Genomic DNA, 57,671 nt, shown 5'->3' with positions numbered 1-57,671 from the left:
CAGTTCTATGGCGACGGCTGCAACAATGGGCGCCGTCGCCTACCCGGAAATGCGCCGCTACAACTACGCGGGCGGGCTTTCCACCGGGGTGATTGCCGCGGGCGGGACGCTCGGCATCCTCATCCCGCCATCGGTGCCGCTGGTCGTCTATGCGATCCTGACGGGGGAATCGATCGGAGCGCTGTTCGTCGCGGCGGTGATCCCCGCTATGATCGCGCTCTGCGGCTATCTGCTGGCGGTCTTTTATCACGTGATGCGCGATCCGAAGGCGGGACCGGCCGGGCCGCGCTCCAACTGGTCGGAAAGACTGCATGCAACGCTTGCCGTCCTTCCGGTGGCGGTGATCTTCCTTTTGGTGGTGGTGTCGATCTACGGCGGATGGTCCAGCCCGACTGAGGCTTCGGCCGTGGGCGCGGTGGCGACCTTCGTTCTTGCGGTCATGCATGGGATGGGGATGCGCGGAACCATTGCCAGCCTGTCGGGCACGGCAAATGCGACCGCGATGATCTTTCTGATCCTGATCGGCGCCGACATGCTGAACTCTGCCCTTGCCTTCACCAACATGACCAACGGCATCACGGAATGGATCCTCGCCTCGGGGATGCAGCCCCTGCTGGTCGTCGGGGTGATCCTGGTCATCTACATCGTGCTCGGATGCGTGATGGAATCGATGTCGATGATCATGCTGACCGTCCCGCTTTTCTATCCGATCATCATGAAGCTCGACCTGTGGGGCCTGTCCCAGCAGGACAAGTCCATCTGGTTCGGCATCCTCGCCCTGACTGTGGTGGAAATCGGGCTGATCACCCCGCCGGTCGGGCTGAACGTCTTTGTCGTGAACCGCACGGCGGGAGACGTGTCGCTCGCCACCACGTTCCGGGGTGTGATGCCGTTCCTGTGCAGCGACCTCGTGCGCGTGCTGATCATCCTTTTCGTCCCGGTTTCCGCGCTGTGGCTCGTCCACGCGCTGTGACCTTCGTCCACCCCCGTTCAAGGAAAGAAAATGATTACCGAAAAAGATTCCTCCTATCACCCGAGCAACCCGGCCGAATGGCGCTGGACCGAGACCACGCCGCTCATCTTCTCCGTTCCCGAGGCGGGAATCCTTGGCAACCTCTATGTCGCCTCGCGGCCCAATCTGGGGGTCGCGCTGTCGTCCATCGCCATCGGTCAGGGCATCTGCCGGCAGAGCTATGAGATCGACTTTTCGGATGCGCAGATGCACCTGCCCGCGCCGGACAACTTCACCAATTACACGCTGGAGAACGGGCTCAGCGTGCAGGTGACTGCTCCGCCGCGGGATTATCATTTCCGCTACGCATACAAGGGCGGGGATGAATGTTCGCTGGATCTGCGTTTCCGCGGGCTGCACCGTCCCTTCGACTGCGACGACCCGGAGGAGAACACGCTGCTGAAGGTACCGGGCGGGCAGGTCTACGACAGCCGTCTGGGTGATCAATGGGGCAACAAATCCACTGATGCGGAATTCCCCTCCGGTCACTTCAACACCATCGGCCATATCACGGGGGAGTTGGTTCTGCGCGGCAAACGCTACGACGTCGATTGCTACGATTGCATGGACCACAGCTGGAGCCGCCGCACCGAGGTGAGCCGTCGTGCCGTGGCCTTTATCAGCGCATGTTTTGACGACAGCTACGGTCTTCACATGGCCGTGCCGATCCAGTTGGTCGACGGGGAGACGGTCTATGACGGCCTGCGGTTCGGCTTTGTCGTCGAAGACGGGCAGACCTATGGGCTCGTCGACGCCCGCGTCGGGGGGGCGACGCAGGAGCTGCTGCCGATCAACTGCTGGATCGAGGCGACCGACGTGCGCGGCAAGGTTCATCGCATGACGGGATCGGCCATCGCCGGTCACCCCTACGACAACTTCAACCCCTCTCACATCGCTTACCAATGCCTGATGCGGTGGGAAACGTCTGACGGGCGTGTGGGGCACAGCGAACTCGCCAACATCTTCGGGCGGGAATACCTGGCCGCGCATCTTTCCCGACTGGGGCGACGCGCTGCCTGAGGCCGCCGAGTCGCGGAAAGCGTCCGCTCGCGCTGGTCCTGTTTGCGAGATATTGCATTGAGGCCGGCGCAGAGGACGCTCGGGTCTTCCGGTGCGAGGCTCTCGGGTCGGTGTTGAACCGGCTCCGGCTTGCCCGATGATGCAGGAACTGAGCGCGGGCGCAGACCGTTCAGCTCCACCCCTCAAATCGCGGTTGCCGAGCCGGGGGTGGCATGGGCTTCCGATCCGTCGGGCTGACAGGCCCTGGCCGGAAGCCCACGGCCGTTTCACGCGGCGCGGGTGCGCTGCACGTCGATGGTTTCCAGCATCGCCTCCAGGCGGCTTTGCAGGATCTCGTCCTTGTAGAAGCTTTCGTCCGCGACATCGCCTTCGAAGAACATGGTCTGGATCCCCTTCTCCTGCGCCATAGCATCGTCTGGCCGCAGGCGTAGATCTGCCTGCCGCCTGTTTAATGACGTTTTCCGCAGCTTTTCCGGCCGTCCTGAATTTCAACCTTTACTGCAAAGCGGCTGGCCAGACGCTGGGCCTTCTCGTCGATCAGCGGACCACCTCGCCTTGTGGCCTTTGCGCAATCCAGAACGCCAATTGCGCCAGGGCGCCGGCAGAAAGCAGCACGATGCCCGCCGACAGCGCCGGGTTGCTGCCGATGCCGCTAAGCGCGGCGCAGATCGCGCCGATGGCCATCTGTGCGAAGCCGTAAAGCCCCGAGGCCGAGCCGGCAGCGGCCGGATCGATGCTCAGGGCCTCGGACAGCGCCATGGGCGAGGCGATACCGGCACCGAAGCTCAAGAGCATCATCGGCAGGATGGCGCTGGCAACCGTCAGATGCCCGCCCAGCACCACGGCCAGGAAGATGGCAGCGCCCAGGCAGCTCAGCAGGTTGCCCTGCACCAGCAGCCGGCCCATGCGCACCCGGCCCGCCAGGCGGCTGGCCGTCAGGCTGCCCAGCCAGGTGCCGACGATGTTCAGCGCCAGATATAACCCGACCTCGCCGGCCGGCCGGTGCAACTGGTCGATGAAGATAAAGGGCGCCGCGGCAATGAAGGCGTAGACCGCGGTCGTCGCCAGCCCGCCACCGATGGCGTAGCCCAGGAACCCGCGTGATTTCAGCATCGCGCCATAGCTGCGCATCACCACGCCCATGTCGCGCCCCTCGCCGGCCGCGGTCTTGGGCAACCGGGTCCAGATCAGTGCCAGGTTCACCAGGCCAAGCAGGCACAGCACCGCGAAGATCGAACGCCAGCCGGTCACCGCCGCCAGCATGGCGCCGATCAGGGGCGACAGGCCCGGGCCGGCCATGACCATCAGGTTCATCAGCGACAGCTTGCGCGCCGCCTCCGCGCCGGAATTGCCGTCGCGCACCATGGCACGGCCCAGCACCAGCCCCGCGCCGCCGCCGAGCGCCTCGAAGAAGCGGGCGACGATCAGGCTGCCGATGGTCGAGGCGAAGAAGGCCGAGATGCCCGCCGCCGCATAGATCACCATGCCGGCCACCAGCACCGGCCTGCGGCCGAAGCGGTCGGCGATCGGGCCATAGGCGATCTGCGCCAGCGACAGCCCGACGATATAGGCGCTGAGGGTCAGCTGCGCCGCGCTGGTCGTGGTGCCGAAGCTTTCCACCACCAGCGGCAGGGCCGGGACGAAGATATGCATGGCCAGCGTACCGCTGAGCGTCAGCAGCGCCAGCATCCACAGCGGTGCCACCGGGTTTTGCGAGGATGTCGCGGTCGTCATTTCGTCGTGCCCTTGTCGGTCTCGGGGGCCAAGCGGTCCCATATCTGTTGCAGAACCGCCCGTGCGACCGCGATCTGGTCCGCGTCGATGCCGGCCAGGACCTCTTGTTCGAGCTCTTGCGAGACAGCGGCGATGCGCAGCGCCAGGTCCCGTCCGCGCGGCGTCAGGCTCAGCGCCTTGGCGCGGCCGTCCTGCGGGTCGGGGGCGCTGACGACCAGTCCGGAGGTTTCCAGATTGGCCAGCACACGCACCAGCGAGGACGCGTCCAGCGCCAGCGTGGCGGCCAGGTCCTTCTGCCGCATCGGCCGCTCGCTGCGGGCCAGTTGCACCAGCGGCGCAAGCCCGGCCGAGGACACTTCGAATCCCTCCAGCCGTTGATCGATGCGCAGCCGCCAGCGTCGGCCGGCCTGCACGATCAGCGTGCCGAGCCGCGTGGCAAGCGGGTTCTGTGGGATCGGACGGGTCGCGGGTTCTGCTGCCATGCAGAATTAGATGACATGGCAATTAACTTGCCACAACAGACGATGCTGCAAGGTCGCTATGCAGCCGACGCCGGGGCTTGCTGGTCTTGCCCACACCAATGAGGATCGAGGACGGCGGCGCGTCGGACGGCCTGGGCTTGTCGCGTCCCGGACCATCCGGTTCTTTACGCTCGTCCTCCAGGTTTGCGGGGTAGATTGCACGGCCTGGATCTTTTGGCATGGCTATCTCCCGGGCGGGCGACGGCTCTCCAGGATCGGTCTGCTGTGGGTTGCGCAGACGGAAGTGCTTGCTGTGTCCGCCCTGACAGATCGTGCGTGATACCGTCACCTCGATCCTTGAGACCGAGGTCGGTTCGATCATGGGCAGGCCCGGCCTGCAAGAAGGTGCGCGCCCCGGGGCGACGATCAATATGGCGCCCTATTAGATTCAGATGGGTCAGAAACGTATGGCCCGCCCCGCCTGCAAGTGGCAATTCTCCGATGACATGTCAATCTGCACAAACGTATCCGGCATGGTTCGCTCCTTGGCGGGCCACCCATAAGGGAGCGCGTGAACGGCTCGAACGCGCTGATGCGGCGGCAAGGGACGCGGCTGAGCGCCTGGCGGCCCTCGAGCGGACTTCGAGGATCTGGAAGGCGCTCGCGCCAACCCGGCTATCCCTCCGCTCGGGACATTTTCGGGATTTGAGCTTTTCGGCGATGGCCCTGGGGACGGCTCAGTTCCGGAAGTCGGTCACCACGAGCGTGCCCGTCACCGCCGAACGCGTCATCTGGTCGAACACGCCCGCGACCTCGGACAGGCGGATCTCGCCCGCCATCAGCTTGCCCGGCGCCAGCCGGCCACTCGCCACAAGCGGAACCATCGCATCGAACCGATGCGACGGCATGCCGACCGAGCCGATGATCTTCAGTTCACGAACGATCATCAGATCGATCGGCACGCTGACATGGCCCGCTTCCTTCTTCGTGGTCAGCCCGAGCTGAAGATGGCGTCCGCCCTTGCGGAGACTGCGGATGCCGTTCACACAGGTCTCGGCAATCCCGAGCGCGTCGACAGAGACATGGGCCCCGCCCTTCGTCAGCTCCAGGACCTCGCCGGCCGGGTCATGGCTGCTGCGGCCGTCGATCACGAATTCCGCGCCCATCGCCCGGGCCAGCTGGAGGTTGTCCGGATTGAGATCCACGCCGATGACGCGGGCGCCCAGGGTATGGGCGATGTTGATCGCCGACAGACCGACGCCGCCGCAGCCATAGACGACGACCCATTCCCCGGCTGCCACGGCGGCGCGATCGACGATGCCGTGGAAGGAGGTCATGAACCGGCAGCCAAGCGCGGAGCCCTCGATGAAGCTCACCTCGTCGGGAAGGTGCAGCATGTTGCGGTCGGCCAGCGGCACGTTCACATATTCACCGTAACCGCCATTGTAGTTGCGGCCCGGAACCTGCAGGTCGTCGCACAGATGCGAATGGCCGGTCTGGCAATGCGGGCAGGTCCCGTCGCTGCCGGTGAAGGGCACGATGACCCGATCCCCTTTCCTGAATTTCGTCACCCCTTCGGCAACCTCCTCGACCACGCCGGTCATCTCGTGCCCGAGAACGATCGGGTAGGTGCGCGGCATGTCACCCATCCACATATGCCAGTCGCTGCGGCAGACCCCGTTCGCGGCGACCCGGATCACCGCGCCGCCGGCCGAGAGTTCCGGCTCGGGCAAGTCCTGGATCGAGAGGGTCTGCACGCCTTCGAGCACAAGCGCTTTCATCATTTGCTCCAATGTAAAATGGTTCTGTCCAAGGACGGCATGGTTACGCGGTTCAGCCGAGATTCATCACCACGGCCTTGGTCTCCAGGAAGCTCTCGATATGTTTCCGGCCGGATTCCCGGCCATAGCCGCTGGTCTTGTAGCCGCCGAAGGGAACCGCAGGATCCAGCAACTGATAGCAGTTCACCCAGACGGTGCCCGCACGCAACCCGGCCGCGACGCGATGCGCGGTCGCAAGCGACTGCGTCCAGACCCCGCTTCCAAGGCCGAAGACGGTATCGTTTCCGCGCTGGATGACCTCGTCCAGGTCGTCGAACCTGATCGCCGAGATCACCGGGCCGAAGATTTCCTCCCGGGCAATGCGCATCGTATCCCTGACGCCGGTGAAGACGGTCGGCTCGACGAAGAACCCCTGCCCGAGGTCGCCATCGGAAATCCGCCGCCCGCCGGACAGGACGGAAGCCCCTTCCTCCCGGCCGGTGTCGAGATAACCACACACCCGATCCAGCTGGCGTTGCGAGACGAGCGGACTCAGTTCGGTTTCAGGGCGCATGGGATCGCCGATGCGCAGCGTCTTGCCGAAATCGGCAACGCGCTCGACAAATTCGTCATATATCCCTGCCCCGACAAAGAGCCGCGTCCCGGCAGAGCAGATCTGCCCGGAATTCGCAAAGACCGCCATGGCCGCGCCCGGCACCGCGGCGTCAAGATCGGCATCGGCAAACACGATGTCGGGGGATTTGCCGCACAGCTCCATCGTCAGGCGCTTCACGTTTCCGACCGAGGCCCGGATGATCGCCTGCCCCGTCGCGGTGGAGCCGGTGAAGCAGAGCTTGTCGATGCCGTCATGGGCCGCCATTGCCGCACCGGCATCGCCGAAACCCGGGACGACATTCAGGACGCCCTCCGGCAGCCCGGCTTCCATCATCAGCTTGCCCAGATACAGGGATGACAGGCATGCCTCCTCGGACGGCTTGAGGATCACCGTGCAACCCGCGGCAAGGGCCGGCACGATCTTCCATATGGCCGTGCCGACCGGCGCATTCCACGGCGTGATTCCCCCGACCACGCCTATCGGTTCGCGCAATGTGTAGGAAAAGATGTTGCCGGGAATCGAATTCGGGATGGTGTCGCCATGGATCGCCGTGACCATCCCGGCATAATACCGGATCAGGCTTACCCAACGGCGTTTGCTGGCGCGGGTGCGCGAGATCGGTGCGCCCATCTCCAGCGTGTCGAGGGTCGCGAGGTCATCCGCCTGCGCCTCGACAAGATCGGCGATGCGAAGAAGGATCTGCTGCCGGTCGAAAGGTTTGAGCTTCTTCCAATCGCCTTCAAAGGCCTTGCGGGCGGCCGTAACCGCGCGATTGATGTCCGCCCCTCCTTTCGCCAGCATGGCGAGTTTCCGGCCGTTGGATGGATGGATGCTGTGGAAGGTCGCACCCGATGCGAAAGCGACCCATTCGCCACCGATGAGCAGACGCCTGGGGGCCGACGACAGGAACGTGGGCCTGGGCTGTGCAGCATCCGGCCCGTCAAAACCGATGCCGATGACAAGGATTTACGGGCCTTTCGGTCTGAAAGGCCCGCTGATCCGATCAATTGGCAAGGGCGGCCTTGTAGGCTTCCAGTGTCTGCGTCCCCGGCCGGCCCTGCTTGTCGAGGCCGGCGGCCCAGTCCGCAGCGACCGACCCCAGTTTGGCATCCAGTTGCGCCCGCAATTCGTCGCCCACTTCGGTGATCTCGACGCCAGCCGCTTCGGCGAGTTTCCTGGACGCGGCCTCGTCGCTGTCCACGAATTCGCAGGCGCTTTTCTCGGCGGCCTTGCCGGCCTCGATCATCGCCTGCTGCACGTCCTCCGGCAGCGCCTGGAACTTCTTTTCCAAGATGCCGAGGAAGATCGCACTGAGCTACTCCCCATCTCTTGGACAGTTTCCGGGATGATTTAAGCTACTCTCTGCCCCTGCTGATCGGTTTCGATCTGGTTGAAGTAGACCACGGCGGGCGGCTGTCCGCCATGGGCGGCGTGGGGCCGCTGGTGGTTGTAGAAGGTGATCCATCGGCCAACGCCCGCCTTCGCCTGCGAGCCGGTCTCCCAGGCGTGCAGATAGACGCACTCATACTTCAGGGACCGCCAAAGGCGCTCGATGAAGATGTTGTCGAGACACCGGCCCTTGCCGTCCATCGAGATCCGGGTGCCGATCCGTTTCAGCCGGTCGGTCCAGGCGAAGGACGTGAACTGCGAGCCCTGATCGGTGTTCATGATCTCGGGCGGGCCGAAGCGGTGGACCGCCTCGTTCAGCGCCTCGACGCAGAAGTCGGCTTCGAGCGTGTTCGAGATGCGCCAGGCCAGCACCTTGCGGGTGAACCAGTCCATGATGGCGACCAGGTAGAGGAAGCCTCGTCGCATCGGCAGATAGGTGATGTCGGCACACCAGGCATGGTTGTGCCGATCGACCCGCAGGCCACCCAGCAGATAGGGGTAGGTCTTGTGCCCCTTCGCAGGCTTGCTGGTGTTGGGCTTCTGGTAGATCGGCATCAGACGCATGAGCCGCATCAGCCGCCGGATGCGCTTCATGTTCACTGGGTGCCCTTCGTTCTGCAGGTGCCAGGTCATCTGCTGGACGCCGTAGAAGGGGGTTTCCAGGAACTGACGGTCGATCAGCCGCATGAGCGCCAGGTTCATCTCGGTCTCGCCCTGCGGTGCGTAGTAGAACGACGACCGCGAGATCGACAGCAGACGGCATTGCGCCCCGACCGACAGCGTGGGGTGAGAGCGTTCGATCATCCCGCGCCTCACCTGCCGGTCCAGGGCTTGAGCTTTCGTGACAAAAAATCGTTGGCGACGGCCAGCTCTCCGATCTTGGCGTGCAGCGATCGCACCGTCTCCTCGTCGACCTCGGCCTTCTTCTTCCTGCCGCGTTCGAAGATGTCCGATGCCCCCTCGAGCAGCGCCTTCTTCCACTGGTGGATCATCGTCGGATGCACGCCGTATTCCGCGGCCAGCTCCGACACGGTGCGCTCGCCCTTCACGGCTTCCAGCGCCACGCGAGCCTTGAAGCCCGCGTCATGGTTCCTGCGTTTCGACATCGTCTGTTCTCCTCGTTCTTGGAGACCAGCAGACGGAAGATCAGAGCTTACGTCACTGTCCGATTTTCGGGGAGGTGCTCACACTTTGCCCGAACGGATAGCCGGTGAGCGAATGTTTCACCACCTCATGCAGCCCATAATGCAGCCCATAATGATGCACGATGGCCTGGTAGCCCTGCAGGGTCGCATCCACGGTGCCGCGCGCGACGGCATCATAGATCTCGGTCGAGGGCACCTTGACGCCGACCCCGCCCAGCTTGGCGACCGCAATCTCCATGCCGGGACCCGACACGCGGACCTTCACGCCCTTGAAATCATCGATAGAACGGATCGGGCGCATGCTGTGGAACGAATAAGAGGGGTACGCTATATAGGATAGGATACGCACCCCCGCCGGCTTGTATTCGCTGTCATAGAGCGGCGTGCCCGGCTCGGAAATGGCGCGGAAGGCCGCGCCGGCGGCGCAGGAGCTTTCGGCCAGGCCGGGCATTTCCAGGATCCCGCTCGCCGGCAGCTTATCGGCGAAATAGCTGGGAACGATCTCGCCGACATCGACGACGCCCAGCTGCGTGGCGCTGAGCAGTTCGGTGGACTTGGCCAATTGCTCGGATGAGAAATACTGGAACTGCACCTTGCCGCCGGTGCGCTCCGCCATCTCGTCCATGAACACCTTGGTTCCGTGGGCCTCGATCTAATGGCTGGGCGCCAGAAGGCTGCCGAGCCTGAGCGAGATCTGGTCCTGGGCTGCCGCGCTGCCCGCGGCACCGATCAGGCTGCACAGGCCCAGTGCGAAAGCCGCCAATCTGTTTTTCATTTTTTCCTCCCATCGAAAAGCAGCAGGCGATCCCATCTGGATCGCGACATTTCTCTCCTTCGCCTCGTGTTGCAAACAGAGTGCCAAAAAATGCCATGCTGCCGGGGTTCATCCTGCTGGCGACGGACCGCTCCGAGGCTGCCGCGGAGGGCGCACGACCGGAGACGCAGGATGACCATCGCGGTCTGCCGGCCCGAAACCCGGCCTGCCGGCCTTCGGTCGGAACGCGATATGGGATCGAACGCAAGGTCGGCGCCGAGCCTTCGCCTACCTCAAGGCGACGCTTGCCAGCACCAGCGGCCATCCGCAAAGCCACCTCGACGACCTGCTGCCCTGGAACTTCAAGCCGGCAACCGAAGCCGTCCGTGGTGGTGGTCTGCGAACGCTTGCGGCGATGTTGGCCATGATCATCCTGCTCGGCGTGTCACTTTCACCTTGCTCCCGTCACACATGAAGCGATCTCTGAAAGGCAGGCGCGGTGCAGCAGGACGAGCCGCGGGATCCAGGCTGGGGCGTCCTTCTCTGTCCGCGCTGCTGTCTCAGGGCGCGGTGTAGTAGCTGCCTTCGATAATGCCGGGGTCGAGCTGCGTGTCGCCGGAGAACAGGTTGGTGAACTCGATCACCTTCTCGACGTCGGCCCGTTCGATCTGCATCTGTTTCGGGGCATAGACACGGGCCTGTTCCCAGATATCGGCAAAGAGATCGGGCTCGATCGTGTCGAAATAGCGTTCGCGAACCTTGTCGCGGACCTGCGCCGAGGTCGCATCGTCATGCATGGCCGAGGTGGCCATTTCGATGGCCTTGACCACTTTCGCCGCCGCCTCGGGATTGCTGTCCACCCAGGCGCCGTTGGTCATGGCGACGGTATAGAGGAAACCGTCGAGCTCCTTCACTTCGCCCATCGGCAGGTTGAAAGCATAGACCGCGTTCAGGTTGCGGACCGCCAGGTCGGGGGAGGGCGCCGAAAGCGAGATCCCGTCGATCTGTCCTTGTTCGAGGGCCGTCTGATAGGTCCCGATGTCGCTGCCCATCGGCACGATCACCATCTCGCGATCCGCGTCGAGCCCCGCCTTGATCGCCAGGTAGCGCAGGATGTGCTCGCCGGCGCTGCCGCCCGGCGTGGCAAGGCGGGCGCCCTTCAACGCGGCCAGCTTGTTCTCGAGCGGGCTTTCGCGGGTGATGCCGTGGTCTGCCGCCCATTTCTCGGAAAAGACGATCCCGGTGGTGTATTGGGTGGCCAGCGGCGCAAGCAGCCGGATATCGACGCCCTCGTTGCGCAGGAACAGCGACGTGCTGGCCGCCGTCATGCCGACATCGGCTGAGCCCCCGGCCACGGCGGCGGCGACCTTGGAGCCGCTGGAGGTGGTGATCAGCTCGGGCTCGAGCCCGGCTTCCTCGAAATAGCCCATGGTCAGCGCGGTCAGATAGGGCATGAAAGCCGCGCTGCTGGTGGATTGGATGATGCGGATCGGCTCCAGCTCCTCGGCCGCCGCGGGCAGCGGGGCGCTGAACAGGGCTGCGGCCAGCGCGGCGGCAAGCGATGTATGCTTCATTCTGGTTTCTCCTCCTTGTCATGATCCCGGCGGCGCCTGAATCACAGGGACGAGGACCCGCAAGAACCGTGCCGCGGGCGATCCGCGGTCCCGTGCCGCCGGCCAATGGCGCCATCTGGCATGGGAGTTGCTGGCTGTTTCCCGCACGGGCAACCCGTGCATTGCCGGGCGGCACAGGCCCCGCAACGGTTCCGAGAGAGGCAGGCAAGGCGATGACCCGACAAGACATCATCCCGCATGCAGGGAAATTCTTCATCGGCGGAGAGTGGTCCGCGCCCTCCAGCGATGCGACGATCACAGTGCGGAACTCGGCCACCGAGGAGATCTTCGAGGTCGTGGCCGAGGCGCAGGAGGCGGATATCGACCGTGCCGTCGAAGCCGCGCGCCGCGCCTTCGACAGCGGACCCTGGCCGCGCATGTCGCATGAGGAGCGCGCGGCCCATATGCACCGGCTCGCCGACGAGCTGGACAGGCGGGCGGATCGGCAGGCGCGGATCTGGACCGCCGAATCCGGCGTGCTGCACGCCATCGCCACCATGCGGATGCCCGCGGTCAGCGCCAGCTATCGCTATTACGCCGGCCTGGCGGCGACCTATCCCTTCCAGGAACGGCATCCCTCGCAATCCGGCGGCGCGCTGGCCTTGCTGCTGCGCGAGCCGGTCGGCGTGGTCGGCGCCATCATCCCCTGGAACGGCACGCCGGGCATCATCGCCAACAAGGTGGCGCCGGCGCTGCTGGCGGGCTGCACCGTCATCGTCAAGTCCTCGCCCGAGGCGCCGGGTCCGGCCTATATCCTGGCCGAGGCCGCCGAGGCGGCCGGGCTGCCCGCAGGGGTGATCAACATCGTCACCGCCGACCGGGAGGCGTCCGAGAGGCTGGTCCGCCATCCCGGCGTGGACAAGATCACCTTCACCGGCTCGACGCTCGCCGGGCGGCGCATCGCCTCGGCTTGCGGCGAGCGCATCGCCCGGGTCACCCTGGAACTGGGCGGCAAGTCGCCCGCGCTGGTCCTCGACGATTACGACCTCGGGACGGCGGCGAAGGCCATCACATCGCGGGCGACCTTCCTGACCGGGCAGGTCTGCGCCTCGCTGACCCGGATCATCGTCTCGCGGCACCGCCACGACGCGCTGGTCGAGGCGCTGAGCGAGAATTTCAGGGCGGTGAAGGTCGGCGACCCCTTCGAGCCCTCGTGCGAGATGGGGCCGCTGGCCATGGAACGGCACCGCGAGCGGGTCGAGGGATATATCGCCAAGGGCAAGGCGGAAGGCGCGCGGCTGACCGCGGGCGGCGGGCGCCCGAAGGGCCTCGACCGGGGCTATTTCGTCGAGCCGACGGTGTTTGCCAATGTCGGCAACGACCTGACCATTGCCCGCGAGGAGATCTTCGGCCCCGTCCTGTCGGTCATCCCAGCCGAGAACGAGGCGCAAGCGGTCGAGATCGCGAACGACACCATCTACGGGCTGAATGCCTCGGTCTTCACCCAAGACGCGGATCGCGCCTATGCGGTGGCGCGCCAGATCCGCTCGGGCACGGTCGGCCAGAACGGCTACCGGCTTGAAATGGGCCTGGCCTTCGGCGGCTTCAAGCAATCCGGCCTGGGGCGCGAGGGCGGCACTGAAGGGCTGGCACCCTATCTCGAGACCAAGGTCGTGGTCGTGGACGGCACGCCCGGCAATGCGGGCCGGGTGGTCGGCTGATCCCTCGGCCCTGCATCGGCCGGCCATGCCCTTGCCCGGCCGATGCGGATGGTCAGAGCGCCGGCCGGCGCATGAACAGGGTGGTGAGAAAGCCGAAAGCCGCGACAAAGGCCGCGATCTGATACAGCGTCGCGAAGGAGGCGACCGATTGCGCGACCACCATCTGGCGCAGCTCGGCCGGCAGGGCGGCAAGGGCCGCGGGCGTCAGCGCCCCGTCGCCGCCCGGCAGGTGCAGCCCGGCCCGGCCCGCCGCAAGGATCGCGCCATAGACGGCGATGCCCAGGGCCGCGCCGACCATCCGCACCAGCGAGATCGCGCCGGTCGCCGCGCCCATGTCCCGGGGCAGGGCGGTCACCTGCGCGCCCAGCACCGGCGCGTTCATCGACAGCCCGGTGGCGATGCCCTGAACCACGAAGGCCGCCGCCAGCCCCGCCAGCGGCACATGCGCCGAAAGATGCGCGAATACGCTGAGCATCACGACGCTCAGCCCCAGCGAGCAGCGCAACAGGTGGGTGAAATGCCAGCCTGCGGACATCAGCCGCCCCGAGACCAGGGCGCCGCAGGTGACGCCCACCGTGATCGCGATGAAGAACAGCCCGGCCTGCGAGGGGGTCAGGCCGATGGCCATCTGCATGAAATAGGCGTGATAGTTGATCAGCCCGACCGAGATCGCCCCGCAGCACAGGGTGCAGACCACCAGAAGCGCGAAGTCGCGGCTTGCAAGCAGGGCCAGCGGCATGACCGGCTCTGGCGCGCGCCGCTCGATGCGCACCCAGGCAAATCCGCAAACGGCGATCCCGGCCGCCAGCGCCAGGCTGGCGGGTGCCGCGAAACTGTCGAAGATGCGGATGCTGTCCATCCAGATCACCAGAAGCGTGATGGTGAGGGCCAGCGCCGCGGCCCCGGCATAGTCGATCACCGGCCGGGGCCGCGCCCCACGCCGCGGCAGGAATATCAGAAAGCCCAGGATGCCCGCCAGGCTGAGCGGCGCGGTGATGAAGAAGACCGAGCGCCAGCCGAAGCTCTCGGTCAGCAGCCCGCCCAGCACCGGCCCCGAGAAGGAGCCGAAGACCAGCATCAGGCTGAGATAGCTCTGGAACCGCGCGCGCCGGGCCGGCTCGAACAGATCGGCATTGACGGCATAGACCGAGACCAGCAGGCCGCCGGTTCCGACCGCCTGGAACGACCGCGCCGCGATCAGGCTGACCGCCGACCAGCTTGCCGCGCAGGCCAGCGAGCCGATGGCGAAGATCGCCAGGGCGGCGACGCAGAGATATTTCCGGCCGAGCACGTCGCCCAGCTTGCCGTAAATCGGCATCACCGCGCATTGCACCAGGATATGGGCCGAGATCAGCCAGCTGAAATATTGCGGCTGTCCCAGCTCGCCGACGATGGTCGGCAGCGCGGTCGCGACGATCTGGTTGTCCAGCGTGGCGACAAGCTGGGCGAGCATCAGGAAGCCGAAGACGACGAGATGTCTCCTGCGCTCTTGCGGAGGGGCCGCGATCTCTTCCCCGGCGGTTTTCGTGTCTTTGGGCATTCGGGACGTCCATCTGGCCGGGCGCGGGGTTCCGTCATCGCTTGGCGGAGCAGCCGCTGGCTCTGATCCTGCGTGTCGGGCGGGTCCGGCGGGCGCACCACCACCTCGGGCCGGTGCGTCCGCGCGGGCTTTCACGATGCTTGCCCACGGGAAATGGCCCAAGGCCGGGGTCCGTGGAACCGCGGGACCCCGGCCGGCCGGCTCATTTGCCCAGGGCGGCCTTGTAGGCCTCCAGCGTCGGGGTGCCGGGGCGTCCGTGGGCGTCCAGATTGGCGGCCCAGTCCGCGGCGACCGGCGCCAGCAGCGCGTCCATCTCGGCCCGCATCTCGTCGCTGACCTGGGTGACCTCGACTCCGGCCTGGACGGCGCGCTCCATGGCGGCGGCCTCTTCCTTGTCCATGAATTCGCAGGCGCTCTGCTGGGCCTTCTTGCCGGCCTCGATCATCGCCTCCTGCACGTCCGGCGGCAGCGCCTGGAACTTTTTCTCGGAAATGCCCAGGAAGACCGCGCCTTGACCGAAATTGTAGCCGGTGAAGGAGTATTTCGCGACTTCGGGAAGCCCCATGTAGTCCACCGATGACATGAAGGCGAGCAAGGTGGTGTCCACCGTGCCGCGGGCGACGGCATCATAGATCTCGCCGTTCGGGACCTTGACGCCGGCCCCGCCCAGCTTGGCCACCGAAAGCTCCATGCCGGCCCCGGCCGCGCGGATCTTCATGCCCTTGAAATCCTCCATCTTGTGGATGGGCTTGCGGCCGTGAATCGAATAGGGCGGCATGACCATATAGGAAAGGATGCGCACGCCGGCCGGCTTGTATTCGCTGTCATAAAGCGGCGTGCCCGGCTCGGAGATGGTGCGGAAGGCCGCACTGGCGGCGCAGGAGCTTTCGGCCAGGCCGGGCATTTCCAGGATGCCGGCCAGCGGGATCTTGTCGGCGAAATAGCTGGGCGCGATCTCGCCGATATCGACGACGCCAAGCTGCGTGGCGCTGAGCAGCTCGGTCGACTTGGCCAGCTGTTCGGTGGGGAAATACTGGAACTGCACCTTGCCGCCGGTGCGCGCCGCCATCTCGTCCATGAACACCTTGGTGCCATGGACCTCGACCCAATGGGTCGGGGGCAGGAAGCCGCCCAGCCTGAGCGAGATCTGCTCCTGCGCGGCGGCCATGCCCGGCGCGCCGACCAGCCAGCACAATCCCAGTGCGAAAGCCGTCAATCTGTTTTTCATGTGTTTCCTCCCGTCGAGGCTCGAGGAGCGATCCCCCATGAATCGCGGGTGCGAGCCTCAACGGGCGAATGCAGCAAATCATATGCCAATCCCGCAGGCATCGGAGACGGGCCCCCTTGCGGCGCCGTTTCAGAATGGCGCCGATCCGTCCGGGCCGTCATCGCACGCCGGGGACAGCAAGGCCCGGTGATCGCCGCGCGGCGCTTTGTATCCTCGCGCTCTCGCGAAAAAATCCGTGTCAAAGCCGTGACGCGCGACCGCGCCATGCGGTTGGCATACGGTTTGCTGCATCGAGTGACCGAGAGAAGCATGGCGATCCACAGGGGATGGCCTTCGGGTCTTCGATGGGAGGAAAAAATGAAAAACAGATTGACGGCTTTTGCACTGGGATTGTGCTGGCTGGTCGGCGCGCCGGGCATGGCCGCGGCCCAGGACCAGATCTCGCTCAGGCTGGGCGGCATGGTGCCGCCGACCCATTTCGTCGGCGCCCACGGCACCAAGGTGTTCATGGACGAGATGGCGGCGCGCACCGGCGGCAAGGTGCAGTTCCAGTATTTCCCCTCGGAACAGCTGGCCAAGTCCACCGAGCTGATGAACTCGGTGCAGCTTGGCGTCGTCGATGTCGGCGAGATCGTGCCGGGCTATTTCGCCGATAAGCTGCCGCTGAGCGGGATCATCGAAATGCCCGGCCTGGCCGAAGGCTCATGCGCTGCCAGCGCGGCCTTCCGCACGATTTCCGAGCCGGGCACGCCGCTTTATGACAGCGAATACAAGACCGCGAACATTCGCGTACTGTCCTATATGGTGTTTCCGCCCTATTCGATCGACGGCACCCGCCCGCTCAAGTCGATGCAGGACTTCAAGGGCGCGAAGATCCGCGTGGCCGGCCCCGGCATGGAGCTTGCGGTGGCCAAGCTGGGCGCCGTCGGCATCAAGATCCCGGCGGGCGAGATCTATGATGCCGTTGCCCGCGGCACGGTGGATGCGGCGACGCTCGCCTTCATGGCCTTCGTCGATTACTACGGGCTGCACGAGGTGGCGAAATATTCGCTGACCGGCTACCCGCTCGGCAGCGCCTCGATGTTCCTGGCCATTTCCGAAAAGAAGTTCCAGTCGCTGCCCGCGGACGTGCAGCAGGCGATGATCGAGGCCGGCAAGGTGGCTGAGAAAAGCGCCTGCGAATTCATGGACAAGGAAGAAGCCGCCGCCATGGAGCGCGCCATCCAGGCCGGGGTCGAGGTCACCCAGGTCAGCGACGAGATGCGGGCCGAGATGGACGCGCTGCTGGCGCCGGTCGCCGCGGACTGGGCCGCCAACCTGGACAAGCAGGGCCGCCCCGGCACCGAGACGCTGAACGCCTACAGGGCCGCGCTTGGAAAATGATCGGATCAGCCGGGTCCTTCCAACCGAAGGGCCCCGAAATCTGGAGAGAGTGTCATGAACACCCGTTTTAACGTGCCGGGCAGGGACAGTGGCCTGAAAAAGGCGATCCGGAGCACGGACCGGATGCTGAACCTGATGGAAAAGCTGATGATGGGGCTCGCCTCGGCCGCAATCGTGGCGATGATGCTGCTGGTCAGCGCCGATGCCGGGCTCCGCTATGTCATGCACAGCCCGCTGGCCTTCGTGCAGGATGTCGTCGTGCTGTATCTGCTGCCGGCCTCGGCCTTCCTGGCCTTCTCGATCGCGCTGCGCGAAGGCGCGCATATCGCGGTGGATGCGGTGGCCAACACCCTGCCGCAGCGGCTGTTCAACGGCGTGCTGGCGCTTTCCCTGCTGCTCTCGCTGGTCTTTCTGGTGGCGATCGCCTGGGCCGGCGCCGGCGTGGCCCATGAAAGCTGGCACATGGCCGAGACCACCGGCGGCGTCTATCCGCTGCCGATCTGGCCCAGCAAGATCATCGTGCCCATCGGCATGGGGGTGCTGTCGCTGCGTGTCGTCCATGCGGTCGTGGCGAACCTTCATGCCTGCGTCACCGGCGACACGGAGGTCGCCTATCCCCAGCGTCACAACCCCTATAGCGACCCCGTCGCGCCCGGAGCGGAATAATGGCAACCACTGTCGCACTTGGACTGTTCGTCGTCCTGATGGCCGTCGGCCTGCCTGTCGCGCTGACCTTCCTGGTCGCGGGCGGCATCGGCATCTACATGATGCTGGGGCCGGACATGATCGCCGGCCTGCTGACCACCTCGCCACTGTCCTCGGTGCAGATCTATGCACTGATCGCCATCCCGATGTTCATCCTGATGGCGAACCTGATCACGGTCAGCGGCGTCACCGACGAGCTGTTCGACGTCACCCGGATCTGGGTCGGCCGCACGCCGGGCGGTCTTGCCCATGCCACGGCGATGACCGGGGCGATCTTCGGCGCGGTCTCGGGCTCAAGCACGGCTGCCGCCGCGACGCTGGCCTCGACCAGCATCCCCGGCATGCTGAAACAGGGCTACAACACGCGGCTGGCGACCGGGGTGGCGGCGATCTCGGGCACGCTGGCCATGCTGATCCCGCCCAGCGTGGCCATGGTGTTCTATGCGCTGATCGCCGACCTGCGCGTGTCGCAACTGCTGATCGCCGGGCTGGTGCCGGGCATCCTGGTCACGATCACGATCATCCTGACCGTCCTGCTCCTGGTCCGCATGGACCCGGATCACGCGCCGGCCGGTCAGCGCTATTCGCTGGGCGAGAAGATCCGGTCGCTGCGCAACACCTGGAGCTTCCTGCTGCTGTTCATCGTCGTGATCGGCGCGATCTATACCGGCATCGCCACCCCGACCGAGACTTCGGCCATCGGCGCGCTGGCCGCGCTGCTCCTGTGCCTGTGGCGGCGGGTGCCGGCCAGCAAGCTGGCCAAGGCGGTCCGGACCTCGGCCGAGACCAGCTGCATGATCGCGCTGATCATCATCGGCGCCTCGGTCTTCGGCTATTTCGTGACGCTGACGCAGATGACGCAGAGCCTGATCCAGTTCGTCGCCGAGATCGGCATGAGCCGCTGGGCGGTGCTGGCCTTCGCGATCCTGCTCTATGTCGTCCTGGGCTGCTTCATGGACATGATCACCATGCTGATCCTGACGGTTCCGATCATGGTGCCGCTGATGAACAGCCTGGGCTTCGATCCCTACTGGTTCGCGGTGATCGTGATCGTGACGGCCGAGCTGGGCATGGTGACGCCGCCTTTCGGGCTGAACGTCTTCGTGATCTCGAAATATACCGGCATCCCGGTCGGGCAGATCTTCCACGGCTCGATCCCGCATGTGGTCGCGCACCTGATCCTGATCTTCTTCCTGGTGCTGTTCCCGCAGCTCATCACCTGGCTGCCCTCGACCATGCAATAGGTCGCCTGCGGGTGCCGGAACTCACGAAAAAGAGCCCCCGGCCGCAAGACTCGGCCGGGGTTTTAAGAGCATGGTCTTGGCTGGGAGTGGAATGCATGCAGCTTGAATTCGCCGGAAAATCGGTGGTGGTCACGGGCGCGGCCCGCGGGATCGGCGCCGCGATCGCCGCAGCCTTCGCCCGGGCCGGTGCCCGGGTCTGGGCCTGCGATGTCATTGCCGAGGCGCTGGACGAGACCGTCGGCGCGATCAATGCCCAAGCCGGCGGCCGCGCCACGGGCTGGGTGCTGGACGTCAGCGACCGCGAGGCCTGCGCGGCCCTCGCGGCCGAGATCTCGGCGCAGGGCGCGATCTCGGCGCTGGTGAACAATGCCGGCATCATTCACCGGCTGCCGATCACCGATGCCGGTGCCGGCGCCGCCTGGGAACGGATGCTGGCCGTCAATGCGACGGGCACGCTCAACATGGTCGGGGCGTTTCTCGACCAGCTCGAGCAGACCAAGGGGGCCATCGTCAACCTGGCCTCGATCATGGCCTTCGTGTCCGGCCCGAACATGGTCGGTTATTCGGCCTCGAAAGGCGCGGTGGTGCAGATGACCAAGGGGCTGGCCTGCGAACTGGCGCCCAAGGGCATCCGGGTGAACGCGGTGGCGCCGGGCGTAATCGACACGGCGATGAGCCAGCCCACCAGCGCCAATCCCGAGGCCATGGCGCGGCTGATGGCGCATACGCCGCTGAAGCGGTCGGGCCGGCCCGAGGAGCTGGCCGCTCCGGTGCTGTTCCTGGCCTCGCCGGCGGCGTCCTATGTGACGGGCATCGTCATGCCCGTCGATGGCGGCTATCTGGCCGCCTGACCGCGGGCCCCGGAGCCGGTTTCGGCTCCGGCCCTTCCGATGCTCAGGCGGCGTAACCGCCGTCCACGGGCAGCGCGACGCCGTTCACGAAGGACGCATCGTCCGAAAGCAGCCACAGGGCGGCATGGGCGATTTCCTCGGGCCGGGCGACGCGGCCCATCGGCACGTTGGCGACCAGCCGCGCCTGGTTCGCCGCCCGGAGCTCGTCGTCATTGCCGTCGCGATCCAGGAAGGCCGGCAGCATCGGCGTGTCCACGGCGCCCGGGCAGACCACGTTGACGCGGATGCCGTCGCGCGCGTAACGCCTGGCCAGCGACTTGGTGAAGCCGACGACGCCGAATTTCAGCGCCGAATAGACCGGGCTGAGCGGCGAGCCGCGCAGGCCGGCGACCGAGGCGGTGAACAGGATCGCGCCGCCCCCGGCCCGGCGCATGTGGTCCGCGACCTCTCCGGCGCAGATCAGCGCCGAGGTCAGGTTCAGCGCCACCGCGAAGTCGAAGGCGGCAATGTCGACCCCCTCGACCGCCGAAGGCCCGGGCGAGCCGGCATGCGCCCAGAGCAGGTCGATGCCGCCCAGCCATTCGGCACATTCGGCGATCACGTGCTTGCAGGCCTCGGCCGAGGACAGGTCGGCGACGAAGCCCCTGGCCTTGCCGCCCTGGGCAATCACCTCGGCCACCACCTGCTCGGTGCGGGCGGGGTCGATGTCCACGACCGCGACGGTCGCGCCCTCTTGCGCGAAAAGCAGGCAGCCGGCGCGCCCCATGCCGGACGCCGCCGCCGTGACCACCACGCGCTTGTCTTGCAGTCTCATGTCTTTTTTCCTTTGCATCAGCGAGATGGGGGCGCCGGCCGCGCCCTCGCCCGGGCCTTTTTTGCCGGGCACAGGCGCGGCCGTCGCGCCTGCGATGGGGCAGGGGCTAGATGACGATGCCCACGGATTTCTCCTCGGTGAAGGAGGCCAGTTCCGACAGCCCGCGCTCGCGCCCGATGCCACTGTTCTTGAAGCCGCCGAAGGGCACCGCGCGCGGATGCGAGGCGACGTCGTTCACCCAGAGATAGCCCGATTTCAGCGCCTTCACCGTGCGCAGCGCGTTCGACAGATCGCCGGTCCAGACCGCGCCGGACAGCCCGTATTCGACCGAATTGGCCATCTCGATCACCTGGTCGAAATCCGACCAGCGCAGCACCGACAGCACCGGGCCGAAGATCTCCTCGCGGGCGATGCGCATGTCCTGCGTCACGTTGGCGAACACCGTCGGGCGCATCCAGTAGCCCTTGTCGAAGCCCGGACCCCGCGGGCGCTCGCCGCCGGCGACCAGCCTTGCGCCCTCGTCCTGGGCCGAGCGGATGAAGCCCTCGACGCGCTCCAGCTGCGCCTTCGAGACGATGGCGCCCATGCGCGTGTCCCAGTCGCAGGGATCGCCGACCTTGATCGCCTCGACGATCTCGACGATGCGGGCCAGCACCGCGTCATGGATGTCCTCGTGCAGGAACAGCCGGCTGGTCGAGCTGCAGGACTGGCCCTGCCAGCTGAAGTTCATGCCGGTGACGGCGGCGGCCGCGACCTTGTCGATGGGGGCGTCGGGGAAGACGATGAACGGGTTCTTGCCGCCCAGCTCCAGCGAGATGTGCTTGACCGCGCTTTCGGCGGCGGCGCGCTGGATGGCCAGCCCGGTGCCGACCGAGCCGACGAAGGACAGCCGCTTGACCCGGGGGTGGCGCACCAGCGCATCCCCGGCCGCGCGCCCGCCGCTGACGATGTTCAGCACGCCGGGCGGCAGGGCGTCGCGGGCGATCTCGCCCAGGATGGCCGAGGAGAGCGGGCATTGTTCCGAGGGTTTCAGCACCACCGTGTTGCCGGTGATCAGCGGCCCCGCCAGCCCGTGGACCGCCATCGCGATGGGATGGTTGAAGGCGGTGATGCGGCCGACCACGCCATAGGGTTCGCGCAGGGTCAGATGCAGCTTGCCCGGATCGACCGGGATGGTGGCGCCCTGAAGCTCGTTGCCCAGGCCCGCCAGGTAGCGCAGCCGCGCCACACTGGCGCGGATGTCGCCCAGCATGAAGGCGGCGGGATTGCCGCTGTCCGAGACCTCGGCCGCCAGCAATTCGTCGCTGCGCGCCAGGATCGCATCGCCGAAACCGTTCAGGCAGGCCGCCCGCTGTTCGACGGAGAGGGCGGCCCAGGCCAGCTGCGCCTTTTCGGCGGCGGCGACCGCCCGGTCGATATCGGCGGCATTGCCGTCGGGAACCCGGCCGATATAGCCCTCGGTGGCGGGATTGGACGATTCCAGCCAGCCGCCGCCGGCGCTTTCGACCAGCTCCCCATCGATCAGCATCCGCCCGTCGATCGGCTGTTCGAGGCGGATCGGCTCCTTGGGCGCTTCGGCGGGGCGTGGTTCATTCGGTCGCATGTGGTGTTCCTTGCAAGTGGCGCGGTCCCGTCGCCGGACGGACCCGCGGCGGGAAAGGGTTCAAGACGCGGGCTGCGGTTCGGCGGGATGCTTGGTCAGGTCCATGACAAGCCCTTCCAGCCCGGGCCGCGCCGGCGGATAAAGGCGGCTGACCAGCTTGTCATGGCCGGGGATCAGGAAGCGTTCCTCGCCCGCAAGCCTGCGGCAGGTGCGATAGCCGTCCAGCATCTCCTCCATGTTCTGGAACACGAAGAAGGGCCGCTCGCTCCGCGCCTCTTCGTAGAGATGCACCGCGTCCGAGGCCAGCAGCACCGGCCCGCGCCGGGTCGCGACGCGCAGCACCATCTGGCCGCGCGCATGCCCGCCGACCAGCGCATAGTCCACGCCCTCGGCGAAGGTTCCATCGCCGTCCAGGAACCGCAGCCGGTCGTCGTAGAGCAGGCCGACCAGGGCCAGGGCATCCTCGCGCGCATAGGCGTGGCGGAAGAAGCCATGGCTCATGTCGGCGCCGGTCAGCGATGCCATCTCGGCCTTCTGGATCCAGAAGGTGGCGTTCGGGAAGTCGTGCAGATTGCCGACATGGTCGGGATGGGCATGGGTCAGCAGCACCTGCCGGACCTGCCCCGCGTCGATGCCGATCCGGGCCAGCAGCTGGGCCGGGCTGCCGTTCCATTGCCGGCCGATCTTGCGGCAGACCGCCTCGGAAAAGCTGGTATCGACGACGATCACCTCGTCGCCCCGGACCAGCACCCAGAAGAAATAGTCAAGGCCGGGGCAGGTCTCGTCCGGGCGGCCGTCCAGATAGGTCAGGGCGGCGGGCCGGTCCTCGGGCTGGGTGACGGTGCAGATCGCATAGGCGTCCCAGGGGCGTTGCTGGTCCATGTCGCCCTCACGCCGCATCGGCCAGCACCATGTCGGCGCATTTCTCGCCGATCACCATGCAGGGGATGGAGGTATTGCCCGAGAACATGGTCGGCATGATCGAGGCATCGGCGACCCGCAGCCCGGCGATGCCGTGCACCCGCAGGCGTTCGTCCACCACGGCCATCGGATCGTTGCCCATCTTGCAGGTTCCCAGCATGTGATGCGCGATATTGCCCTGTTCGCGCAGATAGGTCAGGATTTCCTCGTCGGTCTGGTATTGCGGGCCGGGCACCAGCTCTTCCTCGACATACTGGCCCAGCGGCTGCGCCCGGACGATCTCGCGCGACTTGCGGACCGCGGCGATCGAGCCCTGCCGGTCGTTCTCGGTCTGCAGGAAGCGATAGTTGATGCTGGGCGGCGCGAAAGGATCGGCCGAGCGGATGTGGATGTTGCCGGTGCTCTCGGTGCGCTCGAAATGCGAATACATGAAGAAGCCCTCGATCGCCGACATGCGCCGCCCCTCGTTCTTGGTCAGTTCGATGATGAAGGGGGCGGCGGCGATCAGGATGTCCGCATCCTCGAGCTCCGGCCGCGACTTGATGAAGGCGCGCATCGTCCCCATCCCCTGCGAGATGAAGCCCTTGCGCAGCAGCGCATAGCGCAGCGCCTCGAGCCACAGCCGCCAGCCGCGACCCTTGCGGGCGATCGAGATCCCCGGCTTGTTGAAGCGCCATTTCATGATCGCGGCATAGTGGTCGCGCAGGTTCTCGCCCACGCCGGGCAGGTCGTGGATCGGCTGGATGCCGTGCTGGCGCAGGATCTCGGGATTGCCGATGCCGGACAGTTCCAGCAGCTTGGGGGAATTCGCCGCGCCGCAGGAGACGATCACCTCGCGACTGGCCCGCACGGTTTCCACCTTGCCGTTGCGGCGGTATTTGACGCCCACGCAGCGCTTGCCCTCCATCACCAGCGACATGGCCTCGGCGCCGGTCAGGATGGTCATGTTCGGCCGCTTCCGGGCCGGGACCAGGAATTGCGTCGCCGTGCTTTCGCGGCGGCCGGCATAGATGCAATGCTGCGCCATGGCGACGCCGAACTGCCTTTCGCCGCTATAGTCGGGGTTCGAGGGGATGCCGATGGCGTTGGCGGACTGGATGAACAGGTCGTAGAAGGACGACAGTTTAGAGGCCCGCCCGATCTTCATCGGACCCGAGCGGCCGTGATATTTGTCGTCGCCGAAGCTGGCGTTTTCCAGCTTCTTCATGAAGGGCAGCATGTCCTCATAGCCCCAGCCGTGGCAGCCCAGCTGCGCCCAGGTGTCGTAGTCGACGCGCTGGCCGCGGTTGTAGACCATGCCGTTGAGCGAGCTGGAGCCGCCCAGCATCTTACCGCGCGGCACATAGATCGGGCGGTTGCCGTGGCTTTCATGCGGTTCCGAGCGATAGCACCAGTTCACCGCCGGATTGGCGACCATGAAGACGTTGCCGGAGGGCGGGATCGACCAGATATAGTCGGGACCCTTGGTTCCGGCCTCGAGGCACAGGACCTTGTATTTCCCGCTCTCGGTCAGCCGTCCGGCGATCACGCCGCCGGCCGAGCCCGATCCGATGACGATATAGTCGTAAGTCGATGCGCTCACCTGCAATCCTCCCTTGTTGCCCCCTTGCCGTGGCTTGTCCCGCGTTGCCGAGGTCGATCGACCCCTCCCCCAAGGCAGGACATGCGCCGGCACGCCCCGACCCGAGCAAGTTTCATGCCAGCCTGCGGGCCGGCACGCCCGTGCGCCCTGGGGGCGAATGCCGCCGCCGCGCACATCGGCGACCGACCTCCGCGACAGGACTGTCCGCGGCAAGGACATCCGGCAGCCGGTGACGCTACAGCAGGAGAATTCTAACCGGTCGGTTGCTTGATTTTGGCACGGCTCCGGGAAAAGATAAGGGCAGGGAGAATCTCGTCATTTTCTAAAGGGCTGCGGGCCCAGCCAGGGATCGGATGCAATGCCGGTGCCCAGCCGTTTCATGCGCGCCGATGCGTGCCGTGCGGAACGGGATGGCAAACCGGGGGAGGGGACATGAAACTCGAACCGAATATCGGTGCGTATCAGAAACAGGCGATCGTCGTTTCGGCGCAGGCTCTCCAGTCGCTCAGCGTGCTGCAATTCAGCCAGGACGAGCTGCAGGACTATCTGCGCGAGCAGGCCGAGAGAAACCCGTTCATCGAACTGTCCGAGCCCGAGCGGCCCGCCGCGCCGCCGCAGGCGCAGCCCGGTGCTGGCGGCCTGTCGCCGCGGGACGGCGGCTTTGGCGGCGGTGCCTCGTCGCATGCCGGCACGGACATCGACAGCGTCGCCCTGCTGCGCGAGGCGCAGATCTCGCTGCGCGACCATTTGCGGGCGCAGGCCGGGATGACCTTCCGCGACCCGAGGGACATGGCCGTCGCCATCGAGATCGTGGAATCCCTGGATGCCGACGGCTATTTCCGCCGCGACCCGGACGAGATCGCCGAGATGCTGGGCGCCAGCCAGGCGCGGATCGAGGCGGTGCTGGGTGTCGTCCAGCGCTTCGACCCCGCCGGCATCGCCGCCCGCGATCTTGCCGAATGCCTGCGGCTGCAGCTTCAGGACAAGGGGCGGCTTGGCCCCGCGATGCGGCGGCTGCTCGACAACCTGCCGCTGCTGGCCGAGTTCGGCTATTCCCGGCTGGCCCGGCTTTGCGGCGTGAGCCTGGACGAGATCAGCGCCCTGGTCAGGGAGATCCGCGACCTCGATCCGCGCCCCGGCCGCCGGATGGATGCCGAGCCGACATTGCCGGCGCTGCCCGACATCGTGGTCAACCGGCAGGAGGACGGTTCCTTCGCCATCGAGCTCAGCAACCAGTTCCTGCCGCGGGTGCTGGTGAACCGCGAATATTACGCCGAGGTCAAGGCCAGGAGCCGGGACAAGGACGAAAAGCGGTTCGTCATGGATTGCATGCAGAATGCCGGCTGGCTGGTGAAGAACCTCGACCAGCGGGCGCAGACCATCCTGCGCGTCGCCGCCGAGATCGTGGCGCGGCAGGAGCAGTTCCTGCTGCATGGCGTGGAGCATCTGCGGCCGCTGAACCTTCGGGACGTGGCCGATGCGGTGGGGATCCATGAATCGACGGTCAGCCGCGCCATCGCCAACAAGTTCATGATGACCAACCGCGGCATGTTCGAGCTGAAGTATTTCTTCGCGAATTCCATCTCGGCCAGCGATGGCGGCGAGGATTTCTCGGCCGAAACCGTTCGCCACCGCATCCGGCAGATCGTCGATGCCGAGACCGCCGCCGACGTGCTGTCCGACGATGCCATCGTGGACGAACTGCGCGGCGCGGGCATCGACATCGCCCGGCGCACGGTGGCGAAATATCGCGAGATGATGCGCATCCCCTCGTCCTTGCAGCGCCGCAAGATGAAGCTGGCGGCCCAGCTCATCTGACGCCTTGGCACGCATCTTGCTTGGTCTGGACCAAGGAGGATGCAGGCAATGGACCATCGGCACCACGACAGGATCTGCAAGCGCGGCGGATGCGCGCATGCCGTCGGAAGCCGCCCCTGCGCCGCATCCTGGAACCGAACCGCAGCAAGGCCCGACAGCCTTTCTGGGAAAGCGCGATGCTTCGAGGAGATGACCGAATGACTGAAATGTCCCGCCACGCCAATGGCGATTCCAATTCCTATTGGGAAGGCGCCCGCCAGGGCCGCCTGCTGTTCCAGAAATGCAAGGGCTGCGGCTCGGTCCAGTTCCCGCCGCGCCATCACTGCGCCGCCTGCTGGGAGGCCGACCTGGACTGGAGCGAAAGCAGCGGCGCGGGCGTGGTCGAAAGCTTCACCATCGTCCACCGCGCGCCGCTGGCCGAGTTCCGCGACCGCGTGCCCTATGTCGTCGCCTCGGTGATCGTCGAGGAAGGGCCGCGCATGCTGACCAATATCGTCGGCGAGGGCGCGCTTGAGGTCCGGGTCGGCGCCAGGGTCAAGGCGAGTTTCGTCACCGGCGCCGATGGCGAGACCCTGCCGCAATTCGTGCTGGCCTGAGCCCGGCGCAGAAAGTTTCAAGACGTCAAGGAGAGTGACATGAACGCACAGGTGCGTGGCAAATACTGGGACGATTTCGAGGTTGGCGAGGTGATCGTGACGCCGAAGCGGACGGTGACCTCGACCGACATCGTGAACTTCGCCTGCCTGTCGGGCGATTTCAACGAGGTCCATACCAACTGGGAATATTGCAAGGAAACCCAGTTCGGCGAGCCGATCGCCCATGGCCCGCTGGTCTATTCCATCGTCGGCGGCCTGCAATACGCCGCGGGGATCAATGACGGCACGCTGATCGCGCTGTTGCAGATCGACGGCTGGCGGATGCTGAAGCCGGTGTTCCACGGCGACACCATCCATGCCGAGATGACGGTTCTGGACAAGACCGAGACCAGCAAGGGTGACAAGGGCGTCGTGCAGATGAAGCGCGAGTTCAAGAACCAGAAGGGCGAAACCGTGCAGGAGATGACGGTCAAGATGCTCTACAAGCGCCGTCCGGCCGCCTGATCAGCGGCCGTCAGACCGCATAGGCGCAGCCTTTGGCTGGATGTTCCGTGCTGGCGGCATCCGGTCTGGCTGGCTCGGGTGATCGCCTCGGGGTTTTCGCGCACATGGCGCCAGCGCCGAGCAAGATGTCACGTCACCCGGCCGGTTCGCTTGGTCGGCATCATTCCTATCGGCTCGTTGCGGCGGGGCCGGTCGGCTGGGTATCAGGGCCGCGCGCGCCCACCCACACGCCCGTCGCGATCAGCTGCCCGACCTCGGCGCGCAGCAGATCCTGCACGCATTGCGCCGCCTGGCCCAGCGGTCGGGCGGCATTCCAGGCCAGGTTCGCGCGCCGCCATAGCCGTGGTCGGGCAAAGCGGCGCACGGAAACCAGGCCTTTCGCGGCTTCTTCGGCGACCGCATGCCAGGGCAGGACCGAGCAGCCATAGCCATCCGCCACCAGCCGCTTGATGCAGGGATAGGAGTCGATCTCGATCGCCGGATCGACCTGCAGGTTCTCGGCGCGCAGGCTGTGTTCGATCATGCGGCGCAGGCCGTGCGCCTCGCTGGGCAGGATCAGCGGGTTATCCGCCAGGATCGCCAGGCCCGCCTCGTCGCTGGTCGTGCCCGGCGGGGCAAGCAGCACCAGTTCCTCCTCGAGCAGGGGCGACGAGCGCAGGCCGGGCTCGCCGATCTCGCCGTAAAGCACGCCCAGCTCGATCCGGCCCTCGCGCAACCAGTCGCGGACGAAACCGCTCATCGCTTCGGCGACGACGATCTTGATGCGCGGATATTGCGCGCGTGCCTTGGCGATCAGCGGCACCGACAGGATGACGCTGATCGTGCCCGGCAAGCCGATCCGCACCACGCCCGAGGGCTGATCGCCCAGTCCGCGCAACTCTTCCTCGAGGCTGTGCATCTCGGCCAGCAGCCCGCGGGCGCGCGCAGCAAGATGCAGCCCGGCTTCGGTCGGGGTGACGCCGCCTGCGCTGCGCAAGAGAAGCGTGGTGCCCAGTTCCTCCTCCATCTTGCGGACATGCAGCGACAGGGCAGGCTGGGCGACCCCGAGGCTGGCGGCGGCGCGCGAAAAGGCGCCCTCATCCACGATGGCAACGAAATAGCGCATGTGTCGCAGATCCACATCGGCCTCATCGGTTTCGGATGCCGGATATAGAACCATGCCTTGCCCTGGATGGCGAGACGGCGCGCCTACCGGCGTCATCGTCGTGGCCGCCTTGAAGTGGCGGTGAAGTTCGGAAGCCATGCTGTCCCGGGCTCGTCATGGCACTTCACCCGGACAATCAGAGGGTCTGAGAGCGGCAAGACGAATTCGCGGAAGACGAGGATGGAGGTTTTCCAGCCTGGGCAGAGGTTGCGTCCGGTCTGTGCCTTACGGCACGGCCCGTATCGGGAAAATTTTAACATGATGCCCTCTTCCCTTCCCGCGACAAGACGGCATCATGAGAGGGAAGAGCAGCCTTTTTTGGAACACGGGCCTTCATGGTTTCTCATCTGTTGCATTGGCCCGGGAAAAGCGGCCGGAATGGCGGCCCCGAACATCCTGCCATATATCACATGCTTGACGTGGCTGCGGTTGCCGAGCGGCTTTTGCGCGGCGATCCTCTTTCCGACAGATGGAAGGCCGCGTTCGCGCTGCTCATCGCTCTGCATGATCTGGGCAAGATCGGGGCGGGTTTCCGTGCCATGATCCGCGAGGGTACCCCGCAGACCGCACGCCACTGGGAGCTGACCGAGGCCTGGCTGCTGGACGACCAATGGTTGCAGGACCGCTTGCAGGCCGATCCCTGGGCGATGCGCGCCTTGATCTCGGCCGTTGCGGGTCACCACGGGCGACCTTCCAAACAGGATGAATGCTTCTTTTCCCGAATGCGCAGTAGCGCGGGTGCGGAAGCGGCGGCGGACATTCCCGCGACCATCGAAGCTTTGGCCGGCCTTTGGCCGGAGGCATCGCTGGCGGGGTTGGATGAAATCGAGGCGACGCGCCTGTCCTGGTGGCTGGCCGGACTGACCACGGCGGCGGACTGGATCGGCTCGAATGCCGACTGGTTCCCGGCCAGATCGCCTGACCTGTCCCTGGCTGAATATCTTGCACTGGCGCGGGACGCTGCCGCGTTCCATGTGCCCGGGGCAGGCGTTGCCCAAGCGGCCGCCAGAGCCGGGGACCTGTTCGACTTCACCCTGCGTCCCATGCAGCAGGCGGCGGTCTCCGCACTGTTGCCTGAGGGGCAGATGCTGGCCTTCATCGAAGATGAAACAGGTGCCGGCAAGACCGAGGCGGCGCTGATCCTTGCGCAGCGCATGCTGCTGGCCGGGAAGGGCAGGGGGCTGTTCTTCGCGCTTCCCACCATGGCGACGGCGGATGCGATGTTCATCCGTGCCTCCGAGGTGGTCGGTCGCATGCTGGACCGACCGACGCTGACCCTGGCGCATGGCCGCGCGGGACTTTCGGTGCCGTTTCGCGACCTGCAGCATGGGTGCAGCCGCAGCGATGACGTGACCTGCACCGAATGGCTGGCGGATGACCGGCGGCGGGCGCTCCTGGCCGATGTGGGGATCGGGACGGTCGACCAAGCACTGCTGGCGGTGATGCGGGCGCGGTTTTCCGCGCTGCGGCTGTGGGGGCTGTCCTCCAAGATCCTGATCGTGGACGAGGCGCATGAAGTTTCGGGCGATGGCTACATGGCGATCCTGCTGGAGCGGTTGTTGCAGGCCCATGCCGCGCAGGGAGGATCGGCGATTCTGCTGACGGCGACCTTGCCGCTGGACGCGCGGGCGCGGCTGATGTGCGCCTTTGCCGAAGGAGCGGGCAGGGATTGGGCCACGGATCGCGACCCGGCCTATCCCGCACTGACGATTCCGGGAACGGACAAGCCACAGCCCGTTGCCGCGACGCCCAGCCCGAAGGGAGCGGTGAAGGTCGAGAGGCTGCCCGATGCCGAGGCGGCCGCCGATCTGCTGGCGCGTTTGGCGCAGGCCGGCGCGGCCTGCGTCTGGGTGCGCAATGCCGTCGACGATGCGATCGCCGCCATAGGTCTGCTGCGGGCGCGCGGGGTCGAGGCCTCGCTGCTGCATGCCCGTTTTGCGCTCTGTGACCGCAAGCGGATCGAGGCGGCGGAACTGGCGCGCTTCGGACGCAAGGGCAAGGGGCGGGCGGGCAAGGTGCTTGTGGCCACGCAGGTGGTGGAATCCAGCTTGGATCTGGACTTCGATGTGATGGTGTCCGACCTTGCGCCGATGGCCGCGCTGATCCAGCGCGCCGGGCGCTTGTGGCGTCATATGGACGAACGTCCGCAGGACCGGCGGCCCGTTTCCCGGCCGGTGCTGCATGTCGTCTCGCCCGATCCGGCCGAGGTGTCTGATGCTCGCTGGTTGCATCAGGTGCTGGATGGCGGCGCCTGGGTCTATCCGCTGGCCGAGCAATGGCGCACGGCCGACTTGCTGTTCCGGCGAGGCGAGATCGATGCGCCTTGCGGACTGCGCGAGCTGATCGAGGCCGTGCATGGCGACGGCGCGGTTCCGGTGCCGCCGGTCCTGGATGCAGCCGAGCAGGAGCGCATCGGCGAGGGCTATGCCCGCCGCTCGCTGGGCGATCAGAATGTCGTGGATCTTGCTGCGGGCTATCGGCTGGGCGCGGCAGGCGCTGACGATACCCGCTACCCCACTCGTCTGGGGCGCGAGACCCGCACATTGGCGCTGGCGCGCCGGGTGGGTGGCGTGCTTCGGCCGTGGGCGCAGGAAAAAGGGACGCCTGCGGAACTCTGGCAGCTCTCGGAACTGTCGGCTGCCAAGGTGCGGCTGGACCGTCTGCCCTTGCCGGACCAGTCGGCATCCGAGATCGTGGCGGCCACGCGCGATTGGCCGGACTGGCGGCGTGCGGCGGTGACGGTTTGCCCGGTGGACGAGGGTGGGGTCATCTGCGAAGGGTTGAATTATTCGGGGAACTCGGGCTTGATCTGGGCATCCCCGCATGCGCGGGGATGGGCCGACAGCACCTGATGCGTTTGCTTGGGCTTCTACCGGTTCCCCGCATGCGCGGGGATAAGACAGCACCTTAGGCGTTAGCTTAACATGACGATTGACGAGAGGTCGGAGAGTATGACAGCATGAAAAAGCCCCGTCCGCGAACGAACGGGGCTTCATCTGCGAAGATTGCCGCGCACGCCAATGCGCGGCCCGGTGAAGAGGGGTTAGATTAATGCGGAAAACACCCTAACATCCCCTTCGTGGGCGTGAGCATGCTACGCTTGCGCCTGCGAAGGGGCAATATCTACTTTCTTTTGTCGCTTTTATTGTCGGAGCCGCTGTGCCCCTCAATCTCATCACCGATCCCTGGATCCCGGTTCGCCGCTCGGATGGCGGTCCCCGCATCATCCGCCCCGACCAGATCGCCGAACCGGGCGTCGTCTTTCCTGACTGGCCGCGCGCCGATCTGAACATCGCCTGCCTGGAACTGCTGATCGGCCTCGTCTTTCTCGCCGATCCGCCCGCCAATGCGCAGGACTGGCGGATCCGCAAACCCGACGCGCAGCGCCTGCGGGAACGGCTCGCCCCGCTTGCGCCGGCCTTCAACCTGATGGGTGACGGTCCACGCTTCCTTCAGGATTTCGATCCGCTGGAGGGCGATCCGAACCCGCCCGACATGCTGTTCATCGACTCGGCCGGCGGCAATACGGCGCGCAACAATGCCGACCTGATGGTGCGGCGGTACCGCTATCCCGTGCTGGACCCGGCCCTGGCGGCGATGGCGCTTTATACGCTTCAGGCCCATGCGCCTTCGGGTGGGGCAGGGAACCGGACTTCGATGCGCGGCGGCGGGCCGATGGTGACGCTGGTCGATCCGGGCAAGGGAAGCCTTTGGGATCTGGTCTGGGCCAACGTGCCGGACGGCCGGCCCGCGGGACCGGAGGTGCTGCCCTGGATGCGCCCGACCCGCACCTCCGAAGGTAAGGGGTCCGAGGTCTATCCCGACGCCGCCCACCCGGCCGAGGCGTTCTTCGGCATGCCGCGCCGCCTGCGGCTGGTCGGGGAGGAGGCGATCTGCGGTGTGATCCAGAAGCCCTATGGCGCCAATTATGCCGGGTGGCAGCATCCCTTGACCCCCTGTTACCGGCAGAAGGCCGGCGCCGAACTTCTGCCCCTGCACCCCCGCGCCGGCGCTTTCGGCTATCGCAACTGGCTGGGCGTGGTGATGGAGATGCCTGGCGATGAGGCGGACCTGCGCCGCCGCGCGCCATGCCTGGACAGCTATGAGCGGCGGGTGCTGCCAAGGGACAGGGCGGGAGCCAGCGTCATCGTGGCCGGTTGGGCGATGGACAATATGAAGCCCAGGGACTTCACCTGGTCGCGCCAGCCGCTTCTGCCCCTGGAACACCAGGCTGGTCTGACTCTGATTGCCATGATCCAGTCGGCGGAAACCTTCGGCCTTGCCCTGCGCGGCGCGCTGAAGTTTGTGGCGGGCGAAGGCAGCGCGCTGGAGGCATTGCGCGAGGAATTCTTTAACGCGACGCAGGCCGGTTTCGAGGCCGGACTCGGCGAATTGCTGGTTGGCGCCCCGCCTGCCGACACTGCCGCGCGCTGGCTGCGGGGGATGGAGCAGGCGGCGCTGACGATCTTCGACCGGCAGGCTTTGTCGGGGCTGGACCAGCAACGGCCCGAAGCGATGGAGGAGATCATCCGGTCGCGCGAGGGGCTGCGGGCCACCTTCGCCGGGTGGAACAAGCTGGGCAGGGATGCCTATCAGAAGCTGGGCCTCGAACCTCGACCCCGCAAGAAGGAGGCCGCATGAGCGATGCGACGAAAAACCCCGGCCAGATCGTCTTTGGCTGGTGGAAGCAGCACCTCCGCCCTGACGACGACACCGGCCCGGCGCGGGCCTTGCGGGCAAGGCTGCGGCGGGCGGATCATGTCACCGACATTCTGGCCGAGGGCCGGGTGATCGAGCTGCACGACCGCCTGGCCGAGACGCCTTCGTGGCGCGCCGATCCGCTGGCTTTGGCCGCGCTGGCCCAGGTGCTGGCCCGTGTCGAGCGGCACGAGGGGCGGCGCATCGCCCAGGCTTTTGGCGGGGGCGATCCCAAGGCGCTCTCGACCCTGCGCTTTCAGCGGTTGATCCGTTCCGACGACCGGCAGGCACTGGCCACGGGCCTGCGCCGCGCGCTGCCGCTGGTCGGCCGGGCCTGCAATGTCGCGGCGCTGGCCGAGGACATCCTGTTCTGGGGCGAAAAGCCCCGTATCCGTTGGTGTTTCGATTATTACGGCGCTGCGCCTCCGCGCGAAGCCGCCGCCGAGGAGGAGACCGAATGACCACCTTTCTGCAATTTCACCTGCTGACCGCCTATCCTCCGTCGAACCCGAACCGCGACGATCAGGGCCGCCCGAAAGAGGCGCATTATGGCGGTGCGCCCCGACTGCGGTTGTCCAGCCAGTCGATCAAGCGGGCGGTGCGCATGTCTGACACATTCCAGCAGGCGCTGGCCGGGTCTTTGGGCGAACGGACCAAGCGGCTGGGCGAGGTGATCCGCAAGGCGCTGGCCGAGGACGGCGTCGATGCCGCCAAGGCGCGCGAGATCGCCGAGGCCGTGGCCAAGGTCTTTGGCAAGATCGAGCCGGTGGACAAGAAGAACCCGGATCTGGTCCGGGGCACGACCCTGGCCTTCATCTCGCCCGAGGAACGGGCCCATGCGCTGGATCTCGCACGCCGCGCCGCTGCGGGAGAGGGGCTGCCCTCGGACAAGGATCTGGCGAAAACCGTGCTGCGCAGCGCCGGCGGCGCCGTGGACATCGCCATGTTCGGCCGCATGCTGGCCGACAACCCGGATTTCAACCGCGAGGCCGCCGTTCAGGTCGGCCATGCCATCACCACCCACCGCGCGCAATCCGAGGACGATTTCTTCACCGCCGTCGACGATCTCAAGACCCGCGACGAGGATGCGGGCGGGGCGCATCTGGGCGAACATGCCTTCGGCTCGGGCGTCTATTACCTCTATGCCTGCGTGAACACCGATCTTCTGGTCGAGAATCTGGGCGGCGACCGCGAATTGGCGGCAAGGGGACTGGAGGCGCTGGCCCGCGCGCTGGCAACCGCCACGCCCAAGGGCAAGCAGAACAGTCATGGACACCATCCTCGTGCGGCCTATCTGCGCGCAGAGATCGGTTCGCTGGCGCCGCGCGACCTGACCGGCGCGTTTTTCAAGGCGGTAAAGGATGAGGACTTGCTGGATGGGTCGATCCGGGCGCTGGTCGATATGAATGCGCGCCTGACGACGGCTTATGGCGAGCCTTGCGAGCGCAAGAAGGTTCTCAACATCACGGGTGTCGAGCCGGGCCTGACCGAGGGCGAGATCGCCAGGAATATCGATGAAATCGCCGTCTTCGCGGCTTCGACGGTGGCGGCGGATGGCTGAGCATCTGGTCTTCACCCTGTGCGCCGCCCTGGGTGCCATGGGGGAACTCGCCGGGCATGAACGGCGCGGCTCGCTGACCTGGCCCGGCCGTTCAGCCGTGATCGGCCTGGTCGCGGCGGCCATGGGCATCCGGCGCGGCGACGACGCGGGCTTTGCCCGGCTCGATGCGCTGCGCATGGCGGTGGGGGTGATCGACGACGGGGTGCCGCTGCGCGATTACCATACGGTCGAGACCATCCCGACCGCCGCGGCGCGCAACCCCGACAGCCGTCCCGCGGCGCTGGCGCGTGCCGGACGCAATAGGAACACGACCATCACGCTGCGCGATTACCGGGTCGGCGTCGCCTATGCGGTGGCATTGTGGCCCGGCCCGGACTGGACCGGCGCACTGCAGGATCTGGCCCAGGCCCTGCGCCAGCCGGTCTTCACGCTTTATCTGGGCCGCAAGTCCTGCCCGTTGGCTGCACCGCCCGCGCCGCGTATCGTCGAGGTGGAAGGCCCCTTGCAAGCACTGGCATTGGCCGCTCGTCCGCCCTTTGGTCATCGGGACCCGCTGCGGCTGGTCGCCTCGGATCAGCCCCTGAGCCCTGCAGACGTGCCGGACAGCCGCAACGATCTGGCGGTCGAGCGCGCAAAATGGCACTTTGCGCAACGTCCCGTGTTCCTTCATCGGCCGGCGGCCGAGGGGGCGGCATGAGCCTTTATCTTTCGCGCGTGACCTTGGCGCACAATCCGGCGACCACGGCACTGAAGGCGCTGATCGACCCGATCGAGGGTCCCGCCCGTGACAGGCTGCACGACCCGGAGCGCGGCCGGATCATGGATGCGCATCACCGGCTGATCTGGGCGCTGTTCGCCGACGATCCCGACCGGCGCCGCGATTTCCTGTGGCGGGCCGAGGGGAATGGGCGCTTCCTGATCCTCTCGCCGCGTCCACCGGCAATGGATGGCGCAGGGCTGTTCGCGCCGCCCGAGATCAAGCCTTTCGCGCCGGATCTGCGCGTGGGTGATCGGCTGGCTTTCGTGCTGCGCGCGAATGCCACGCGGACGCGCAAGGCCGAACCCGATGCCCGCGCGAAGCGGGTCGATGTGGTGATGGACGCCTTGCATACGCTCCCTTCGGGACGTGAAAGCGACGCCCGGCGCCAGGCACGTCTGGCGTCTGCCGAAACGACTGGCGCTGGCTGGCTGGCGCGACAAGGCGCGCGTGCGGGATTCCAGCTCGCGGATTTCGCGGTGGCCGACTATTCGGTGGTGCCGCTGCCGGCCCATGTCGGCGCCCGCAAGGGCCAGCCGCAATTCGGCGTCATCGAGATGACCGGGCGCCTGACCGTCACCGACCCCGACGCCTTTCTCGCTCAGCTTGCCCATGGCTTTGGTCGCGCCAAGGCCTTCGGCTGCGGGCTGATGCTGATCCGCCGGGCCTGAGATGGGGCGCTGAGATGGCGATCCCGGGCCTGCCGCCGCCAAGGCCGATCCCGCTCAAGGATCGCGCCTCGCTGGTTTTCGTCGAGCGGGCGCAGCTGGATGTCCAGGATGGCGCCTTCGTCGCGGTCAATGCCGATGGGACGCGCACGCATATCCCTGTGGGCGGCCTTGCCGGGATCATGCTGGAACCCGGCGCCCGCATCAGCCATGCCGCGGTGGCTCTTGCCGCCAGGGTGGGAACCCTGATCACCTGGGTGGGAGAGGCTGGGGTGCGGCTTTATTCCGCTGGCCAGCCCGGTGGCGCCCGGTCCGACCGGCTGCTCTGGCAGGCCTCCATTGCGCTTGATCCCGCGGCCAGGCTGCGCGTGGTGCGCAAGATGTATCAGATGCGCTTTCGCGAGCCCGCGCCTGAGCGCCGCTCGATCGACCAGCTTCGCGGCATCGAAGGGGTGCGGGTGCGCAAGGCCTATGAGCTTCTGGCCCAGTCCCACGGCGTCAACTGGAAGCGCCGGCGATACGATGTCGCGGATTGGGAGGCGGGCGACGTGCCGAACCGCTGTCTTTCCGCAGCGACCGCCTGTTTGCACGGCCTGACCGAGGCGGCGGTCTTGGCCGCGGGCTATGCCCCGGCCATCGGCTTCCTGCATACCGGCAAGCCGCTGTCCTTCGTCTATGACATTGCCGATCTCTGGAAGCTCGAGACTGTCGTCCCCGAGGCTTTCCGCATCGCCGGCCTGCATGCGCGCGGCAAGCTGGACATGCCGCCCGACCGGGCCGTGCGACTTGCCTGCCGCGATGCCTTTCGCCGCACCGGCCTTTTGGCGAAGATCATCCCCGGGATCGAGGAGGTGCTGGCGGCGGGCGAGCTGCCGCGGCCCGAGCCGCCGCCGGATGCGATCGGCCCGGCTTTTGATGACGGCGCCGGTTCGGGGGACGAAGGGCATCGCGGATGATGGTCGTCGTCCTGAACAATGCACCACCCCGCCTGCGCGGCCGCCTTGCCGCCTGGCTGCTGGAGGTGAGGGCGGGAGTGTATGTCGGCGACTATTCCGCCAAGACCCGGGCCCGGATCTGGGAGCAGGTCGAAGCCTATATCGAGGGCGGAGATGCGGTGATGATCTGGAAGGCGCCCACGGATCAGGGATTCGAGTTTCTGACCGTCGGCCGCAACCGCCGGATGCCGGTCGATTTCGACGGATTGAAGCTGGTTTCGTTCTATCCACGCGAATAGCCGGTTGCTGCGCCAGAGCGGGGCAACAATCGGTGCCCCGATTGACATCGTGAATATCATTGCGGCACAAAGACTTCCAGGAAGTCTGTTCCCCGCACGCGCGGGGATGAACCGCCGCTCTGCGCTGTGGTCTACGAGACCCGCGACTGTTCCCCGCACGCGCGGGGATGAACCGCCTGCCTGACCTTTCGTTCGGCCTTCTGCCGGCTGTTCCCCGCACGCGCGGGGATGAACCGCCCGCTGGGCTTCGCGGCGCTTTACCAGCAGACTGTTCCCCGCACGCGCGGGGATGAACCGCCGCGGCGCTGGCCGGTGTCCGGGCCTTCGGCCTGTTCCCCGCACGCGCGGGGATGAACCGCGGGCGCTTAGGGCGTTCATGGCCCGGCGGAGCTGTTCCCCGCACGCGCGGGGATGAACCGGGCGACGGGCTCTATCACGTCGCTTGCCCGCCCTGTTCCCCGCACGCGCGGGGATGAACCGAACACGACCGATGTGACCGTTCCCGACTGTGACTGTTCCCCGCACGCGCGGGGATGAACCGGCGCTGAGCGCGGCCAGCCTATCGGCTCGCCCCTGTTCCCCGCACGCGCGGGGATGAACCGACCCTTCGCAGCCCTGCCGACGAAGACGACGACTGTTCCCCGCACGCGCGGGGATGAACCGAACCCCCTCGGCGGCGTCATAGACCCCGCCAACTGTTCCCCGCACGCGCGGGGATGAACCGCCCAATGTCCCGAGCCAGCAGGTCCAGGCCACCTGTTCCCCGCACGCGCGGGGATGAACCGGTTTACGCGGTTGACAAAGCGGCGCTGCCGGTCTGTTCCCCGCACGCGCGGGGATGAACCGGGGCTGACAAAACTGCCTTTTAGCACGTTGTACTGTTCCCCGCACGCGCGGGGATGAACCGCGATCCGCGACGACACCGCGCAGGCCATTGACCTGTTCCCCGCACGCGCGGGGATGAACCGTAGTTGTATTTGTAGCGGTGCACACGCCCGTCCTGTTCCCCGCACGCGCGGGGATGAACCGCCGAAGGGGGCCGGGGAAACGTGGCTGCAAAACTGTTCCCCGCACGCGCGGGGATGAACCGCTGTCAGCCAATTTTGACGACCTGCAATCCTACTGTTCCCCGCACGCGCGGGGATGAACCGGTTGCGGCCGTAAACGCGGATGCGCGGGGCGTCTGTTCCCCGCACGCGCGGGGATGAACCGAATTTGGTCAGGATTGCTTGCGTCATGGTATCCTGTTCCCCGCACGCGCGGGGATGAACCGCCAATGGGTCCTGGGCGACTGCTGGGCTGGCACTGTTCCCCGCACGCGCGGGGATGAACCGACGAGATGGAGGTTACCAATAACGCGACGGCACTGTTCCCCGCACGCGCGGGGATGAACCGGCATCTTCCGGCCAGATCTCTACTTCCTTGGGCTGTTCCCCGCACGCGCGGGGATGAACCGTATTATATATTGTGCAGAATTGTGGGCGCATGCTGTTCCCCGCACGCGCGGGGATGAACCGTCCACAGCATCGACGCCGACCACGCCCGGCGCCTGTTCCCCGCACGCGCGGGGATGAACCGGTCGGGCGCACCGAAGGTGTTGGCACAAAGACCTGTTCCCCGCACGCGCGGGGATGAACCGGGACTGCCGCCTGTTCGCTTCAGCGCGACTGCCTGTTCCCCGCACGCGCGGGGATGAACCGCCATTCTCGCGGCTGGCGTCGAACCGATGAGCCTGTTCCCCGCACGCGCGGGGATGAACCGGATGGCATGTTGCCCATGGAGCATTTCGGGGTCTGTTCCCCGCACGCGCGGGGATGAACCGAACGACATGCAGGGCGTTGGCTCGGCTATCACCTGTTCCCCGCACGCGCGGGGATGAACCGGTGCCGCTGACCGAGAACCAGTTCGGAGCGTTCTGTTCCCCGCACGCGCGGGGATGAACCGATCGTTCTCGCGATGCTGGCGGCGATTGGCGTCTGTTCCCCGCACGCGCGGGGATGAACCGTGGTCAAAGGCGGGCTTGGGTATACCGCCAGCCTGTTCCCCGCACGCGCGGGGATGAACCGGGCGGCGCATCTACACCATGCGCGAGGTGGCCCTGTTCCCCGCACGCGCGGGGATGAACCGGCGCGCAGAGGGACGCTGACGCGGGTGGATTGCTGTTCCCCGCACGCGCGGGGATGAACCGGACTGGGCCCCAACCCGCGCCTATGAGGCGCTCTGTTCCCCGCACGCGCGGGGATGAACCGTTTTCCGGTTTTGTCATCGGCGCGGTATGCCTCTGTTCCCCGCACGCGCGGGGATGAACCGGTCGAGGCTTGCTCAGGCGGCTTCCATGCCTGCTGTTCCCCGCACGCGCGGGGATGAACCGGATACTGGCTACCCGCCGCATGGTTCGCCAAGCTGTTCCCCGCACGCGCGGGGATGAACCGCGGGCTGTGAAACTCGGGGAGGCGGCGATCAACTGTTCCCCGCACGCGCGGGGATGAACCGGATGGGCTGAATGCCATGTCTGAGGCTCAGGCCTGTTCCCCGCACGCGCGGGGATGAACCGATTTGACTGGCCTTTGATCGGGTCACTCATCGCTGTTCCCCGCACGCGCGGGGATGAACCGCGCCTCGCGCAGGTCGGCTTTCGTCGGGTTGTCTGTTCCCCGCACGCGCGGGGATGAACCGGGCGGCTTTGGCGTCGGCGGGGGTTAGAGCACCTGTTCCCCGCACGCGCGGGGATGAACCGGTCGGGCCGGCAATGGGCGCCAATGCGTTGGCCTGTTCCCCGCACGCGCGGGGATGAACCGGCCGCGAAGGTGGCGGCGGCGGCTAAAGCGCACTGTTCCCCGCACGCGCGGGGATGAACCGTCCAGGGCGACAGCATGATGCCGGCCTATCAGCTGTTCCCCGCACGCGCGGGGATGAACCGCGGTCGTTCTGTTCGTGGCTGCGCTTCGCCTCCTGTTCCCCGCACGCGCGGGGATGAACCGCGGGCCATGTCCTCGCCAGACGGGCACGTAGACTGTTCCCCGCACGCGCGGGGATGAACCGCGGCCGGCGATACCAGCGGTCCGTTCGTCATCCTGTTCCCCGCACGCGCGGGGATGAACCGGCACAGGGGAGGTAGGTATCGTTCACGATGTCCTGTTCCCCGCACGCGCGGGGATGAACCGTCATATGTTCCGATTTCATTTCTTCGAGAATGCTGTTCCCCGCACGCGCGGGGATGAACCTTCGGACGTGGTGCTGATGTGCCGCGCCAGCCGCTGTTCCCCGCACGCGCGGGGATGAACCGAATTCGGGCTGGACGGCGTCTTCGAGGTCACGCTGTTCCCCGCACGCGCGGGGATGAACCGCAGCTTGCCGCCCTCGACACGAACGTCTTCCCCTGTTCCCCGCACGCGCGGGGATGAACCGGAAAGCCTCGATCTCTTGCAGGAATGTGGGGGCTGTTCCCCGCACGCGCGGGGATGAACCGGGTACGCCATCGGTCAGGTTCGCGGGCCAATCCTGTTCCCCGCACGCGCGGGGATGAACCGGCAGATTTTGCCTCTGGCAAATTTTGCCCAAGCTGTTCCCCGCACGCGCGGGATGAACCGGCCGACGGGATCGTCGGCCCCGCTACCTGGTCCTGTTCCCCGCACGCGCGGGGATGAACCGACCAGCGCCATGTCCCCTATGAGGCGTTGAGGCTGTTCCCCGCACGCGCGGGGATGAACCGCACCCTGGCCGGCAACGAAGAAGCCCTTGGCACTGTTCCCCGCACGCGCGGGGATGAACCGAACACGCAAGATGTCACGGTCCCGGACTGCTCCTGTTCCCCGCACGCGCGGGGATGAACCGCCATGGGCGTCGGCGAGGCAGAGCTGGACGGGCTGTTCCCCGCACGCGCGGGGATGAACCGTGGAAGCTCACGGCGGCGTCGAACTCGTGCTGCTGTTCCCCGCACGCGCGGGGATGAACCGCCCGGCGTGCCAGCGTCGCCAATCTCGCCCAGCTGTTCCCCGCACGCGCGGGGATGAACCGTGCATCCAGGTCGAGGACTGGCCGGTCAGCTACCTGTTCCCCGCACGCGCGGGGATGAACCGGCGTTGCCGACGCCAGCAGCGCCAGCCGCCGCCTGTTCCCCGCACGCGCGGGGATGAACCGGCGCTGGAAAAGGGCCTGTCCAAGACCCATGCCTGTTCCCCGCACGTGCGGGGATGAACCGCCGAGGGCAGGCGCAAGCATGCCGTGGTCTGCCTGTTCCCCGCACGCGCGGGGATGAACCGAACCCCGGGTGCTGCTGGTTGACGCCGAACCGCTGTTCCCCGCACGCGCGGGGATGAACCGGGCGGCGGGGAGGCGGTCGCGGCCGAGAAGGACTGTTCCCCGCACGCGCGGGGATGAACCGCGCGACAGCCGGTCGATCTGAATGTCGATGGCCTGTTCCCCGCACGCGCGGGGATGAACCGACCATCAACGCCGCGAAGGCGAAGGCCACCGACTGTTCCCCGCACGCGCGGGGATGAACCGGGGCGCGCATGGAAGAGCACCCTGCGAAAGTGCTGTTCCCCGCACGCGCGGGGATGAACCGCTGCGAATACCGGTGATCGCATCGGCAAACCGCTGTTCCCCGCACGCGCGGGGATGAACCGATGCCTGCGATCATGGGCGGCGCAGGCGAGCCCTGTTCCCCGCACGCGCGGGGATGAACCGATGGTGGACGACGAGCAGATCTTGATCCCGGTCTGTTCCCCGCACGCGCGGGGATGAACCGCGCTCCATTTCCTGCTTAAACTCTGCTGACCCCTGTTCCCCGCACGCGCGGGGATGAACCGGCGGCACGGCGTTCGATCGCATCGTCTATGCCCTGTTCCCCGCACGCGCGGGGATGAACCGGAGACGGTGTTGCCGAGGTAGCGTTCACCGTCCTGTTCCCCGCACGCGCGGGGATGAACCGATCTGAACGGGTTCAGCGTCCCTGGCGCGCTGCTGTTCCCCGCACGCGCGGGGATGAACCCATCGCGCGTCCTCCATATGCTCGGCCATGTGCCTGTTCCCCGCACGCGCGGGGATGAACCGAGCAGGTGGACGCCGCGATTGCCGCTGCCGAGCTGTTCCCCGCACGCGCGGGGATGAACCTCATTGGATCCTCCTTCCGCCGCTCAGCCGACCCTATTCCCCGCACGCGCGGGGATGAACCGGGGGCGATTGCACTGCAGACCGCGCTGGGCGCCTGTTCCCCGCACGCGCGGGGATGAACCGCTCTGTCGAGCCGACGCCAGCGCAGGGCCGTCCCAATCGAAGATGCTGCCGACCGGGGGCAGTCCAGCGGCAAAGGCTTGGTGCCATGCCATTCGGAGCGGCTGCCCGCAGGCCGAAGCTGGGGTCATGGCTGCGCCCGGCTGGACCCCTATCCCGGTCAGCGGGTCGGGCAGGCTGCAAGTACAGAACAGCTGCGAATCGTAATGGCCGATGCTGCGCGACAGATTGACCTGCGCCGTCCCGCCATCGCCGAAGTCATGTTTGATGCGCAAGCAGCCGGTGGTCATGTCGGACTCCGCGCGTCCAGTCCAGCCCCGTCGCGAAGCCGCGCTGGAAATGTGTCGGCCTCCCGTCCGAGAAGACCAGCGGCCAGTTGGCCCAGGTCGTCCCGGTCCGCGCGTGCTTGCGATATTCGACGCCGGCGATCACTGTGGTGTCCTCGGTAGGTCCGCGTCGATGGTGGCGAGATAAGTCTGGGTCTTGCGATGATAGCGGTCAAAAGGAATCCCGCTCGATTGCATCGGCGATGAACCGGCCCCGGGTCCGGTCGTCCGCCGAAAGCGGTCCTGGGACATGGACCTCACCGCCCAGCCTCGACCAGGAGCCGATGCGGTCGCGATATGGCCGCCGGCTGCCTCGCCGTCGCCCGCTTGCACACCAGCTTGACCGCGGCCGAGGGCCGACACCAGCCCGCCGCGCACCACCTCGGCCGGCCGTAGAGCGCGGTCGACGCCTGGTGCCGGTGGCATAGCCAGCGCCTCGGGAACCGATGCCGGGTTCTGGTCCTGGATCCGTTCGCGGCGGTGCCGCGCGGCGTCCAGCGCCTGCAAGGCCCGGCCCGGCCGCCAGCGGCTGGCGGCATCCTGCGCCTCGCGCGGCGTCGAGGCAGTACCGCGCCGCCTTGGGTCGCGGCCGACAGTGCCGGATTTGTCGGCCCGCCGGAATCCGGCCCAAGCCACCAGATCGCGACCGGCATCTAGCGCCTGCCCTCCGGCGCCATGGTCGCGCCGAAGGACAGCCAGTGCAGCGCGAATTTCAGCTTTTCGCACGTCGTGTCGGTCAGCACGAAGGGATAGACGTCGGGATTGTCCAGCGCCCGGTTGATCTCGTTCACCGCCAGCGCCACGACACCCGCGACCTGCAGCAGGTGGTCGCCGTCGGGATCAGCATAGGCGTCATAGCCAGGCGGCGGGATCGCCGGTCCGGTCAGCCCGGCCGCGACCAGGCTGTCGGTCATGTCGACCAGATGCAGCACATGCGCCGCGGTCTCGGCCCAGTCCTCATGCGGGTGCATGGTGGCATAGGCGGTGATGTGGCGCTCGCCCGGGGGTTGGGGGTGGGCGTAATGCCGCTCCAGCGCGGCGGCGTAATCGGCGCGCTCGTCGCCGAACATGGCGCGGAAGGCAACCAGGAATCCAGGCAGTGCCGCGAGCCGCTGGAACAGGAAATGCGCGATCTCGTGGCGCATATGGCCGATCATCGAGCGGTAGAGCTCGCCCAGCTGCTGCTGGCGCGCCAGGCGCAGCGCCGGGTCGGCCTCGGCCACGTTGATGGTGATGATGCCGTCCGCATGGCCCATGCTGACCGGCACCGAGGCCCCGCCGATGCGTTCCGAAAGCATCGCGAAGACCGGGCGCGGGCCGGGGTCGGCATCGGTGAACCACTCCCAGCGGGCAAGATTCGCCAGCACCCAGCGCAGGGCCGCCGCGCTTTTCGCCCAGAGCGCGCGGTTCTCTGCGACCGACAGGTCCGGAATGGTCGCGACCGCCCGGCAGGAGCGGCAGAGCCCGGCGCCGGCCTCGGCGATCCAGTTGCAGCCGATGTCCTGCGCCTGCGCGCAGGGAATGCCGTTCGGGACGAAACCGCCGGCTTCGGGGTCGAAGGTCAGGGCCGCGCCGCAGGCGCAGATCGTGTTCTGGAAATAGACCTTCTGCCCGCAGTGCGGGCATGTCAGATGCTGCATCGCGCCGGTGCCCTTTCTGATGCCTGCGACGAACGACATCGGCACCGGATGGGTTCCGCAGAGGGGCAGCGGATAATTTCTGACTATTTGCATCGGACATTGCGTGACCGCGGAAATCTGCCTAGACAGGCGGACAAAGCTGGCAGGCGGGCCCCGTGACGCGCATTCAACCTTCGGCTCTCTCCCGCGCCGGGCATCGCCGGCAGCGCGGCCATGCGGGGCGGCTGCTCGCCTGGGCCGCGGGCGCAGGTGCAGCCCGAACCCGGCGCCGCCATTCTGGCGCGGGGCCGTGCGCAGCCCGGCGCGCCGCGAGACGCGCGCTTCCGAGGTTTTCGACGCAAGGAAAGAAGGACACGGAATGAGAAAAACATTTGCCGAACGCGCGACCCTGCCCCTGCTGCTGGCGATGACGCTGGCCGCCCCGGCGCTGGCGCAAGATGCCGCAACACTGGTCCAGCCCGCGGGCTATGCCGATGCGGTGATCCGCCAGGACATCATCCCCGGCGCCTACGAGATCCTGGACGATGCCGACCAGGGCGTGGTCTTCGTCGCGGCGAATCCCAGCTTCGAGGGGCCGAGCGCCGGTCAGGTCTGGCTGCTCGACCGCGACGACCTGTCCGTCAAGCGCCGCATCCAGCTGCCCGACGGCGCCTTCGCCCTGGCGATGGACCGCGACCTGGGCCGGCTTTACGTCGGCAATACCATGAGCGGCAAGCTGAGCATCCTCGATGCGCAAAGCGGCGTGCTGACCGGCTCGGTCCAGCTGGGCCAGAAGGACGGCGAGGGCTATGAGCATACCCGCATGGTCGCGGTCGATGAAAAGACCCACCGCGTCTATGTCACCAGCCCGACCGAGAAGGGCGCGCTGTGGATCGTGGACGGCGAAAAGGCCGCGCTGGTCAAGCGCGTGGACGATTCCGGGCTGTGGTCGGCGGGCCTGGCCCTCGACAGCGACAAGGGCCGGGTCTATGTCGGCGGCGGCGGCATCGACGAGGTCGCTGTCTATGACGCCGCCTCGGGCGATCGGGTCGACGGCTTCTCGACCGGCGATACCAAGGGCACGGCCAAGGACGATTCCAAGCATTTCTTCGTCAACCTGGCGCTGGACGCCAGGGGCGGGCGGCTTTTCGCGGCCGATGCCAACACCGGCCAGATCTATGTCTTCGGCACCGAGGACGGCAAGCTGATCGGCACGGTCCCGACCGGCATGGGCACGCTGGACGTGGTCTATAATGCGGACCGCGACGAGGTCTATGCCACCACCCGCGGCGTCAGCCGGGAAGAGCCGAAAGGCACCGGCAAGCTGGTGGTGATCGACGCCAAGGCCTTGACGGTCAAGCACGAGCTGGCGCTGCCGACGCATCCGAACAGCCTGGAGGTCAGCCAGGACGGCAAGCTGCTGTTCGTGACCGTCAAGGTGCCGCATGGCGACGAGCATCCGGATTTCCGCAAGGACGCGGTGGATTCGGTGCTGCGCGTGGAGCTGTCCAAGCTGGACTGATCCCTACCGGAACGCGGAAGGGGCGCCCGCGCGGCGCCCCTTTTCATGTCCTTGTGGCCGGCCTTATTCCGGCAGCACCCGCACCGCGCCCTTGTCGGCCGAGCTGGCGAATTGCGCATAGACCCGCAGCGCGTCCGAAATCTGGCGCTGGCGTTTCTGCGCCGGTTTCCAGCCCTTGGCATCCTGCTCGGCCCGGCGCGCGGCCAGTTCCTCGTCCGACACGGCCAGGTGGATGGTGCGGTTCGGGATGTCGATCTCGATCCGGTCGCCGTCGCGCACCAGGCCGATGGTGCCGCCGGCCGCCGCCTCGGGCGAGGCATGGCCGATCGACAGGCCCGAGGTGCCGCCCGAGAAGCGGCCGTCGGTGATCAGCGCGCAGGCCTTGCCCAGGCCCTTCGACTTCAGATAGCTGGTCGGATACAGCATCTCCTGCATCCCCGGCCCGCCTTTCGGGCCCTCGTAGCGGATGACCACCACGTCGCCGGCCTGAACCTTGCCGGTCAGGATGCCCGAGACGGCCGCGTCCTGGCTTTCATAGACCTTGGCCGTGCCGGTAAAGACCAGGATCGATTCGTCCACGCCCGCCGTCTTCACGATGCAGCCATCCAGCGCGATATTGCCGCGCAGCACCGCGAGCCCGCCGTCCTTGGAAAACGGCGTCCTGGCCGAGCGGATCACGCCCTTTTCCCGGTCGGTGTCCAGGTCCGGCCACAGCGAGGACTGGCTGAACGCGGTCTGCGTCGGCACGCCGCCCGGCGCGGCCAGGAACAGTTCGCGCGCGGCCGGGTCGTTCGATTTCGCGATGTCCCACTGGTCGATGGCGGCGCCGATGGTGAGGGCGTGGACCGTGGTGCAGTTGCGGTCGATCAGCCCGGCGCGGTCCAGCTCGCCCAGGATCGCCATGATGCCGCCGGCGCGGTGGACGTCCTCCATATGCACGTCGGCCTTGTTCGGCGCGACCTTGCAGAGGCAGGGCACGCGGCGCGACAGCCGGTCGATGTCGTCCATGGTGAAATCGACGCCGCCTTCCTGCGCCACCGCCAAGAGGTGCAGCACGGTGTTGGTCGAGCCGCCCATGGCGATGTCCAGCGCCATGGCGTTCTCATAGGCCGGTTTCTGCGCGATATTGCGCGGCAGCACCGAATCGTCGTCCTGTTCGTAATAGCGTTTCGCGATCTCGACCGCGCGGCGCCCGGCTTCCAGGAACAGCCCCTTGCGGAAGGCGTGGGTGGCGAGCGTCGAGCCGTTGCCGGGCAGCGACAGACCCAGCGCCTCGGTCAGGCAGTTCATCGAATTCGCGGTGAACATGCCCGAGCACGAGCCGCAGGTCGGGCAGGCGGCTTCCTCGATGGCGGCGAGATCGGCGTCCGAAACGGTGTCGTCGGCCGCCGCGACCATGGCGTCCACCAGATCCAGCGCGACCTTGCGCCCGTCGCCCAGCGTGACCTTGCCCGCCTCCATCGGCCCGCCCGAGACGAAGACCGCCGGGATGTTCAGCCGCATCGCCGCCAGCAGCATGCCGGGGGTGATCTTGTCGCAATTGCTGATGCAGACCATGGCGTCGGCGCAATGCGCGTTGACCATGTATTCCACCGAATCCGCGATCAGCTCGCGCGAGGGCAGGGAATACAGCATCCCGTCATGGCCCATGGCGATGCCGTCGTCGACGGCGATGGTGTTGAATTCCTTGGCGATGCCGCCGGCGGCCTCGACCTCGCGCGCGACCATCTGCCCCAGGTCCTTCAGGTGGACGTGGCCGGGGACGAACTGGGTGAAGCTGTTCACGATGGCGATGATGGGCTTGCCGAAATCGCTGTTCTTGACCCCGGTGGCGCGCCAGAGGCCGCGGGCCCCTGCCATGTTGCGGCCATGGGTGGTGGTGCGGGAACGATATGCGGGCATGGCTTCGGTTCTCTGGTCTGGTTGTCCGGGCTGTGGCGCCTGTAGCACGGCAGGCCGGCCGAGTTCAGCCCCCCTGACGCGATTCTTTGACAAATCTGGTGCCGGCCTGCCCGCGCGGCAAGGGCCTAGCCGCGCATCCGGCGCAGGATGCGCAGGCTGCGGCGGATCACGGTCGCCGCCGTCAGCGCCAGAACCAGCCACAGCGCCCAGGGCAGGATCGGCCAGCCCCAGCCCGCGATCAGGCCCGCGACCTGCGCCAGCGCGCCCAGCGTGACCACCGCCATGCGATGCGACTTGGCCCCCGGCCCGCGGAAATCCGAGCCGAAGCCCGCCGCGCGGCCGAATTCGCGCAGGTAAGCGGTCAGGATCGCCAGCGCGCCCGCCAGCAGGCCCAGTTCGAGCCGCCCCGAGGCCATGCCGAAGCCCGCGAGGATCAGCAGGTCGGACAGCCGGTCCGGCACCTCGTTCCAGAAGGCGCCGTCGGGGCTGGCCATGCCGCCCTCGACCGCGACCAGCCCGTCGAAAAGGTTGCAAAGCAGCCGCAGCTGGGTAAGCGCCGCGCCCAGCAGCAGAAGCAGCCCGATCCCCCACAGCGGCGTCACCGCCCCCGCCGTGGCGAAGGCGCCGCCCGCCAGCGCCGCCGCCACCACCGAACCGGCCGAGATGCGGTTCGGCGCCACGCCCCGGGCGACCAGCCGCCGCGTCACATAGGCGGCCCATTTCGTGTTGCGGCTGGCGATCGGCCGCCGGCTGAAATCCTCGGTCATAACCACCCCCATGCCAGGATATGCAGGAAGACCGGGGCCGAGAACACCAGGCTGTCCAGCCGGTCCAGGATGCCGCCATGGCCCTGCACCAGCGTGCCCCAGTCCTTGACGCCGCGGTCGCGCTTGATGGCGGACATGATCAGCCCGCCCAGAAAGCCGAATGTGGTCACGGTCAGCGCGACCAGCCCGGCCTGCCACCAGCCGAAGGGCGTGAAGGGCGCCAGCGCCACCCCCAGCGCGCTGGCGCTGAGCACGCCGCCGACCAGCCCCTCGACCGTCTTCGAGGGCGAGACGCGCGGCGCCAGCAGGTGCCGCCCCAGCGCCTTGCCCCAGACATATTGCAGCACGTCCGAGGCCTGCACGACCAGGATCAGCCAGGCGACCAGCGTGAAGGCGCTGTAACGATAGCCGGGAATGTCCAGCGTCAGGATCGCCGGGATATGCGAGACGCAATAGACGCAGACCATCAGCGCCCATTGCGTTTCGGAAACGCGGGTCAGGAAGCCCTGCACCTCGCCCTTCAGCACGGTGACGACGGGCAGCAGCAGGAAGCAATAGACCGGGATCAGCAGCGCGGCAAAGACCGGCACCTCGAAATAGACCAACAGGTATTGCAGCGGCAGGACGGCATAGAAGGCGATGGCGAGCCCGTCGTGGTCGTCGCGCCGCGTATGGGTGATGGTGGCGAATTCGCGCAAGCCGGCCATGGAGCAGAGCGCGAAGAACAGCGTGATCGCCCCGGCGCCCAGGGTGAAGATCAGCGCCAGCACGCAGATCATCACCCACCAGGCGCGGATGCGGTCGGCAAGGTTGCCGGCCATCTCGCCCTTGACCCGCCCGGAACGGATCAGCCAGCGCGCAACGACCGAGGCCAGCAGCAGAAAGGCGAAAAGCCCGTAGAAGAAGAAGGCCGAGGGGGAATGGAAACGCTCCATGGTTCAGCCTTTCGCCTGGCCCAGCGCCAGCATGGCGGCGCCAAGGCGGGACAGGAATTCGTCGCGGCTTTCGCCGGTCTTGGGGCGCATCGGGGGCCCGAAGCGCACGGCGCAGTTCAGCGGCACCGGCAGCAAGGCGCCTTTCGGCAGGATGCGGTCCAGGTTCAGGATCCAGGCCGGCACGATCTCGGCCTGCGGCACGGCGCGGGCCAAGTGGAAGATGCCGGATTTCAGCGGCAACAGCCGGGCATCGGTCAGGTTGCGCGTGCCCTCGGGAAAGAAGATCACGTCCTCGCCGCCTTGCAGCACCGCGGCCACGGTGGCGATGGGGTCGCCGCGGCGGCTGGCGGGGTCGCGGTCGATCAGCACGGCGCGGAACACCCGGTTCGCGATCCAGGCCCGCAGGTCCGAGCGTTCCCAGTAATCCGCCCCGGCGACCGGGCGGGTCCGGGCGCGGGCGGCGGGCGGCAGCACCGACCACAGCGCCACGAAATCGGCGTGGCTGACGTGGTTCGCGACCAGGATGCGCGGCGCGCCCGAGGGCGGCGGCAGGTCCACGGCCCGCAGGCTCAGCAGGGCGCGGGCGGTCCCGACCAGCCCCGCACGGGTCAACCGCACCGCCGCCGTCGCCGTCATGCCCTTCCCCCCATCGCCTTGGTTCTGCGGCCTTTCCTGCCACGAAACCATGCGGGAATGAAAGGGGCCGGGTCGCGCGGACCCGGCCCCCTGAAGCGCTTGCCGCTGCGTCAGTCCAGGCTGACGTTCGCGTCGCGCACCACGGGCTCCCATTTCGCCATCTCGGCCTTGACGTGTTCGGCCAGCGCCTCGGGGGTCGAGGCGACGATGCTGGCCGAGAACTCCTTCATCCGCTCGGCCACGGCCGGGTCGGCCATGGCCGTGAGCGCCGCCTTGTTCAGCGCCGCGACCACCTCGGGCGGGGTGCCGGCCGGGGCGAAGAGTGCGTTCCAGGTATAGGTCTCGTATCCCGGCAGGGTCTCGGCGATGGCCGGCACGTCGGGGAAGCTCGGGGCGCGCTCCGCCGTCGTCACCCCCAGCGCCCTGAGCTTGCCGCTGGCGATATGGCCGGATGCCGAGGGCAGGTTGTCGAAGATGATCGGCACCTGGTTGCCCAGCACGTCGGTCAGCGCCGGACCCGAGCCCTTGTAGGGGATATGGGTGATGTCGACGCCCGCCATGGACTTGAAGAGCTCGCCCGACAGGTGCAGCGGCGTGCCGTTCCCGGACGAGGCATAGGCCAGCGTGCCGGGCTCTTTCTTGGCCAGGTCGATCAGTTCCTGCACGGTATTGACCGGCAGTTCGGGGTTCACCGCCAGCACGTTCGGCACCAGAACCAGCAGCGAGATCGGGGCGAAATCCGCCACCGGGTCATAGGGTTTCTGCTTCAGGATCAGCGGGTTCAGCGCATGGGTCGCGACGGTGGCCATCAGGATCGTGTAGCCGTCGGGATCGGCCTTGGCGACCTGGGCCGCGCCCAGGCTGCCGCCGGCGCCGCCGACGTTCTGCACGATCACCTGCTGGCCCAGGGCGGCGCCCATCTTGTCGGCGACGATGCGCCCGACCACGTCGGTCGAGCCGCCGGCGGCAAAGGGGATCACCAGGGTGATCTGGCGGTCGGGGAATTCGGCGCGGGCGGCGCCGGCCAGCCCCAGCGCCATGGCGGCGCCAAGAAGCAGGCGGCGGGTGATGGATGCGGTCATGCGTTTCCTCCTATGCATCGCTTTCGGTAAAGACCTCGTCCCGGCGCCGGCGGATCTGCGGCATGAAGACCAGCACCAGCACGGCCGCCGCCATCAACAGCAGCACCAGGCTGATCGGCCGGGTCACGAAGGTCGAGGGATCGCCGCGCGACAGGATCATGGCGCGGCGCAGGTTTTCCTCCAGCAGCGGGCCCAGCACGAAGCCCAGCAGCAGGGGCGCCGGCTCGCAGCGCAGCTTGGACATGACGTAGCCCAGAAGCCCGAAGAAGGCGACCGCGAACAGGTCATAGGTGTTCGTCGCCACCGAATAGACCCCGATCGAGCACATCGCCATGATGATCGGGAACAGCACGTAATAGGGCACGGTCAGCAGCTTCACCCACAGCCCGATCAGCGGCAGGTTCAGCACCACCAGCATCAGGTTGCCGATCCACATGCTGGCGATGATGCCCCAGAAGAGCTGCGGCTGTTCGCTGACCACGTTCGGCCCCGGCACGATGCCCTGGATGATCATCGCGCCGATCATCAGCGCCATCACCGGGTTCGCGGGGATGCCCAGGGTCAGCAGCGGGATGAACGAGGTCTGCGCGCCCGCGTTGTTGGCGCTTTCCGGCCCGGCGACGCCCGCCAGCGCGCCCTTGCCGAATTCCTCGGGGTGTTTCGAGAGCTTCTTTTCCACCGTGTAGCTGGCGAAGCTGGCCAGGATCGCGCCGCCGCCGGGCAGGATGCCCAGCACCGAGCCGACGCCGGTGCCGCGCAGCACCGGGCCGATCATCTGCTTCAGCTCCGCGCCGGTCGGGAACAGGCGGTTGATGTTTTTCGTCATCACCTCGCGGTCGTGCTCGTCCTCGAGGTTGCGCAGGATCTCGGCGATGCCGAAGACGCCCACGGCGAGCGCGACGAAGTTCAGCCCGTCGGCATATTGCGTGATGCCCAGGGTAAAGCGCGGCGTGCCGGTATAGATGTCGGTGCCGACCATGCCCAGCAGCAGGCCCAGCACCACCATGGCCAGCGCCTTCAAGACCGAGCCATGCGCCAGCGCCACCGACATGACCAGGCCCAGCACCATCAGGCTGAAATACTCGGCCGCGCCGAATTTCAGCGCGATCTCGGTCAGCGGCGGGGCAAAGATCGCGACCAGGAAGGTCGAGACCGTGCCGGCGAAGAACGACCCCAGCGCGGCCACCGACAGCGCCGTGCCCGCCCGGCCCTTGCGCGCCATCTGGTAGCCGTCGATGGCGGTCACGGCCGAGGAGCTTTCGCCCGGCATGTTGATCAGGATCGCCGTGGTCGAGCCGCCGTATTGCGCGCCGTAATAGATGCCGGCCAGCATGATCAGCGCGCTGACCGGTTCCAGCTGGAAGGTGATCGGCAGCAGCATGGCGATGGTCGCGGTGGCGCCGATGCCGGGCAGCACGCCGATCAGCGTGCCCAGGATGACGCCGATCAGGCAGAAGGCCAGGTTCGCCAGCGACGAGGCGACCGAAAAGCCCATGGCGAGGTTGGAAAGCAGGTCCATCTTGTCCTCACACGCCCGGAAGCCAGGGACCGAAGCGCCGGAACGGCAGCCCGAGGCCATAGCTGAAGATCAGCGTCGACAGGATGGTGACCGCGACCGCCAAGGCCAGCGCCGGCAGCGGCCGCATCCGGCGCGAGGCCTGGGCAGCGATCAGCGTGGTCACGAACAGCGCCGGCACGAAGCCCAGGCCGCGCACCGTCAGGCCGAAGAACACCGGCGCCGGCAGGATGAAGGCCAGCCCGCGCCAGGCGATCGCGCCGAAGGGCTCGCCCTCGCGGCCCAGCGATTTCAGCGCCACCAGCGCGCCCAGCAGGAACAGGAGCCCCGACAGCACCATGGGGAAATAGCCCGGCCCCATGCGCAGCGAGGTGCCGACCTCCAGCTCCAGCGTCTGCCAGCCGAAGAAGGCAGCCGCCGCCATCAGCAGCAGGCCGGCGGCGAGATCGGTCTTGTCCTTGGGTTTCGTTGTCATGCGTTCGCCCTTTCAGGGGCCCCGCCCTTGGGCAGGCGGGGCCGGATGGGATCAGTCGGCATAGACGCCGGCGGATTCGATCACCGGCTTCCAGCGCGCGATCTCGGATTCCAGCTTGGCCTTCAGCGCGGCGGGGGTGGCGTTCTCGGCCGGCTCGGGCGCGGTGCCGAGATCCGCCATGGCCTTGACCACGCCCTCGTCGGCCAGCGCCTTTTGCAGCGATTGCGACAGGCGCTCGTTGATCTCGGGCGCGGTGCCCTTGGGGGTATAGATGCCGTGCCAGATGCCCACCTGCAGCGCCGGCAGCCCGGCTTCGGTGGCGGTCGGCAGGTCGGGGAACAGCGGCAGGCGCTCGGCCGTGGTGGTGGCATAGGCCTTGATCGTGCCGCCCTTGATCTGCTGGGTGGTGTTGGTGGTCTGGTCGCACATGATGTCGGTCTGCCCGCCCAGAAGGTCGGTCATCGCCGGGCCGGTGCCCTTGTAGGGCACGGTGACCAGCGGCGCCTCGAGCGCCTGCATCAGCAGCATGCCGCACAGGTGGCTGGCCGAGCCGATGCCGGCATTGGCCAGGGTCAGCTTGTCGGCATTGGCCTTGACGTATTCGGTGAAGCCCGCGAAATCCGCCGGCTCGAAATCCTTGCGGGCGACGACGACCATCGGCACCTCGGTCACCAGGCCGACATAGTCGAAGGCGTTCAGCGGGTCATAGGCCAGCTTGCGATAGAGCGTCGCCGAGGTCGCCATGCCGATATGGTGCAGAAGCACGGTATAGCCGTCCGGCTCGGCCTTGGCGACATTGCCCGCCCCCAGCGTGCCGCCGGCGCCGCCGACGTTTTCCACCACGATCTGCTGGCCCAGGTCCGAGGACATCTTTTCCGCCACCAGCCGCGCCACGGTATCGGTCGGCCCGCCGGCCGAAAAGGGCACGACCATGGTGATCTGCCGCGTCGGATAATCCTGCGCCCAGGCGCCCGAGCCGAACGTCCCGCCGAACGCCACCACGGCCGCCAGCGCGGCGGCCAGTTTCGGATATGCCATCCGTCATTCCTCCCTGTAGGGCCGCGCCTCCCCGCGGCCGATGCGGTCAGGTTGCGCGCGGCCCGGGCGGTGCGCCAAACGCTAATCCGCCTTCCGGGTGGAAATCGCCGCGCCGGGGCCGGGAAATGGGTGGGAAAGGGGACATCGCCGCCATCGCATGGGTGGAAATCCACCCATCAGCCGTCATCCTCGGCGGCGTCGAGGATCAGCCGGCGGTCGAGGCCGTATTTCTGCATCTTCTCGTAAAGCGTCTTGCGGGAAATCCCCAGGCCCTCATAGACCGCGCGCAGGCGGCCGCCATGGGCGGCGATGGCGCTGGCGATCAGGCTGCGCTCGTATTCGGCGACGCGCTCGGCCAGCCGGGTCGCGCCCTGTTCCGGCTCGGGCCGGCCCGGTTCCAGCCCCAGGACGAAGCGCTCGGCCAGGTTGCGCAATTCGCGGACATTGCCCGGCCAGTCGCGGGCGGCGAGGTCGGACAGCAAGGCCGGCGACAGGGCGCGCTCGGGCAGGTTGTGGCGGGCGGCGGATTCGCGGACCAGTTGCAGGAACAGCAGCGCCACGTCCTCGCGCCGGGCGGCGAGCGGCGGCACATGCAGCACCGCGACGTTCAGCCGCCAGTACAGGTCCTCGCGGAAGGCGCCGCGCGCCACCAGATCGGCCAGGTCGGTTTTCGACGTGGCGATGAAACGCACGTCCAAGGGCAGCGCGTCGTTCGAGCCCAGCCGGGTGATGACCCGCTCCTGCAGGACGCGCAGCAGTTTCGCCTGCAATTCCAAGGGCATCGAGCCGATCTCGTCCAGCAGCACCGTGCCGCCGCGTGCGTGTTCGAACTTGCCATAGCGCGGGCGCAGCGCGCCGGGAAAGGCGCCGGCCTCGTGGCCGAACAGCTCGGATTCGATCAGCGCCTCGGGCAGGGCGGCGCACATGATGGCGATGAAGGGCCGACCGGCGCGGGGCGAGATGTCGTGCAGCGCATGGGCCACGACCTCCTTGCCGCTGCCGGTCGGGCCGATGATCAGCGCATCCGCGTCCGAGGCGCCGATGGCGCGCAGGCGATAGCGCAGGTCGACCATGGCCTGGCTGCGGCCGGGCAGGCGGGCCTCGATATCGTCGCGCTTGCCGGCGACGGCGCGCAGGCGGCGGTTTTCCAGCACCAGCGCGCGATGCTCGGCGGCGCGGCGGATCACCGTCGCCAGCTCCTGCACCACGAAGGGCTTCTCGATGAAGTCATAGGCGCCGCCGCGGATCGCCTCGACCGCCAGCGGCACCTCGGCATGGCCGGTGACCAGGATCACCGGGATCTCGGCGTCGATCTCGTGCAGCCGGCCCAAGAGGGTCATGCCGTCCATGCCGGGCATGCGGATGTCGCTGACCACGGCGCCGGCAAAGCCGGGGCCGGCCAGCGCCAGCGCCTCCTCGCCCGAGGCCAGCGCCTCGACCGCGAAGCCCGCCAGCTCCAGCGCCTGCGCGGTCGAGCCGCGCATCTGCGCATCGTCGTCGATCAGCAGGACGCGCGCGCTCATGCGGCGGCCTCCTGCGTGGCGGCGGGCAGGGTAACGCGGAACTCGGCCCCGGGGCGGGCGTCGCGGACGCCGATCTCGCCGCCGAGGTCGCGCAGGATATTGGCGGTGATCGACAGGCCCAGGCCCAGCCCGGCGCCGATGCCCTTGGTGGTGAAGAACGGGTCGAAGATGCGCGGCGCGATGGTTTCGGGCACGCCCGGGCCGCGGTCGCGGACGCTGATCCAGACGCGACCGCCCTCGGCCCGGGCCGAAAGCGTGATGCGGCGGTCCTCGGCCTCCAGCGCGGCATCGGCGGCGTTCGAGATCAGGTTGACCAGCACCTGCTGCAACCGCGTCGCCCCGGCGCGCAGCGGCGGCAGGTCCGCGGGCAGGTCCAGTTCCAGCGTGGCGCCGCTGCTGGCCAGGCGGCCGGCGACGATGGTCTGCGTCTCGGGCAGCAGCGCGGCCAGCGTCACCGCGCCGGGGTTGGCATCGGGCTGGCGCGCGGCCTGGCGCAGGTGCTTGCCGATGGCGGCCATGCGATCGACCAGCGCCAGGATCTCGGCGATATTCTCGCGCGCACGGTCATAGTCGCCGCGCTCGATCAGGATGCCGGCGCTGTCGGCATAGTTGCGCGCCGCCGCCAGGGGCTGATTGATCTCGTGCGACAACGAGGCCGACATCTGCCCCAAGGCCGCGAGCTTGCCGACCTGCACCAGGCTCACCTGGGCGGCGCGCAGCTCGGCCTCGGTGGCGCGGCGCTCGGCGATTTCCTGGCCCAGCTGCTCGTTCACCCGCGCCAGGTCGGCGGTGCGGGCGATCACCCGCCGCTCCAGCTCCTCGGTCGCGGCCAGCCGCTCGCGCAGGCGGGCGCGGCGCTGGCGCAGCATCAGCGCGCCGAAACCCGCGGCCGACAAGAGCAGCACCAGGCTTGCCACCGTCAGCCGCGCCTCGGCCTGCAACTCGGCGCTGTCCAGCAGCACATGCACGGTCCAGCCCGCCTCGGGCATCGGCTCGGCCGCGGCGATATAGTCGCGCCGGGGCGAGGCGGGGTCGCCGGGGCGGTCGGGCAGGCGCAAAAGCGCGGTGCCGCCGCGCGC

Annotated in this window: 48 protein-coding genes, 1 pseudogene and 1 CRISPR repeat array (1 of these 50 running past the window's edge); of the genes and pseudogenes, 19 read left to right on the top strand and 30 right to left on the bottom strand. The window is 67.4% G+C overall.

The annotated features are described in order from the left end of the window. Positions 1-973: the 3' portion of a TRAP transporter large permease gene (locus PARN5_RS0114800; RefSeq protein ID WP_232419403.1), read on the top strand. 347 nt of this gene lie to the left of the window's left edge; the window shows 973 of its 1,320 coding nt (coding positions 348-1,320); its start codon lies off the left edge, out of view; it ends in the stop codon at positions 971-973. Between the two features lie 30 nt (positions 974-1,003). Then, positions 1,004-2,032 carry a hypothetical protein gene (locus PARN5_RS0114795; protein ID WP_018000555.1) on the top strand — a complete coding sequence of 343 codons (1,029 nt, stop codon included), beginning with the start codon at positions 1,004-1,006 and terminating at the stop codon, positions 2,030-2,032. Between the two features lie 266 nt (positions 2,033-2,298). Here PARN5_RS0114795 and PARN5_RS24290 read toward each other — a convergent pair whose 3' ends face one another. The 11 genes and pseudogenes from PARN5_RS24290 to PARN5_RS0114740 all read right to left on the bottom strand — a co-directional run bounded on the left by PARN5_RS24290 (position 2,299) and on the right by PARN5_RS0114740 (position 11,465). Further along, on the bottom strand, positions 2,299-2,439 hold the full coding sequence (locus tag PARN5_RS24290) for a hypothetical protein (RefSeq protein ID WP_018000554.1): 141 nt from the start codon (positions 2,437-2,439) through the stop codon (positions 2,299-2,301). Positions 2,440-2,569: 130 nt separating this feature from the next. Continuing rightward, a complete protein-coding gene (locus tag PARN5_RS0114785; RefSeq protein ID WP_026155456.1) occupies positions 2,570-3,766 on the bottom strand; it encodes a multidrug effflux MFS transporter in 1,197 nt (398 codons plus the stop codon). After that, the gene (locus PARN5_RS0114780; protein WP_018000552.1) at positions 3,763-4,248 is read right to left on the bottom strand and encodes a winged helix DNA-binding protein; all 486 of its coding nucleotides are present in this window, start codon (positions 4,246-4,248) and stop codon (positions 3,763-3,765) included. The genes PARN5_RS0114785 and PARN5_RS0114780 overlap by 4 nt, the downstream gene beginning before the upstream one ends. A 22-nt stretch (positions 4,249-4,270) precedes the next feature. Continuing rightward, positions 4,271-4,609, bottom strand: a complete 339-nt coding sequence (locus tag PARN5_RS24285) for a hypothetical protein (RefSeq protein WP_157404040.1) — start codon at positions 4,607-4,609, stop codon at positions 4,271-4,273. 355 nt (positions 4,610-4,964) lie between these two features. Then, on the bottom strand, positions 4,965-6,011 hold the full coding sequence (locus PARN5_RS0114775; RefSeq protein ID WP_018000550.1) for an alcohol dehydrogenase catalytic domain-containing protein: 1,047 nt from the start codon (positions 6,009-6,011) through the stop codon (positions 4,965-4,967). Between the two features lie 49 nt (positions 6,012-6,060). Next, positions 6,061-7,482 carry an aldehyde dehydrogenase family protein gene (locus PARN5_RS0114770; RefSeq protein ID WP_232419474.1) on the bottom strand — a complete coding sequence of 474 codons (1,422 nt, stop codon included), beginning with the start codon at positions 7,480-7,482 and terminating at the stop codon, positions 6,061-6,063. A gap of 124 nt (positions 7,483-7,606) precedes the next feature. Further along, positions 7,607-7,894, bottom strand: coding sequence for a hypothetical protein (locus PARN5_RS0114765; protein ID WP_018000548.1), 288 nt, complete (start codon positions 7,892-7,894; stop codon positions 7,607-7,609). A gap of 59 nt (positions 7,895-7,953) precedes the next feature. Continuing rightward, positions 7,954-9,098 (bottom strand): annotated as a pseudogene (locus PARN5_RS0114760) (IS3 family transposase). A gap of 52 nt (positions 9,099-9,150) precedes the next feature. Beyond that, on the bottom strand, positions 9,151-9,768 hold the full coding sequence (dctP, locus tag PARN5_RS0114750) for a TRAP transporter substrate-binding protein DctP (RefSeq protein WP_276269690.1): 618 nt from the start codon (positions 9,766-9,768) through the stop codon (positions 9,151-9,153). 21 nt (positions 9,769-9,789) lie between these two features. Further along, positions 9,790-9,912, bottom strand: coding sequence for a hypothetical protein (locus PARN5_RS25135; RefSeq protein WP_018000546.1), 123 nt, complete (start codon positions 9,910-9,912; stop codon positions 9,790-9,792). Between the two features lie 539 nt (positions 9,913-10,451). Continuing rightward, on the bottom strand, positions 10,452-11,465 hold the full coding sequence (locus tag PARN5_RS0114740) for an ABC transporter substrate-binding protein (protein ID WP_018000545.1): 1,014 nt from the start codon (positions 11,463-11,465) through the stop codon (positions 10,452-10,454). A gap of 212 nt (positions 11,466-11,677) precedes the next feature. Here PARN5_RS0114740 and PARN5_RS0114735 point away from each other — a divergent pair, with 212 nt between their 5' ends. Continuing rightward, positions 11,678-13,165 carry an aldehyde dehydrogenase gene (locus PARN5_RS0114735; RefSeq protein ID WP_018000544.1) on the top strand — a complete coding sequence of 496 codons (1,488 nt, stop codon included), beginning with the start codon at positions 11,678-11,680 and terminating at the stop codon, positions 13,163-13,165. Between the two features lie 52 nt (positions 13,166-13,217). Here the strand turns inward: PARN5_RS0114735 and PARN5_RS22250 are convergent, their stop codons facing one another. Continuing rightward, positions 13,218-14,705 (bottom strand): MFS transporter, encoded by a 1,488-nt coding sequence (locus PARN5_RS22250; RefSeq protein ID WP_051071031.1) that lies wholly within the window; start codon positions 14,703-14,705, stop codon positions 13,218-13,220. Positions 14,706-14,907: 202 nt separating this feature from the next. Continuing rightward, entirely contained in the window at positions 14,908-15,933 is a 1,026-nt protein-coding gene (gene dctP / locus PARN5_RS0114725; RefSeq protein ID WP_232419400.1) for a TRAP transporter substrate-binding protein DctP, read from the bottom strand. Between the two features lie 357 nt (positions 15,934-16,290). On the opposite strand from dctP (PARN5_RS0114725), the gene dctP (PARN5_RS0114720) reads away from it, so the two are divergent. The 4 genes from dctP (PARN5_RS0114720) (at position 16,291) to PARN5_RS0114705 (ending at position 20,116) form a co-directional block, all read left to right on the top strand. Continuing rightward, positions 16,291-17,316 carry a TRAP transporter substrate-binding protein DctP gene (gene dctP / locus PARN5_RS0114720; protein ID WP_232419397.1) on the top strand — a complete coding sequence of 342 codons (1,026 nt, stop codon included), beginning with the start codon at positions 16,291-16,293 and terminating at the stop codon, positions 17,314-17,316. A gap of 54 nt (positions 17,317-17,370) precedes the next feature. After that, entirely contained in the window at positions 17,371-17,982 is a 612-nt protein-coding gene (locus PARN5_RS0114715) for a TRAP transporter small permease (protein ID WP_081615004.1), read from the top strand. Continuing rightward, positions 17,982-19,265 carry a TRAP transporter large permease gene (locus PARN5_RS0114710; protein WP_018000539.1) on the top strand — a complete coding sequence of 428 codons (1,284 nt, stop codon included), beginning with the start codon at positions 17,982-17,984 and terminating at the stop codon, positions 19,263-19,265. The genes PARN5_RS0114715 and PARN5_RS0114710 overlap by 1 nt, the downstream gene beginning before the upstream one ends. 95 nt (positions 19,266-19,360) lie before the next feature. Then, positions 19,361-20,116, top strand: a complete 756-nt coding sequence (locus PARN5_RS0114705) for an SDR family NAD(P)-dependent oxidoreductase (protein ID WP_018000538.1) — start codon at positions 19,361-19,363, stop codon at positions 20,114-20,116. Positions 20,117-20,159: 43 nt separating this feature from the next. Here the strand turns inward: PARN5_RS0114705 and PARN5_RS0114700 are convergent, their stop codons facing one another. The 4 genes from PARN5_RS0114700 to PARN5_RS0114685 form a co-directional block, all read right to left on the bottom strand. Further along, complete coding sequence (locus tag PARN5_RS0114700; protein ID WP_026155452.1) at positions 20,160-20,930, bottom strand: SDR family NAD(P)-dependent oxidoreductase; 771 nt, start codon at positions 20,928-20,930, stop codon at positions 20,160-20,162. 106 nt (positions 20,931-21,036) lie between these two features. Continuing rightward, positions 21,037-22,533: an aldehyde dehydrogenase family protein gene (locus tag PARN5_RS0114695; RefSeq protein WP_018000536.1), complete on the bottom strand. Its 1,497-nt coding sequence runs from the start codon at positions 22,531-22,533 to the stop codon at positions 21,037-21,039. Between the two features lie 60 nt (positions 22,534-22,593). Beyond that, positions 22,594-23,415: an N-acyl homoserine lactonase family protein gene (locus PARN5_RS22245; RefSeq protein WP_157404039.1), complete on the bottom strand. Its 822-nt coding sequence runs from the start codon at positions 23,413-23,415 to the stop codon at positions 22,594-22,596. Between the two features lie 7 nt (positions 23,416-23,422). Next, positions 23,423-25,036: a GMC family oxidoreductase N-terminal domain-containing protein gene (locus PARN5_RS0114685; protein ID WP_157404038.1), complete on the bottom strand. Its 1,614-nt coding sequence runs from the start codon at positions 25,034-25,036 to the stop codon at positions 23,423-23,425. A gap of 432 nt (positions 25,037-25,468) precedes the next feature. Here PARN5_RS0114685 and rpoN point away from each other — a divergent pair, with 432 nt between their 5' ends. The 3 genes from rpoN to PARN5_RS0114670 all read left to right on the top strand — a co-directional run bounded on the left by rpoN (position 25,469) and on the right by PARN5_RS0114670 (position 27,954). After that, positions 25,469-26,854 carry an RNA polymerase factor sigma-54 gene (gene rpoN / locus PARN5_RS0114680; RefSeq protein WP_018000533.1) on the top strand — a complete coding sequence of 462 codons (1,386 nt, stop codon included), beginning with the start codon at positions 25,469-25,471 and terminating at the stop codon, positions 26,852-26,854. A gap of 197 nt (positions 26,855-27,051) precedes the next feature. Continuing rightward, entirely contained in the window at positions 27,052-27,450 is a 399-nt protein-coding gene (locus PARN5_RS0114675) for a Zn-ribbon domain-containing OB-fold protein (protein ID WP_026155450.1), read from the top strand. A 39-nt stretch (positions 27,451-27,489) separates the two neighbouring features. Further along, positions 27,490-27,954, top strand: a complete 465-nt coding sequence (locus PARN5_RS0114670) for a MaoC/PaaZ C-terminal domain-containing protein (RefSeq protein WP_018000531.1) — start codon at positions 27,490-27,492, stop codon at positions 27,952-27,954. 166 nt (positions 27,955-28,120) lie between these two features. Here the strand turns inward: PARN5_RS0114670 and PARN5_RS22240 are convergent, their stop codons facing one another. Continuing rightward, positions 28,121-29,059 (bottom strand): LysR family transcriptional regulator, encoded by a 939-nt coding sequence (locus PARN5_RS22240; RefSeq protein ID WP_198289609.1) that lies wholly within the window; start codon positions 29,057-29,059, stop codon positions 28,121-28,123. 374 nt (positions 29,060-29,433) lie between these two features. Between PARN5_RS22240 and PARN5_RS0114660 the strand changes: the two genes are divergently transcribed. The 8 genes from PARN5_RS0114660 to cas2e all read left to right on the top strand — a co-directional run bounded on the left by PARN5_RS0114660 (position 29,434) and on the right by cas2e (position 38,016). Next, positions 29,434-31,950 (top strand): CRISPR-associated helicase/endonuclease Cas3, encoded by a 2,517-nt coding sequence (locus PARN5_RS0114660; RefSeq protein WP_036744968.1) that lies wholly within the window; start codon positions 29,434-29,436, stop codon positions 31,948-31,950. 307 nt (positions 31,951-32,257) lie between these two features. Beyond that, entirely contained in the window at positions 32,258-33,739 is a 1,482-nt protein-coding gene (gene casA, locus PARN5_RS22925; protein WP_018000528.1) for a type I-E CRISPR-associated protein Cse1/CasA, read from the top strand. Beyond that, positions 33,736-34,257: a type I-E CRISPR-associated protein Cse2/CasB gene (gene casB, locus PARN5_RS22920; protein ID WP_018000527.1), complete on the top strand. Its 522-nt coding sequence runs from the start codon at positions 33,736-33,738 to the stop codon at positions 34,255-34,257. Before casA ends, casB begins: the two co-directional genes overlap by 4 nt. Further along, entirely contained in the window at positions 34,254-35,357 is a 1,104-nt protein-coding gene (cas7e, locus tag PARN5_RS0114645) for a type I-E CRISPR-associated protein Cas7/Cse4/CasC (protein WP_018000526.1), read from the top strand. The genes casB and cas7e overlap by 4 nt, the downstream gene beginning before the upstream one ends. After that, positions 35,350-36,054, top strand: coding sequence for a type I-E CRISPR-associated protein Cas5/CasD (gene cas5e, locus PARN5_RS22225; RefSeq protein ID WP_018000525.1), 705 nt, complete (start codon positions 35,350-35,352; stop codon positions 36,052-36,054). Before cas7e ends, cas5e begins: the two co-directional genes overlap by 8 nt. Beyond that, entirely contained in the window at positions 36,051-36,785 is a 735-nt protein-coding gene (cas6e, locus tag PARN5_RS0114635; protein ID WP_018000524.1) for a type I-E CRISPR-associated protein Cas6/Cse3/CasE, read from the top strand. The genes cas5e and cas6e overlap by 4 nt, the downstream gene beginning before the upstream one ends. Positions 36,786-36,799: 14 nt before the next feature. Then, positions 36,800-37,738, top strand: coding sequence for a type I-E CRISPR-associated endonuclease Cas1e (gene cas1e / locus PARN5_RS0114630; RefSeq protein WP_018000523.1), 939 nt, complete (start codon positions 36,800-36,802; stop codon positions 37,736-37,738). Next, positions 37,735-38,016 carry a type I-E CRISPR-associated endoribonuclease Cas2e gene (gene cas2e / locus PARN5_RS0114625; RefSeq protein ID WP_018000522.1) on the top strand — a complete coding sequence of 94 codons (282 nt, stop codon included), beginning with the start codon at positions 37,735-37,737 and terminating at the stop codon, positions 38,014-38,016. Before cas1e ends, cas2e begins: the two co-directional genes overlap by 4 nt. A gap of 85 nt (positions 38,017-38,101) precedes the next feature. Further along, positions 38,102-43,254: a CRISPR direct-repeat array (repeat unit 29 nt; unit sequence CTGTTCCCCGCACGCGCGGGGATGAACCG). A gap of 425 nt (positions 43,255-43,679) precedes the next feature. Here the strand turns inward: cas2e and PARN5_RS24280 are convergent. Both PARN5_RS24280 and PARN5_RS0114615 read right to left on the bottom strand, forming a co-directional pair. Further along, complete coding sequence (locus tag PARN5_RS24280; protein ID WP_157404037.1) at positions 43,680-44,084, bottom strand: hypothetical protein; 405 nt, start codon at positions 44,082-44,084, stop codon at positions 43,680-43,682. Positions 44,085-44,230: 146 nt separating this feature from the next. Further along, positions 44,231-45,217, bottom strand: a complete 987-nt coding sequence (locus PARN5_RS0114615; protein ID WP_026155449.1) for a putative zinc-binding metallopeptidase — start codon at positions 45,215-45,217, stop codon at positions 44,231-44,233. 358 nt (positions 45,218-45,575) lie between these two features. Between PARN5_RS0114615 and PARN5_RS0114610 the strand changes: the two genes are divergently transcribed. After that, positions 45,576-46,718: a hypothetical protein gene (locus PARN5_RS0114610; RefSeq protein ID WP_018000519.1), complete on the top strand. Its 1,143-nt coding sequence runs from the start codon at positions 45,576-45,578 to the stop codon at positions 46,716-46,718. Between the two features lie 63 nt (positions 46,719-46,781). Here the strand turns inward: PARN5_RS0114610 and ilvD are convergent, their stop codons facing one another. The 10 genes from ilvD to PARN5_RS22220 form a co-directional block, all read right to left on the bottom strand. Then, entirely contained in the window at positions 46,782-48,620 is a 1,839-nt protein-coding gene (gene ilvD / locus PARN5_RS0114605) for a dihydroxy-acid dehydratase (protein ID WP_018000518.1), read from the bottom strand. A 125-nt stretch (positions 48,621-48,745) separates the two neighbouring features. After that, positions 48,746-49,387, bottom strand: coding sequence for a CDP-alcohol phosphatidyltransferase family protein (locus PARN5_RS0114600; RefSeq protein WP_018000517.1), 642 nt, complete (start codon positions 49,385-49,387; stop codon positions 48,746-48,748). Continuing rightward, positions 49,384-50,322: a phosphatidate cytidylyltransferase gene (locus PARN5_RS0114595; protein WP_018000516.1), complete on the bottom strand. Its 939-nt coding sequence runs from the start codon at positions 50,320-50,322 to the stop codon at positions 49,384-49,386. The genes PARN5_RS0114600 and PARN5_RS0114595 overlap by 4 nt, the downstream gene beginning before the upstream one ends. 3 nt (positions 50,323-50,325) lie before the next feature. Continuing rightward, the gene (locus PARN5_RS0114590; protein ID WP_018000515.1) at positions 50,326-50,958 is read right to left on the bottom strand and encodes a lysophospholipid acyltransferase family protein; all 633 of its coding nucleotides are present in this window, start codon (positions 50,956-50,958) and stop codon (positions 50,326-50,328) included. Positions 50,959-51,068: 110 nt separating this feature from the next. Next, positions 51,069-52,040, bottom strand: a complete 972-nt coding sequence (locus tag PARN5_RS0114585) for a tripartite tricarboxylate transporter substrate binding protein (RefSeq protein WP_018000514.1) — start codon at positions 52,038-52,040, stop codon at positions 51,069-51,071. Between the two features lie 10 nt (positions 52,041-52,050). Beyond that, positions 52,051-53,559: a tripartite tricarboxylate transporter permease gene (locus tag PARN5_RS0114580; RefSeq protein ID WP_018000513.1), complete on the bottom strand. Its 1,509-nt coding sequence runs from the start codon at positions 53,557-53,559 to the stop codon at positions 52,051-52,053. Between the two features lie 7 nt (positions 53,560-53,566). Continuing rightward, positions 53,567-54,031, bottom strand: coding sequence for a tripartite tricarboxylate transporter TctB family protein (locus tag PARN5_RS0114575; protein WP_018000512.1), 465 nt, complete (start codon positions 54,029-54,031; stop codon positions 53,567-53,569). Between the two features lie 51 nt (positions 54,032-54,082). Then, entirely contained in the window at positions 54,083-55,069 is a 987-nt protein-coding gene (locus PARN5_RS0114570) for a tripartite tricarboxylate transporter substrate-binding protein (protein ID WP_018000511.1), read from the bottom strand. Between the two features lie 176 nt (positions 55,070-55,245). Next, the gene (locus tag PARN5_RS0114565; RefSeq protein WP_018000510.1) at positions 55,246-56,592 is read right to left on the bottom strand and encodes a sigma-54 dependent transcriptional regulator; all 1,347 of its coding nucleotides are present in this window, start codon (positions 56,590-56,592) and stop codon (positions 55,246-55,248) included. Further along, the coding region (locus PARN5_RS22220; protein WP_018000509.1) for an ATP-binding protein at positions 56,589-57,671 on the bottom strand (1,083 nt) is incomplete at its 5' end. The genes PARN5_RS0114565 and PARN5_RS22220, both read right to left, overlap by 4 nt.

Origin of the sequence: Paracoccus sp. N5, from assembly GCF_000371965.1 — a bacterium.
Lineage (GTDB): Bacteria > Pseudomonadota > Alphaproteobacteria > Rhodobacterales > Rhodobacteraceae > Paracoccus.
Note: the sequence above shows the minus strand (reverse complement) of the source record. Positions and strands in the feature narration are given on the sequence as shown.

Excerpts from the sequence above, each read along its gene's own strand:
- PARN5_RS0114795 (WP_018000555.1), top strand. The coding sequence starts at position 1,004 with ATGATTACCGAAAAAGATTCCTCCTATCACCCGAGCAACCCGGCCGAA.
- PARN5_RS24290 (WP_018000554.1), bottom strand. The coding sequence starts at position 2,439 with ATGGCGCAGGAGAAGGGGATCCAGACCATGTTCTTCGAAGGCGATGTC.
- PARN5_RS0114785 (WP_026155456.1), bottom strand. The coding sequence starts at position 3,766 with ATGACGACCGCGACATCCTCGCAAAACCCGGTGGCACCGCTGTGGATG.
- PARN5_RS0114780 (WP_018000552.1), bottom strand. The coding sequence starts at position 4,248 with ATGGCAGCAGAACCCGCGACCCGTCCGATCCCACAGAACCCGCTTGCC.
- PARN5_RS24285 (WP_157404040.1), bottom strand. The coding sequence starts at position 4,609 with ATGATCGAACCGACCTCGGTCTCAAGGATCGAGGTGACGGTATCACGC.
- PARN5_RS0114775 (WP_018000550.1), bottom strand. The coding sequence starts at position 6,011 with ATGATGAAAGCGCTTGTGCTCGAAGGCGTGCAGACCCTCTCGATCCAG.
- PARN5_RS25135 (WP_018000546.1), bottom strand. The coding sequence starts at position 9,912 with ATGAAAAACAGATTGGCGGCTTTCGCACTGGGCCTGTGCAGCCTGATC.
- PARN5_RS0114740 (WP_018000545.1), bottom strand. The coding sequence starts at position 11,465 with ATGAAGCATACATCGCTTGCCGCCGCGCTGGCCGCAGCCCTGTTCAGC.
- PARN5_RS0114735 (WP_018000544.1), top strand. The coding sequence starts at position 11,678 with ATGACCCGACAAGACATCATCCCGCATGCAGGGAAATTCTTCATCGGC.
- PARN5_RS22250 (WP_051071031.1), bottom strand. The coding sequence starts at position 14,705 with ATGCCCAAAGACACGAAAACCGCCGGGGAAGAGATCGCGGCCCCTCCG.
- dctP (WP_232419400.1), bottom strand. The coding sequence starts at position 15,933 with ATGAAAAACAGATTGACGGCTTTCGCACTGGGATTGTGCTGGCTGGTC.
- dctP (WP_232419397.1), top strand. The coding sequence starts at position 16,291 with ATGAAAAACAGATTGACGGCTTTTGCACTGGGATTGTGCTGGCTGGTC.
- PARN5_RS0114715 (WP_081615004.1), top strand. The coding sequence starts at position 17,371 with ATGAACACCCGTTTTAACGTGCCGGGCAGGGACAGTGGCCTGAAAAAG.
- PARN5_RS0114710 (WP_018000539.1), top strand. The coding sequence starts at position 17,982 with ATGGCAACCACTGTCGCACTTGGACTGTTCGTCGTCCTGATGGCCGTC.
- PARN5_RS0114705 (WP_018000538.1), top strand. The coding sequence starts at position 19,361 with ATGCAGCTTGAATTCGCCGGAAAATCGGTGGTGGTCACGGGCGCGGCC.
- PARN5_RS0114700 (WP_026155452.1), bottom strand. The coding sequence starts at position 20,930 with ATGAGACTGCAAGACAAGCGCGTGGTGGTCACGGCGGCGGCGTCCGGC.
- PARN5_RS0114695 (WP_018000536.1), bottom strand. The coding sequence starts at position 22,533 with ATGCGACCGAATGAACCACGCCCCGCCGAAGCGCCCAAGGAGCCGATC.
- PARN5_RS22245 (WP_157404039.1), bottom strand. The coding sequence starts at position 23,415 with ATGGACCAGCAACGCCCCTGGGACGCCTATGCGATCTGCACCGTCACC.
- rpoN (WP_018000533.1), top strand. The coding sequence starts at position 25,469 with ATGAAACTCGAACCGAATATCGGTGCGTATCAGAAACAGGCGATCGTC.
- PARN5_RS0114675 (WP_026155450.1), top strand. The coding sequence starts at position 27,052 with ATGACTGAAATGTCCCGCCACGCCAATGGCGATTCCAATTCCTATTGG.
- PARN5_RS0114670 (WP_018000531.1), top strand. The coding sequence starts at position 27,490 with ATGAACGCACAGGTGCGTGGCAAATACTGGGACGATTTCGAGGTTGGC.
- PARN5_RS22240 (WP_198289609.1), bottom strand. The coding sequence starts at position 29,059 with ATGCGCTATTTCGTTGCCATCGTGGATGAGGGCGCCTTTTCGCGCGCC.
- PARN5_RS0114660 (WP_036744968.1), top strand. The coding sequence starts at position 29,434 with ATGGTTTCTCATCTGTTGCATTGGCCCGGGAAAAGCGGCCGGAATGGC.
- casB (WP_018000527.1), top strand. The coding sequence starts at position 33,736 with ATGAGCGATGCGACGAAAAACCCCGGCCAGATCGTCTTTGGCTGGTGG.
- cas7e (WP_018000526.1), top strand. The coding sequence starts at position 34,254 with ATGACCACCTTTCTGCAATTTCACCTGCTGACCGCCTATCCTCCGTCG.
- cas5e (WP_018000525.1), top strand. The coding sequence starts at position 35,350 with ATGGCTGAGCATCTGGTCTTCACCCTGTGCGCCGCCCTGGGTGCCATG.
- cas6e (WP_018000524.1), top strand. The coding sequence starts at position 36,051 with ATGAGCCTTTATCTTTCGCGCGTGACCTTGGCGCACAATCCGGCGACC.
- cas1e (WP_018000523.1), top strand. The coding sequence starts at position 36,800 with ATGGCGATCCCGGGCCTGCCGCCGCCAAGGCCGATCCCGCTCAAGGAT.
- cas2e (WP_018000522.1), top strand. The coding sequence starts at position 37,735 with ATGATGGTCGTCGTCCTGAACAATGCACCACCCCGCCTGCGCGGCCGC.
- PARN5_RS0114615 (WP_026155449.1), bottom strand. The coding sequence starts at position 45,217 with ATGCAGCATCTGACATGCCCGCACTGCGGGCAGAAGGTCTATTTCCAG.
- PARN5_RS0114610 (WP_018000519.1), top strand. The coding sequence starts at position 45,576 with ATGAGAAAAACATTTGCCGAACGCGCGACCCTGCCCCTGCTGCTGGCG.
- ilvD (WP_018000518.1), bottom strand. The coding sequence starts at position 48,620 with ATGCCCGCATATCGTTCCCGCACCACCACCCATGGCCGCAACATGGCA.
- PARN5_RS0114600 (WP_018000517.1), bottom strand. The coding sequence starts at position 49,387 with ATGACCGAGGATTTCAGCCGGCGGCCGATCGCCAGCCGCAACACGAAA.
- PARN5_RS0114595 (WP_018000516.1), bottom strand. The coding sequence starts at position 50,322 with ATGGAGCGTTTCCATTCCCCCTCGGCCTTCTTCTTCTACGGGCTTTTC.
- PARN5_RS0114590 (WP_018000515.1), bottom strand. The coding sequence starts at position 50,958 with ATGACGGCGACGGCGGCGGTGCGGTTGACCCGTGCGGGGCTGGTCGGG.
- PARN5_RS0114585 (WP_018000514.1), bottom strand. The coding sequence starts at position 52,040 with ATGACCGCATCCATCACCCGCCGCCTGCTTCTTGGCGCCGCCATGGCG.
- PARN5_RS0114580 (WP_018000513.1), bottom strand. The coding sequence starts at position 53,559 with ATGGACCTGCTTTCCAACCTCGCCATGGGCTTTTCGGTCGCCTCGTCG.
- PARN5_RS0114575 (WP_018000512.1), bottom strand. The coding sequence starts at position 54,031 with ATGACAACGAAACCCAAGGACAAGACCGATCTCGCCGCCGGCCTGCTG.
- PARN5_RS0114570 (WP_018000511.1), bottom strand. The coding sequence starts at position 55,069 with ATGGCATATCCGAAACTGGCCGCCGCGCTGGCGGCCGTGGTGGCGTTC.
- PARN5_RS0114565 (WP_018000510.1), bottom strand. The coding sequence starts at position 56,592 with ATGAGCGCGCGCGTCCTGCTGATCGACGACGATGCGCAGATGCGCGGC.